The organism is Thiohalocapsa halophila, assembly GCF_016583825.1.
Lineage (GTDB): Bacteria > Pseudomonadota > Gammaproteobacteria > Chromatiales > Chromatiaceae > Thiohalocapsa > Thiohalocapsa halophila.
Window position 1 is genome coordinate 1 of sequence record NZ_NRRV01000046.1, and the last position, 42,771, is coordinate 42,771.

Consider the following 42,771-nt stretch of genomic DNA (forward strand, 5'->3'; position numbering starts at 1 on the left):
AATCACTGTGGTTTGAATGCGAGCCCCTTCACTGCCAAAACCAACCCTGTAGTGCCATAACCGCCATCTGTGTACCACTAAGATACTGTTTATAGGGCCCATTTTTCCGCAGCATGTCAAACATGGGTTAGGGTTTGTCAGTAGATAATTCCTGAGTAAATTGGTCAGAAACCGCGGAGTGTTTGTTGGATTCATTGTCAAGCGCCGGGCGAGGCGCAATGCTTCCCGTCAGCCGGGTCAGAGACCAGGTTTTGTCGACGTCAGAAACGCGCCGGCAATCGTACTGCCCAACACTTGTCTGACTGCAACCTGAGGTAAGCTGACATGACCGAATCCACCAACACCCCCAGCAAGAAGTTCAACTACGGCCCGCTCGCCGTGTTCGGCCTCGCCATGGCGCTCGGCCCGCTGACGGCTCTGTCCGTCGGCTCCCGCTATGCCCCCGAGGAGACCTTCGAGCGCGCCAACGCCGCATTGGAGAACGCCAAGCCCACGGACATGTTCTCCATCTACGACGTCCAGGGCGTGCCGGCCTACGCCAGCGGCAAGACCCTGGGCGACATCCTCGCCAGCTCCGGCGTCTTCGGCAGCTTCAAGGAGGCCGTCGACACGGCCGGCTTGAGCGACACCCTGCGCGCCAAGGGCGAGTACACCCTGTTCGTGCCGAGCGACGAGGCCCTGGCCAAGATGCCGGCGGCCGAGCGCGAGGCGCTGCTCAGCGACAAGGATAAGCTGACGGCGCTGATCAAAAAGCACATGATCCCCGGCCGGCACACCGCCACGGACTTGATCCAAAGCGAAACCGTCCAGGCAATGGACGGCAGCACCCTGGACATCGGCCCGTCCGCGCGCTTCAACGGCCATGTGGGCGTTGCCAACGCCGAAGTGGTCAAGACCGGCCTCTATGCCTCCAACGGCGTCGTGCATGTCATCGATCGTGTAATCCAGTAAGAGGCGGCGACGCACCGGGGTTCCTCGTGCAATCCGGCAGTTAGGCGACCCGGCCCGAGCCAATCGCTGTCGTTGCCATTGCAACCGACTGCGAAGACAGCCGACAGCGGGTACCGGCGTCAAAACAGCCCAATCACTGCTCGCGACACGCACGAGTCGCCCCACCCCACTGCCATCGCCCCCGGCGGCCAGCGCCCGCCGGGGGCTTTTGTGTGACACGCCGCCGTGGTTGCAATCCGCCCTGCCTCTGCTAAGGTCAGGATTCACAAGGTGCGCCGGCAACCGCCCAGGCGCCACCACTGCAACCGCGAGCCGCGCCCATGGGAGACTGTCGTCTCATCTACCGCAGTACCTGCTCCGCGTCCTTCCTGCCGAACGAGGACCTGCGGGCGCTCGTGCACACGGCCGCCGAGCACAACGCCAAGCACGACATCACCGGCCTGCTGCTGCTCTCCGGTGATCAATTCCTGCAAGTGCTGGAGGGCCCGTCCAAGGCCGTCAACCACCTCTTCAACCGTATCATTCGCGATGACCGGCACCACGAGGTGGAGCTGATCGCCTTCGAGCAGATCGGTCCCAGATACTTCGACGACTGGTGCATGCACCTGGTGGACCTGTTCGACCTCTCCCGCCAGCCGCGGGATCTACTGGCGGAGAAATACGGTGCCGCCAACGGCGTCATCCGCATCCCGGAGCGCCTGCACGAGATCTTCGGCCTGCTGCTGGATGCCCGCGCCATCTGCCGCAACCAGCCCTGGGAAGAAGACCGCGGCGATGCGCCGGCGGAGACGCTCACGGCCAAGCCGTCGCATGCGATGGGCACGGTACCAGCCGTCGACTGACTCCATCACGCACCGTCGCCGCACGACACCGCCGCGAGCCGCCGCCCACCGGGGCAGCCGCGACACCCGTGCGGCGGGCGCCGAGTCCGAAGCCAGTCCCCGGCCCTTGCGGCGCACGCATGGCTGGTGCCAGACGTATGTCGGCGTACAATGAAGGGTTTCGAGTCGGGCAGCGCTGCGCGCCCGCCCGCACAAACCCATGCCCGAGCACCACAGAATCGCAATGGAACAGTTTCACGGCACGACCATCCTGGGTGTGCGCCGCAACGGCGCCGTGGTCATCGGCGGCGACGGCCAGGTCTCCCTGGGTCAGACGGTCATGAAAGGCAACGCCCGCAAGGTACGCCGGCTCTACAAGGGACAGGTCATCGCGGGGTTTGCCGGCGCCACGGCGGATGCCTTCACGCTCTTCGAGCGCTTCGAGGGCAAGCTGGAGAAGCACCAGGGCAACCTGACCCGCTCCGCCGTGGAGCTGGCAAAGGACTGGCGCACCGACCGCATGCTGCGGCGCCTGGAGGCCATGCTCTGTGTCGCCGACCGCGAGGCCTCGCTCATCATTAGCGGCACCGGCGACGTGCTGGAGCCCGAGCACGATCTCATGTCCATCGGCTCCGGCAGCGGCTACGCCCAGGCGGCGGCGCGGGCGCTGCTGGAAGAGACCCAGCTGTCCGCCCGCGACATCGTCGCGCGCGCCTTGGGCATCGCCGCCGAGATCTGCATCTATACCAACAACAACCTCGTGCTGGAGGAGCTCGGCGCCGACTAGTGCACCACGGCAGCAATTTCGCTACCCGTTTCGGGCCGTAGCGGCGGCGGTGCTCGTTGTCGAGGCTCGGCACCGTGGCGACCACGACAGCAAACGGCCCGGAGCTCACTGCCGCACTCTACGAGGTGCCGCCTCCCCCACCCACACGCCCGGCGGCGACAGCCCGCCAAACGGGCCCGACCCTTCGCAGGCAGCCATGTCCGACATCACCCCGAAGCGCATCGTCGCCGAGCTCGACAAGCACATCATCGGCCAGGACGCCGCCAAGCGCGCGGTGGCCATCGCACTGCGCAACCGCTGGCGGCGGGCACAGATCCAGGAGCCCATGCGCTCGGAGATCACGCCCAAGAACATCCTCATGATCGGCCCGACGGGTGTGGGCAAGACCGAGATCGCGCGCCGGCTCGCGCGGCTGGCGGAGGCGCCGTTCATCAAGATCGAGGCCACCAAGTTCACCGAAGTGGGCTATGTCGGCCGGGATGTCGAGTCCATCGTGCGGGATCTCGCGGACATCGCCATCAAAATGGAGCGCGAGAAGGAAATGGAGGCCAACGCCGGCAAGGCCGAGGAGGCCGCCGAGGAGCGCATCCTCGACGCCCTGCTGCCCAAGCCGTCGGGGTTCGAAGAAGACAGCCAGGGGGCCGGTGCCGGCGCCGGCACCCGCGAGAAATTCCGCACCCGGCTGCGCGCCGGGGAGCTGGACGACAAGGAGATCGACATCGAGCTGAGCATGAACCTCGGCGTCGAGATCATGGCCCCGCCCGGCATGGAGGAGATGACCAATCAGCTCCAGGGGCTGTTTCAGAACCTCGGCAGCAACCGCACCAAGCGCCGGCGCATACGTATCGCCGATGCCCGCAAGGTGCTCAAGGACGAGGAGGCCGCCAAGCTGGTCAACGAAGAGGAGATGAAGCAGCGCGCGCTGAAGAACGTGGAGAACAACGGCATCGTCTTCCTGGACGAGCTGGACAAGGTCACCCGCCGGGCGGAGAACGTCGGCGGCGGCGATATCTCCCGCGAGGGGGTGCAGCGCGACCTGCTGCCGCTGGTGGAAGGGAGCACCATCTCCACCAAGCACGGCGCCATCAAGACCGATCACGTCCTGTTCATCGCCTCCGGCGCCTTCCAGCTCGCCAAGCCCTCGGACCTGATCCCGGAGCTGCAGGGGCGCCTGCCCATCCGCGTGGAGCTGGATGCACTCACCACCGACGACTTCGTGCGCATCCTCACCGAGCCGGACGAATCCCTGACGGACCAATACGCGGCCCTGCTCGGCACCGAAGGCGTCAACATCGAGTTCACCGACGACGGCATCCGCCGCCTGGCGGAGATCGCCTACCAAGTCAACGAGCACGCCGAGAACATCGGCGCCCGCCGCCTGCACACGGTCATGGAGCGCCTGCTGGAAGACATCTCCTACAACGCCGCCGAGCTGGACCGCGTCACCGTTACCATCAACGCCGCCTACGTGGACCAGAACCTCGGCGAGCTGGCGGCGGACGAGGATCTGTCTCAGTACATACTTTAAGAAGGGCTGAGGGCTGAGGGCTGAGGGCTGAGGGGCGAGGTCGCTCGCCGGCTTCAGCCGGCTCGCCGAAGGCCGGCTCAATACCGGCTATGCGGCGTCAGCGCCTCAGCCGACAGATCGGCCGGTGCTCAGCCTCTTGAAGCTGTCAGCAGATCGCAGGGCGCTACCGCGGGCGTTGAAGCAGGGCCCCCGCCGGCCCATCTGATCGGCTGTTTCCGCAAGCAAAATCCCAAGGAGTCAGCCCATGCCCACCCCCACCGAATTCAACCTGCACCGCAGCTCCCGGGTGCTCGAGATCACCTTCGACGACGGTGCCCACTTCACGCTGCCCGTGGAGCTGCTGCGGGTCTACTCGCCCTCCGCCGAGGTGCAGGGCCACGGACCCGGCCAGCGGGTGCTGCAGACGGGCAAGGAAGAGGTCAATATCGACCACATCGAGCCCGTGGGCAACTACGCCGTCTGTCTGCACTTCGACGACGAGCACAACACGGGCATCTACTCCTGGGAGTACCTCTACAGCCTCGGCAAGAACCAGGAGGGGCTGTGGAAGGACTATCTCACGGAGCTGGAGAAGGCCGGTTACAAGCGCAAGGAACGGCCATCGTGAAACGAGTTTCGAGTTTCGAGTAGCGAGTAGCGAGTAGCGAGGAAGGCGAACCTCGAAACTCGACACTCGACACTCGACACTCGAAACCCAAGACTCGAACCTCGCCGGACCGCCACCAGGGTTAGAATAGGCGCTTTGAGGCCCAAGACGTCCCCTCTATGTCCGACGACAAGACCCATTTCGGCTACGAAGAAGTCCCGGTCGGGGAGAAACAGGACCGGGTGCGGGCGGTGTTCGACTCGGTCGCCAGCCGCTACGACCTGATGAACGACCTGATGTCGCTCGGCATCCACCGGCTCTGGAAGCGCCGGACGCTGGAGCTGGCCGGCGTGCGCCGCGGTCAGCGGGTGCTGGACCTCGCCGCCGGCACCGGCGACCTCGCCGAGCGCTTCGCGTGCATCGTCGGCGCCGACGGCGAAGTGGTCATGTCCGACATCAACCAGGCCATGTTGGAGCAAGGCCGCTCGCGGCTGGTCAACGCCGGGCTCGTGGGCAATCTGGACTATGTGCAGGCCAATGCGGAGGCGCTGCCCTTCGAGTCAGACAGCTTCGACTGCATCACCATCGGCTTCGGGCTGCGCAACGTCACCCACAAGCAGCTGGCGCTGAACGAGATGTTTCGGGTGCTGCGGGCAGGGGGCCGCGCCCTGATTCTGGAGTTCTCGCATCCCACCACCAAGCCGCTGGAGAAGGTGTATGACGCCTACTCCTTTGCGGTGCTGCCGACCCTCGGGCGCTTCGTCGCCGGGGATTCGGCCAGCTACCGCTACCTGGCCGAGTCCATCCGCATGCACCCGGACCAGGAGACCCTGCTCGGCATGATGGAGCTGGCTGGCTTCGAGCGCGCCGGCTACGAGAACCACACCGGCGGCATCGTCGCCATCCACCGCGGCTACAAGCTATGACGGACGACGCCGACACCGAGACCACGGGCCCCGAGCGCCACGGCGTGCAGCTGCCGGACGCCCTGCTCGCCGCCGCCGAGGCCGCCATCAACCAGGTGCTGGCGCTGGATGCAGAAGGCGCCGCCCGCCTCGCCAAGGTCCAGGGCCAGGTGCTGGAGGTGGTGCTGACGGGCTTCGGCACGCGGGTGTACGTGCTGCCCGGGGAGTCCCGGCTGTTTCTGTACGGCGCCTATGACGCCGAGCCGGACTGCGTTGTGTACGGCAGCCCCGTGGCCCTGCTCGGCATGGTCACGTCAGAGCACCGCGAAGACGCCGTGTTCGCGGGCTCCATCCGCATCGACGGCGACAACCGGCTCGCACAGACCCTGGGCGAGGTCTTCCAGGGGCTCGACATCGACTGGGAAGAGCAGCTCTCGAAGCTCCTCGGCGACACCCTGGCGCATCGGCTCATGGACCGGGTCCGCGCCGGCGAGCGCTGGGCCGGGCGCAGCGGCGACATCACCCGCGAGAATCTGCGGGAGTATCTACAAGAAGAGGCAGCCGTGGTGCCGAGCCGCCAGGAGCTGAACGCCTTCTTCGCCGCCGTAGACACCCTGCGCGACGACGTGGAGCGCCTCGCTGCCCGGGTGGAGCGACTGGGGCAGCAGCGCCGCTGACACGCAGACACAGGCCGCGGCCGCCCACAGCTCGCAACCTCGCCAGCGCCCCCGCCGCGGTATTCTCCCCGGCGCCACAGCCGCAGCTCGCCGCCGTTCGACCCCGCGCACAGGACCCACGCCGAGACCATGCTTCGCATCCCGCAGGCGCTGCGCCTGCTGCATATCAACTTGGTGCTGCTCAAGCACGGGCTCGACGAGGCGGTGGTCGCCATTCCGCCACTGCGGCCGCTGCGCATTCTGGTGCGCCTGGCGCCCTGGAACTGGGTCAAGCGCGACCTACCGCCCTACCCCGTGCGCGCCAGGCTCGCCCTGGAGGAGCTGGGGCCCATCTTCATCAAGTTCGGTCAGCTGCTGTCCACCCGCATCGATCTGCTGCCGGTGGACATGGCCGAAGAGCTGGCCCGGCTCCAGGACCGGGTGCCGCCTTTTCCGGGGGCCGATGCGCGGGCGCTCATCGAGCAGGCCTGGGGGGTGCCGGTGGAGGCGGTGCTGGATGCGTTCGAAGAGACACCGCTGGCCTCGGCGTCCATCGCCCAGGTCCACACCGGGCAGTTCAAGGACGGGCAGGAAGTCATCGTCAAGGTGCTGCGCCCCGGCATCGAGAAGATCATTCGGCGCGACGTGGACCTCCTCTACACCTTCGCCGGCCTCGCCCAGCGCTATTGGCCCGACGGGCGCCGGCTGCGGCCAGTGGAGGTGGTGCGCGAGTACGAGAAGACCATCCTTGACGAGCTGAACCTGCAGCGCGAGGCGGCCAACGCCTCGCAGCTGCGGCGCAACTTCAAGCACAGCGAAGACCTCTACATCCCGGAAGTGTACTGGGACTGGACGCGCCCGAACGTCATGGTCATGGAGCGCATCTACGGCACGCCCGTCTCGCGCGTGGACGAGCTCAAGGCCCAGGGCATCAGCATGCGCCGGCTCGGCACCCGCGGCGTGGAGATCTTCTTCACCCAGGTGTTCCGGGACAACTTCTTCCACGCCGACATGCACCCGGGCAATATCTTCGTCGAGCCGTCCGGGCGCTACATCTCCGTGGACTTCGGCATCGTCGGCACCCTGACCAAAGAGGATCAGCGTTATCTGGCCGAAAACCTGCTGGCCTTCTTCCGCCGCGACTACCGCCGCGTGGCCGAGCTGCACCTGGAATCCGGCTGGGTGCCCCGGGGCACGCGGGTGGAGGAGTTCGAGTCCGCCATCCGCACCGTCTGTGAGCCCATTTTCGAAAAGCCCATCGCCGAGATCGGCTTCGGCAGCTTCCTGGTGAACCTGTTCCAGACCGCCCGGCGCTTCGACATGGAGATCCAGCCCCAGCTGGTGCTGCTGGAGAAGACGCTCATTCACATCGAGGGCCTGGGCCGCCAGCTCTACCCGCAGCTGGACCTCTGGACCACCGCCAAGCCCTTCATGGAGCGCTGGATGCGCGAGCAGATCGGCGCCCGCCGGCTGCTGGAGCGCACCGCCTACAACTGGCCGGCGCTGGCGGAGCGGCTGCCGGAGGTACCGCTGGCCCTGACCCGCATCATCGACCAGCTGGAGGCCCAGGCGGCCATCTACCCCGAGGGCGCCACCGGTGACCTCAAGGCCATCCGCCAGAACCTGGGCGACAACAACCGCCGGCTGCTGGCCACCTTCGGGGCGCTCGGGCTCGCCGGCTTCGCCAGCGCCATCCTGCTGTTCGGCGAGCCCTGGGCGGAGCTGCCCTGGCTGCTGCCGGCCGCCGCCGGGGCCATGCTGGCGGCGAGCTTCGCGCTGTTCTGGCGGGCCCTATCCATCGGCGCGCGCTAGTGGGAGCGCCGTCCCTGGCGCGAGTGCGCGGCACCGGCGGAGCGCGGCGGGACGGCGCTCCCACCGCTGCGGCAGCCGTCGGGCCTCCTTGCGTCGGCACCGACCTACGGCGCGACGCACCGGCCGCCGCCGACACGCCGTAGGTCGGCGCTGAGCGCCAGCGAAGCCCGACACCGCACGCGTCGAGCTCGCCGGAGACCGCGACCCAGGCGAGCGCGCTATCCCGCCATCGAGCACCGAAACGCCCGCACCGCATCGTATTGGTCCGGCATGCGCACGTGCGCCGCGAGCCGTCGGGCCTCCTTGCGTCGGCACCGACCTACGGCGCGACGCACCGGCCGCCGCCGACACGCCGTAGGTCGGCGCTGAGCGCCAGCGAAGCCCGACACCGCACGCGGCGAGCTCGCCGGAGACCGCAACCCCGGCGAGCGCGCTATCCCGCCATCGAGCACCGAAACGCCCGCACCGCATCGTATTGGTCGGGCATGCGCACGTGCGCCGCGAGCCATCGGGCCTCCTTGCGTCGGCACCGACCTACGGCGCGACGCGCCGGCCGCCGCCGACACGCCGTAGGTCGGCGCTGAGCGCCAGCGAAGCCCGACACCGCACGCGGCGAGCTTGCCGGAAACCGCGATCCCGGCGAGCGCGCTATCCCGCCATCGAGCACCGAAACGCCCGCACCGCATCGTATTGATCCGGCATGCGCACGTGCGCCGCGAGCCGTCGGGCCTCCTTGCGTCGGCACCGACCTACGGCACGACGCACCGGCCGCCGCCGAGACGCCGTAGGTCGGCGCTGAGCGCCAGCGAAGCCCGACACGCCGCACGCGGCGAGCTTGCCGGAGACCGCGACCGCGGCGAGCTCGCTATCCCGCCATCGAGCGCCGAAACGCCCGCACCGCATCGTATTGGTCCGGCATGCGCACGTGTGCCGCGAGCAGCTCGACATCCAGCTCCGGCAGCAGGCCGCTTCTGTCGCTGAGCCGATAGCCTCTGTCTGACAGCGCACCCGGCTTCTGAAGGACATAGATCTCCAACTGTTCCCGGCGCCAGAGCCAGACCTCCGGGATGCCGAGCGCGCCGTGCAACGGCAGCTTGCTCAAGGCATTGCTGGTGTCGACTACCTCGACGACCAGATCGGGCTCCGGCTTGTCGGTGCCGATACAGTAGGACGCATCCGGCTCACCGCCGGCGCGGCCGGTGTCTTTGAGGGTGAAGCCGCCACGGCCATAGAAACGGATGCCCTTAACGTCCAGGAAAGCTTCCAACAGGTAGCAGATGGTGATCTTCCAGCTTTCGTGTGTTGGACCGACCGGCGACATGATCTCCAGGCTCCCGTCGATATAGGTGATACGCGGCGCGCGGCTGTCCGGGAAACAGGCCGACAGTTGCTCGTAGCGCGCCCACGGAACGCCTTCCAACAGGATGCGTTGGACGGGGCCGTCTTCCGGCCTCGACTGCGCAAGAGTGGGCTCGATAACGGTGCTCATGATGCGACTCCTGGTGCTTGGCGGTTCAGGGCACGCCCAATCGTCAGTGTCTCCATAAGTCCCTGATCATCAATCCCAAGCCTAACATTGTCCGGCACCGCCGCGGTCTGTAGCATCCGGTCGTTGACACACCTGACCGGATGCGATAAGCGAGATGACCCAGCCCAGCAAGCACATCGCCGTCACCGACACCGTCACACTCGGCAACGACCTGCCCTTCGCGCTCCAGTCCGGTCCCTGCCAGATCGAGTCCCGCGAGCACGCGCTGATGCTGGCGGGCGAGATTTCAGCCATCTGCGCGGAGGTCGGGATTCCGTACATCTTCAAGGCGTCCTTCGACAAGGCGAACCGCTCCAGCCTCGCCGGCCGACGCGGCGTCGGGCTTGCGCAGGGCCTCGCCATCCTCGCCGAGATCCGCGAGACCATCGGCTGCCCCGTACTCACGGATGTGCACACCGAGGCCCAGTGCCGGCCGGTGGCGGAGGTCGCGGACATGCTCCAGATCCCGGCCTTCCTGTGCCGGCAGACGGACTTCGTGCTGGCCGTCGGTGAGGCGGCGGCGGAATCCGGGCGCACCGTCAATGTCAAAAAGGGCCAGTTCCTGGCGCCCTGGGACATGGCCAATGTGGTCGCCAAGCTGGAGTCCACCGGCTGCACCAAGATGGCCCTGGTGGAGCGGGGTGTCACCTTCGGCTACGGCAACCTGGTGGTGGATCCGCGCAGCCTCTACGAGATGGCCAAGACCGGCTACCCGGTGGTCATGGATGCCACGCACGCGGTGCAGATGCCGGGCGCCCTCGGCAACGCCTCCGGCGGCAAGCGCGAGTACGTGCCCGTCATCGCTCGGGCTGCGGTGGGCGTCGGCGTCGCCGGGCTGTTCATGGAAGTGCACGACGACCCGGACAACGCCGCGAGCGACGGTCCGAACTCCGTCCGCCTGGATACGCTCAAAGATTTACTCATGGAGCTGCTGGCACTGGATCGGGCGCGCAAGGCACCCATGATCGGTCACTGACCCGATGCGCCCGCCGGCGCGCCCGGCTTTCGTTTCTTGGCGAGAAAGCATCTCTCTGTGCTCATTGGCGAGCAGCCCGATTGTCGAGCACATTGCGTATCCTGCGGCGCGCCAAGACCGCCAGATGACTGTTACGCTGTGAGCTGCAGACAGAGACTCTGCTGATCGCACAGAGGAGTTCACCATGACGGAATCCACAACCTTGGCGCCGCGGGTCGCGACCCTCGAAGACGCCATGCAGGAGCTTGCTTTCCAGTCGGCCCGCACGCAGGAGGAGCTTGCACGGCTCAGCCGCGAGATGCGGGAGTTCAAGGACGAAATGCGCGACTTCAAAGACGAAACCCGCCGCGAGCACCGTGAGCTGAACCGCAAATGGGGCGAGATGGCCAACCGCCTCGGCACCATCGTCGAGGATCTGGTGGTACCGAGCCTGCCGCAGATCATCCGCGAGACCTTCGCCGAGGACATCGTCGACCTCTCCGTACGGCGCAGGCGCAAGCTGCCGGAAGGGCGCTCCAAGGAATTCGACGCCATCGCCGTCACGCCGACCCTCGTCTGCGTCAACAGCACCAAGGCGACGCTGCGCAGCGCCGACGTCGACCGCATGGTGGCGGAGATCGAGGAGCTGCGGGAGTTCTTCCCCAGCTATCGCGACATCCCCGTCGTCGGCATCCTAGCCACCCTGGCCGCCGAAGACGGCGTGGTGCGCTATGCGACCAAGCTCGGCTTTCTGGTGCTCGCCGTGGGCGACGAGCTGATGGAAGTGCAGAACCCGGCCGGCTTCGAGCCCCGGCGCTGGTAGCAGCCTCGGGCGGACTTCGCCACCGCTCGTCCACCCTACGCCGCCCGCCGCCATCGGCCCAAAGACCGTTTCTCATCATCGCGGCCGCAAGCCGGAACAGCAAACCGCACGCCGCAACCGTAGGGTGGACAAGCGCAGCGCAGTCCACCAACGCGCACCGCCGCGAGCTGATGCGCCAAGGCTTCGAGCAAGTGGATAAGCGTTTCGACGAGATGCTCAAACGCCGCGGCAGGCAATTCCTCTGGGTGATCGGCTTCATTGCCACAAGTCGATGGCGCCGCGCATGGCTCATGCGTCCGCTTGGCCACGGCCGCGATACTGACCCGCCAGCCGCGCGATCTCGGCCCTCAGGCCATGCGCCGCGCAAAAGCCGAGCTCTGCACTGATGCGCTCGCTGCTGTACCAGGCGTCCCCCGTGAGCTTCTGCAAGCCTGTGCTGTCGAGCGGCAGCGCCCGTCCGGCCAAACCCTGTAGCCCGTCTGCAAGCCTCGCAGCTGCCCGCAACGCCCAGAGCGGCACGGTCCAGTCGGGCACAGGCCGGCCCAAGGCCCGGCAAGACTCCTCGTACAGCCACCGCGTCGAGTAGGCCCCGCCATCGGTCACCAAATAGAGCTTGCCGGCCGCGGCGGGCTGTGTACCGGCAAGCCGAAGCGCCTTGATCACATCCGCCACATGCACAGCGGAGCGCCGATTGTGCTGCCGCGGCCAGGGCGGAAAGCGGCGCCGGGCGACCGCATCCACCAAACGCGCGATGTTGCCGGCCCCATCCAGGCCGTACACCATAGGCACCCGCAGCACACAGGTATGCACCTGCCCCGGATGGGCTGCACCGAGCGACAGCACGGCACACTCCGCCTCGCGCTTGGCGCGGCCGTAGAGGGTGTCGGGCGCGCAGGGCATAGCCTCGCCGGCAGCCTGTCCACTCGCGCCCGCCGCCGTGCCCATGGCCATGACGCTGCTCAGGTAGACAAGCCGCGACACCCCTGCCTTGGCGGCGGCGGCGACCAAATGCCAAGTCCCTTCGGCGCTCACCGTCCAGTGCGCCGGCTGGGCATACAGATCCTTGGCGTCCGGCGGCGGCGCATGGCTGGCCAGGTGGAGCACGACCTCGACACCCGCCAACGCCGGCGCCAAGCTATCCGGCGCGGTCAGGTCACCGCGGCTCAGCGTGACATCGGCACCAGGCCAGTGGCTGCGGGCCCGGAAAGGGTCGCGGGTCAGCACCGACACCCGGGCCTCGTCCGCCAGCAGCGCAGCCACCAGCCGGCGGCCCACGGCGCCGGTGGCCCCGGTGACCAGCACCCGGGTGCCCGCCAGCGGCATGTCCGCCGTGCCGGCGAAGCCCGTCACCGGCGAGCGCTCCACAGCCGGCGCAAGCCCCATAGCCCGCCCAGCAGCGCGAAGTGCGCCCAGACGCCGCAGACCACCAGCGCATTGAACACCGCGTGATGATCCGCCGCCTGAAACTTCTGGTAGAAGCGCAGCATGCCCCGGTGCTTATGCCACTCCACCCGCAGCGGCGCCGAGCGGCTGCAGGTGCCCTGGTGGTGCACGGCCTCCGCACCGGGCAAGAGATAGACGCCCCAGCCATGCCGGCGAAAGCGCACAAACCAGTCCAGGTCCTCACAGTGCAGGAAATAGCCTTCGTCCAGCGGCCCCACGTCGTCCAGCGCTGCCCGACGCACCAACATCAGCGAGCCGGAGATGGCCTCCACTTCAACCGGGCCGTCCGGCATGGGCTGATCGGTCAGGTCCAGGCGCCGCTCCGCCGCCAGGCGCGGCCAGATGCGGCCCAGATGCAGCAGACGCACCAGCGCCATCCACGGGTCCGGAATGCGCCGCCGGCTTGCACGCTGCTCCGAGCCGTCCGGGTCGCGAATCACGCACCCCGCCATGCCCGCCCCGGGCGCGGCATCCATGAAGTCGAGCATGTGCGCAAGCGTCCCGCGGCCGACAACGCAGTCCGGATTCAGAAACAGCACATAGGGCGCGTCGATGAGCGCCAGCGCCCGGTTGCTGCCGCGCGCGAAGCCCAGGTTCGCGCCGTTCTCCAGCACCCGCAGGCGATGATCGCCGCCCAAGCGCTCGCGCAAGTGCGCCAGGCTGCCATCGCTGCTGCCGTTGTCGCTGACGACCACCTCTACGCCGATGCCGCTGGCGAGCACCGCCGTCACGGCCTCCGTAAGCAGCTCACCGCCGTTGTAGTTGACCACGACGACGCCGAGCCGAGCCCGCACCGCGGCAGTCGCAGGCCCGCCGCCCGTCGTGGACATGGCAGGCAGGGGTGGATTTCGCTTGCGCTCATCCACCCTACAATGCCCCCGGCACCGACCGCCCCTGCTCAACCAGCACAGCCTACTCCAGCCACCGCAACACAGGCGTGTGTGCGCCCGCCATGAAACCGCTCCCGCCGTTTGCGCACCATCCGTTATGGTAGCGGAATCGGCCCTGGCCGGACGGCACAGCCCGTCGTCCGCTCGGCATCCGGGCTCGGCGCCCCGTGCACTTGACGCCGCCCGCCACCGCACCCTAGCCTCACCGCCAGCATCGGCCCCGACGGGCCGGCCGGCAACAGATTGAGCCCTACTTAAGCCCTACAGGTCCACGCATGCCCAACTGGCAACCCATTACCCAGGAGCGCCACGGCGGCAAGCACTGGCGGCGCTTCGGCAGCTATCGCTTTGCCGCCGATCGAGTCCTTGTGCCGCTTGCCGCGGCCGAGCTCTCGCGCGCCGTGATGCACCTGCCCATTGCCTTTGCCCAAACCGAGCAAGGCCCCATGCTCTGCGCCCTGCTGGGCGTGCAGCCGGACCGTAACCTCTTCGTGGGCGCCAACGGCCGCTGGCAGGGCGGCTATGTGCCGGCAGCCCTGCGCGGCCATCCCTTCGCCCTGGCACGGACCGGCGAGGACCAACTGACCCTCTGCATCGACGAAGACAGCGGCCTGCTCACCAGCCCGCCCGACGGCGAGCCCTTCTTCGGCGCCGAGGGCAAGCCCACCCAGGCCATCCAGGACGTGCTGAAATTCCTCGAGCAGACCGAGCGCAGCCGCGCGAGCGCCGCGGCGCTATGCAAGCAACTGCAAGAGGCCGGGCTGATCGCCGAGTGGCCGGTCAAGCTCAAGACCTCCGGCGGTGAGCAACCGGTCGGCGGCCTGCAGCGCGTGGACGAGTCCGCGCTCGGCGCCTGCCCTGCCGACACCCTCAAAGCGCTGCAGCAAAGCGGCGCGCTGACTTTGGCCTATTGCCAGCTGCTCTCCATTCAGCACCTCCAGCGCCTTGGCGAGCTGGCCCAGGGCCAGGCGCAGTCGGCCCAGCAACGGCGCGATGATCTGGGCTTCTTGGGCAGCGACGGCAGCCTGGACTTCTCGTCCCAGCACTGAGCCCAGCAATCCCCGCGCTGCCTTAGGCAGTGCACAGGCCGTGCCTGACCCTCAGCTGGCTCAAACCGCGCCGATGCTCGCTATGGCACGGCGCGCGGCAGCGAAACTGAAATGATCCTCCATCACCTTCAGTCCGCCGCGCGACAAGCGCTCCCAAGTGCCTCGATCCCGATGCAGGCGCAGTACAGCGCCAGCGAACGCCTGTGTAGTGTCCGCGAGCAAGACTGACTCTCCATCGGTCAGGAACATCCCTTCCGCGGCCTGCGGCGTAGCAACCACCGGCAGCCCGCAGGCCAGGCTCTGGTTGATCTTGCCCTTAACGCCAGCGCCGTAGCGAAGCGGTGCAACGGACAGCCGCGCCGCTTCGAACAACGGCTTCACGTCTGGAACATGACCCAGCACCCGCACGCGCTCAGACCCTAGGGCGCGAACCTCAGCCGGCGGGTCGGCACCGATCACCCAAAAGCAGATATCTGGCTCGACGGCGAGCACCCGAGGGAGGATCTTACGACAGAACCAGAGCACGCCGTCCGTATTGGGCGGGTGCGAGAAGGACCCGATAAAAAGCAGGCCGTGACGCTCGGCAAAGCCGGCCTCGCTGTACTGGATGCGATGGATATTCGACACCACGCGGACATCGGCGCGCGGCAATCGCCGCGCCAGCAGTTCGCGCTCCACGCGGCTCACGACCAGCGTGACGTCCGCCTGCGCGATAAGCCGCATCTCCTCTTGCTCGCGTCGCTGCGCGAGCCTGCGCAGGCGGGCGTCGCCGGTGAGGTCGGCGAGGCGCTGCTCGCGCAGAAAATGCAGGTCCACGGTATCGAACACCACACGCGCCTGGCGACACCGCCTGCGTGCGCTCTGCAATAAGCGCGCGGCAGTATTGGAACGGCTCAGGATCACCAGCACATAGCGCGCGCCGCGCACACGCAAATGGTCGGGCAGCGAGCGCACATAGGGCCGGAACAAGACCTCCACCCCCCGTTGCTGCAGGTCAGAGGCATAGGGCTCCGGCGCTTCCAGGTTGGCAGCGGCGAAGGTGACGTCGAAACCGAGCCCTTGCAGGATCTCGATGAAATGCAGCATGCGCAATGACCCGGATTCCTTGTCCGGAGTCAGCATGTAGCTGTCGACGATCAGCGCTCGCCGCCGACTGCCCGAGGGTGGCGCATGGAGGTCCGAGTCGCCCATCAATAGCGCTCGCCAACGTTGAGTAAAGCGCTGATGACCCACGGTGCGCGCGCGGTCACCATAGCCGGCGTCACGGGACGGACCCAGCAGAACCACCCGTGCGCGCGGCTGATAGCGCACCCTGAAGCCGGCGCGCCTAGCGCGCAGCGAAAAATCGGCATCCTGGTAGAGACCTGGGGGGAGCTCCGGATCGAGCCCACCGAGAGCGGCGAACACTTCAGCACGGACCGCCATTGCGGCGCTGGAGACGACCTCGCAGTCCCGCACATAGCGGTATTCTGGCCGCGCCGGGTCGCCACCTTGCGCCCGCGCGCGCACCGAGCCGTCGGCTTCCAGGGCATAGCCCGCCGCGAGGAGACGACCCCGCGCAGTCAATAGACAGCTGCCCAGGACGCCAGCGTCAGGGGCGTGAGCCATGTGCGCCGTCAGCGCCGCGAGCCAGCCAGGCTGCACCTGGGTGTCAGCGTCCAAAAAGATCAGCACGCTGCCACGCGCAAGCCGGGCGCAGTGATTGCGGCCCGCGCTCGCAGCGGCACCGTCCGTCCAACGCACCAGCCGCACCCCGGTGACCTCGCCCGAGCACTCAGCCGCCGGCGAGCGGCTGCCAACCGTCGCCCAGCGCGTAAGCACGATGACCTCATACGGGACATCGCCGCCGTAGCGCCAAAGTGCCGCCAAGCAACGCCTACAGCGCCGGGCATTACCCCCGCCCGAGACGATGATCGACGCCACCGGCGCCGCGGCAGGAGCAAAGCTAAGTGGAGCCGATGCCTTCGATCGAGCCAGCACGCGCGGCCGGGGCGGTCGCTGCGGCCGCGCCGGCCGCAGTTGGCGCCGGATCTTGGCCAGCAACACACCCAGAGGCTCGGTGCGGGCCACATGGATGGCGCGGCGCAGGTTGCGCAACATTCCCTTGCTCAGACGCGGCGATTCGAGTGGAGGGCGCGTACGTCCCTCAGTCCTCCCGAAACGCCTTGACCACGCGGTCGGTGATGGGACGGATCAGGTATTCGAAAAACGTCCGTTCGCCGGTCTTGATCATCACGTCAGCCGGCATGCCGGGCAACAGCGTCAACCCCCGCAGCGTCTCCATGCCGCGCTCGGTCACCCGGATGCGTGCGAGATAATAGGGATCGCCGGTATTGTCGTCGATCAAGCGGTCTGCAGACACCGTCAGCACTCGGCCGGCCACCTTCGGCGTGGTGGCAGCGTTGAAGGCGCTGAAGCGTATATCCGCCTCCAGCCCCGGCGTGACGCGGTCGATGTCGCCCGGCTGGACCCGTGCCTCGACGATCAGGGGCTCACCCTGTGGAATGATGTCCAGGATCTTGTCCCCCGGCTGCACGACGCCGTCGACGGTGTGGACCTGCATGTCCACCACGGCACCGCTCACCGGCGCGCGAATCTCGGTGCGCTCCACGGTGCGGCTCAGTGCGCGAATGCGCTCGCGGTAGTCGGCGACCTCCGTCTCCACCTCGCTGAGGCGCTCCACCACCTCGCTCGCGAACCGCAGCCGCACCTGGCTCATCTCCAGCTCCGTCTCGCCGATCTGCACCCGCGCCGAGGCGATGGCCGAGCGATGCTCCGCCTGCTCGCCGAGCAGCTCCGCTTCCAGCCGCTCCAGCTCGCGCAGGCGGCCTTTGTCGCCCAGCTTTTGGTCAAACAGCTTGAGCAGGCCGTCGATCTCCTCCCGGTACAGCGCAATGCGCTTATCCTTGGTGTCGATCAGCGCCTGCAGCCCCTTGATCTGCTCATCCAGCTGGCCGATGCGCTTGCGCAGCACACCGATCTCGCCGGTCAGGGTCTCGCGGCGGGCCTCGAACACCCGCCGCTGGCCGCGAAGGGCCTCCCGCACCCGCGGATCATCGGCATGCTCGGTGAGATCCGGCGGGAAAACGGGCTCGGGCAGCCCGTCACGCTCGGCGAGCAGCCGCGCCTCCTCCGCCAGCAGGGCGACATACTTGCTGCGCGCGATCTCCAGCTGCGCGCTCGGCTCGGTGTCGTCCAGGCGCACCAGCACCTCGCCGGCGTCTACCACGTCGCCCTCGTGCACCAGAATCTCTTCCACCACCCCGCCATCGCGGTGCTGGATAGTCTTGCGCGAGGTCTCCACCGTGACCACGCCGGCCGCCACCGCCGCGCTATCGATGGGCGCCACCGCCGCCCAGCCAAAGAAGCCGCCAAAGCCGATCGCCAGCACCAGCAGGCCAAGCAGCCGCTCGGAACGATCGCTGCTTGGTACCACACCGGTGTCGGGCGTGGGCACCTGCTCCAGCACGACCGGGGCATCAACTGTGCTCATATCGATCCCGCAATTGCATTACGCCGACCCTCGCCCGGCAAGAGACGCCACAGCCGAGCCTTCGGGCACGCGCGGGCGCGTGACTTGCTTCAGTATCTCATCCCGCTGACCGAGCGCACTGACAGTCCCGTCCTTCAGCACGAGCACCTTGTCCACCGTCTTCAGCACCGACGGTCGGTGCGTGATCAAAAGCACCGTGGCTCCGTCTGCGCGCAGCCGCTCAATGGCGCGCGTCAGGGCCGCTTCGCCCTGTTCATCAAGATTCGAGTTCGGCTCGTCCAGCACCACCAGCACGGGCCGCCCGTAGATCGCACGCGCCAGCCCCAGGCGCTGACGCTGGCCGCCGGAGAGCACGGTCCCGCCAACGCCCACATAGGTATCGTAGGCCTCCGGCAGCTGGTGGATCATGTCGTGGGCGCCCGCACGCTGTGCCGCATCCACAACCTGCTCGGCGTTCACGTCGCCGAAGCGAGCGATGTTTTCTTTCACTGTGCCGTCGAACAGCTCCACGTCCTGCGGGAGATAGCCCACGTAGGGCCCCAGCTCCTCCCGGTTCCAGACTGCGATATCCGCCCCATCAAGCCGTACCGTACCACTGGCCACCGGCCAAACCCCGAGCACGACGCGGGCCAGCGTGGACTTGCCGGCGGCACTCGGGCCAATCACACCGAGGCTCTCGCCGGGCGCCAATTGCAGGCTTACGCGCTTGAGCACGGGTACCTGCGCACCCGGGGGCGTCGCCACCACGTGCTCAAGGGAGAGCCGACCCAGAGGCGCCGGCAGGCTCATGCGGCGCTCCCGTGCCGGGACCAACTGCAACAGGTTCTCCAAACGCACGTACGCAGAGCGCGCCGATTGGAAGGTCTTCCACGAGTTGATCAGCATGTCGATAGGCGCGAGGGCACGGCCCATCAGAATCGAGCCGGCGATCATGACCCCGGGCGTCACGATATGCTGTACTGCCAAATATGCCCCGACGCCCAGCACCAGCGACTGCAGCATGACGCGCAGTGTCTTGCTTGCGTTGGTCAGCGTGCCCGCACGATCACTGGCGAGGCTCTGGAGACGCAGCACCTCCAGGTGGCGCACCAGCCAGCGGCGGTGCAGGTTTTGCGCCATGCCCATGGCTTCGAGCGCTTCGGCGTTACGCAGATTGCCTTCGATGGATTGGTTGCTCGCGACGGCCAGCTGGTTCGCCCGACCGAGAGGTTTGCGGGTCACCAGTTCGTTCGCGACGGCCAACACCGCCAGCAGGGCCGCCCCAACCAAGGCGACCATGCCGATCAGGGGATGGAGGATGAACAGCACGGCCATGTACACAGGTATCCAAGGCGCGTCGAAAAATCCCAACAAGCCTGGTCCCGTAAGGAAGCCGCGCAGTGCGCCCAAGTCCTGCATTGGCTGCGAGCCAGTGCTGCGCCCGCCGCGAAGGCCCGCGTCGAAGCTCGCCATAAAGAGGCGCGCATTCATGGTTAGATCCAAGCGACTGCTGATGCGCACGAGGATGCGCGAGCGCAGCACCTCCAGCGCTCCCATGAGCAGGTACAAGCCCAGCACGAGCAGCGTCAGGAGCAGGAGCGTCGACTGGCTGCCGCTGGTCAGCACCCGGTCATAGACCTGTAGCATGTACAAGGCAGGAGCCAGAAGCACCAAATTGATGAACAGGCTGAACACAGCGGCGAACGCGAAGGACACGCGGCTCGCCTTGAGCGCGGCCCGCAACTCGTCGACTGGGTGCGCTGGGCTGGGCACAAGAATCCTCCCCGCATCGCAGAAAGCGACATTCTACGCCAAGTCGTAGCCGCAGAAACACGTTGGTCGCTGGGCCTAACTCGACGCGGGCCCCGGCACCCCCAGTCAGCCAGGGTTGTAAAATAGAAACATGCCGAAAGAGCGTCGACGCCGCCCTCGCTTGCGGTTGCAAACCACGCAGGATCAGCTACACTACTGTCAGCCGCATACCACGTGTCGTTTCTGAACAACGTGAAGCTGCCGCGACTGGCATCGGCCCGACCGCGGTTTTGGGCTTCCCGCCACTTGCGTCGGTTGCGCCCTCAAGGCATTGGTCAGGCGCACTGGTGGCGGCGTCGGGCGGTCCTGATGGCGTGCAGCCAGCCGTTGGGATCTGCGCAACTCGGCCTGCCTGAAGCGAGGCGTCGTACGAAGCTGTAGATTGCTTGAGCGCAAACCTCGTTACCGGTAAGCTAAGGGTTGGTGTGTGAAGCCTACAGCTCAGTCCCCCCACCCCACCCTACTCAACGCGTAAGGAAGACTCATCATGGCACTTTCCACCTTCGACCAGAACTTCTACTTGGCAAACAACCCAGACGTGCTCAGCGCCGTCGTGTCTGGCGCCTTCGAGAGCGCCGAGCAGCACTACATGATGTTTGGAGAGCGGGAGGGCCGCAAGCCCAACCAGTTCTTCGATCCCACAGGCTACTTGGCCAATAACGCCGATGTGCTGGCGGCGGTACAGGCGGGCTTAATCTCCACCGGCCTTGAGCACTTCGAGCTCTTCGGGGTCAACGAGAATCGCACCCCCGGTAACCTGCCCTTCGATGAGGACTTCTACCTGGCCAACAACCAGGATGTCGCCGATGCGGTCGCAGCCGGGACCTTCACCAGCGGCTTCGAGCACTATGTGAAATTCGGCGCAGCGGAAGGCCGTCAGCCTGCTGAAGACGTGCCCGCAGGCATCACGGGTGAGGCATTCAACCTGACCCCCGAGCCCTTCGAGTCCGTCACCGGCACGCCCCAGGATGATCTTATCAATGGCGTGATGAGCGAAAACGTGCTTGGGGACTTCACTGGCACCTTCAACACGGGTGACAGCGTCAATGGCGCTGGCGGTACGGACACTTTCAACCTATTCTTGGAAGCTGGAATTGCACCCATATGGACCCCGCCCGCAGGCTCTGCGGTCAGCGCGACTGAGGTGATCAACCTCATCTCAAACGGTGCGAATACCTTCACCACGGATGGCGCCAATGTCGAGGCCACGTTCTTCGACGGCGCGACCCAAGTCTGGCAAGTCAACGGCTCGAACCCTGTGACCAACCTCGGCGCCGGCGTCACCGCGGGCTTCCGCGATGGTGGCACCAGTAACGTCACGGCTGCCAATGGCGCCGATAGCGCCGCCATCGCTCTCGACAACGTCACCCCCGCCCAAACGGTCGCTGTCAACGAAGCCGCCGCCGACGATGTTCAGACTGTCTCCCTGAGCGGCACCATCGAAGAGACGCCCGGGCCCGGAGTTAGCCCATTCACGCTGAATCTCGGCGGCCTCAGTGACGTCCAGACAGTCAACGTCGCCCTGAGCTCCGAAGCCGATCTCGGCGCCTCCAACTACAGCACTGCTACAACACTCGACGCATCTGCCTCCACCGGCGCCGTCACCCTCAACACCGGCGGGACCGTGGAGACCGTGCTCGGCGGCTCTGCAGGCGACGACATCACCACCGGCGCGGCAACTCAGTCGGTCACGGGCAATGCTGGGGCCGATGATGTCCTCCTCACAGGTGGCACCGCCGAAGAGATCGCCATTGCTGAGGGCGATACCGGCATCACCGCGACAACCGTTGATGACTACAACGGTTTCGTGTCCGGCGAAGACAGCTTCAACTTCGGCCTCGACGCCGGCGACGATGCCGTTAATTTTGAAGACGGCGGCCTCTCCAGCAGCTTCACGGACGGCCTGACCAACGCCAACACGGCATTCGCCAGCACCGACGGCCTCCTGTACTTCCTCACCAACGACGGTGGGGACGGCTTCCTGTTCGTGGATCGCGATGCCGACGGTTCAGCTGACGAAGGTCTCATCTTGACGGGCGTAACAACCATCAACGACACAGACATCGTCGCCTAACCGATAGACCAAGCACCCATCAAGGGTGCTCTCAAATCGACCGTTAACGGCCCCGTGAGGGGCCGTTTTTTTGCGTACCCACCGCCCCAGCTGCACGCCCTGGGCCCAAGCCCGCCGCGCGCGGGGCTTGAGTTCGTCATATCGGACGTGCGCCGTCTTGGTGTGTACCCGCCGGCGCCCACCTCCGCGGAGCGCGTGACCGCTCCTGCCGCTGCCAGCTACCGTGCCGCAAGGTATCTTGGCATCGTCTCCCGCCCTGCTTGCTGGGGGCTCACCACCAAGCAGCTTGCCTGCTCCGTGCTGCGCATGCAGCGAGGCTGCCTCCGAAGGACGCCCCCCTGCCTAAGCTCCCGCGGCACGCCGTTGCGCCGGAGGTTCGATGCGCAAATACCTTAGCAGCTAGCCAGACTTACCCCAGTGTACTAAGCTTCTCTTGGGTGGGTATGGTGTGGAAAACACCTGGGATCCGAGCGTGCAAAAACTCTGAGCGCTGCTCGCTTGGACGAACAGCCAACCAACCTCGGCTCTCGGACGCATTCCATGTCGCTGCCGCCTCTACTATCTTACAAAGGGCAGAATTCTCTCATTTTCCGCGACTTCGTTGAACAGAGGAGTTGAACACGCATGAATATTTGCCTCCGAACAGCACTTTCTGGAGCCTTCGCAGGCGCCCTGCTCGCGCTTGGACCAGCGGTTACCTCGGCGGGAGAATCAGCACTCGCGCTTTCCTACGCTGTTCAGGACAACGGTGAAGGCTTCGTCGACTTTACGCTGGAGGCCCAGAACATCAGTTCTGCGCCGGCCTTTGGCGTCGTTGTGCAAGAAGCGTCCGGCCAGTATCCGGCCCTGTTCTATGGGGACATCCAGCCCGGCGAGGTGGTCGGTCAACAGGTCTACCTGACCTACCAAGGGGAACCACCCCGTTTGGCCTGGTCAGTGTCATACACGGACGACGCGGGCAACTACGTATCTGTGCTCGGCGACTGATCAACACGCCAAAACCGCGCTGCGGTCTTGGTCGGACCGCTAACTCTGCAAACAAAAAGGGAGCACTAGTGAATCACTCATGAGCAAGCACTCCAAAACACCCGGCCGCGCTCTTCGGGCGCTCGCGCTACTGGCCACGCTGGCATTCAGTCCGCTGGCTTGGGCTGTCACCGACTTGGTCTTCGTCGTAGACGGTTCGGGCAGCATCAGCTCGACGGACTGGAACATTCAAAAAGACGGTATCGTTGCTGCCCTCCAGGACCCACTGACCGTCCCGGTCGACGGCAGCATCGGCGTTGCCGTCGTGCAATTCTCCGGCTCCGCACGCGTGGAGTTCCCTTATCGCATTATCGACTCAGCCGCTGACGTGAGCGCCGCCGTGGCCGCAGTCACCGGCATGAGCCAAATCCGCGGCAGCACCGGCCCGGGCGAAGGCATCCAGGCGGCAACAGGCCATATGCTGCCGAACGCGCGGATGACAGCGGATCAGTCTTTCTGCTTGTCGACAGACGGCACCACCAACACCGGTACTTCCGTGGGCACTGCCATCTCTCAGGCGAAAAGCGCGGGTTTTGGCCTCGACAAGTTCAGCGTCATCGCCATCGAGGATCTGCCATTCTTCGACGCCCAGCGCGCGGAGAGCCATTACGGCCCACACGTGTTCGGCGGTGGCACCGTCTTCGTCGTCAAGAATGCCGTCGAGTTTGCCAACACCATAGGTACACTCTGTCTCGGCGAGCCCGTCAAGCTCGTGGGCCTCGAGGTTACCCAGGCCGTGCAGGACCTGGAGAACAGCGTGGCGCTCGTGGAGAACAAGGACACGCTGGTGCGGGCGTACTTGGAGCCGCAGAACGGTACAGATCCGGTCAAAGCGACTGCGCGGCTGCGTGGCTACAACGCACTCGGCACAGAGCTCTCTGGCTCACCCCTCACCGCCGTCAACGCAGGCGCTGCCATTACCGCAAAGCCGGACGCCCTGGACCGCAGGCCCACCAAGGACGACAGCCTGAACTTCCGCTTACCGACCTCCTGGACCACAGGTACAGTAACCCTGGAGCTTGAGGGAGTCGGCAACACACTCACGTGCGAAGAGGCTGCCGGCCCAACAGCGAACGATTGCATGGCACAGGTGGCCTTCAACACCGGCTCCGAGGTCGAGCTGAAATTCTTCAAGGTGCAGTGGGAAGACAACGGCGGCACCACACATGTACCGAGTAGCGCAGACCTGAACAACCTGGAGCAGCGCGCACTCGCCATGCTGCCGACTGCCCAGGTCGACCGCACCACGGGCTCCACCATCGACATGGGTACCGGGTTCCCGGCGTTGGCGGACGTCAACGCAGAGCTCGAGTGGAAGCGCTTCCTCGACCTATGCTGGTCTGTACTCGGATGCGAACGCCGCTACTATGGGGCGCTTAGGAACCCAGGCAGCCTTTCAGGCCTCGCCAACGACATCCCGGGGACGGTCTCGTCCAGCATTATTAAAGACGGCGACGTCGTCGGGCGCAATGTCCACATCCATGAGATCGGCCACACAATGGGCCGCCACCATGCCGTGAGCGCCACCGCAGTCGGTACTGATGGCGCTGGTAGGCCGCTTGGGCCCTGCAGGTCCGTGGCGGGCACCACAGCGCCGGATTTCCCATTCGTGGAGAATGTTAGCGGAAGCCTGCGCTCGGTGCTCGGGCCCCTGACGCTCGGCGATGAAAAGATCATGTTCGGCTGGGATTCGCTGCGCGACATGGTCCTTGATCCTACGGCCCACTACGAGTTGATGAGCTATTGCGGCAACTCCAACAACACCTCCCAGTGGATCTCCAGCTTCACGTGGGAGGGGCTGCGCAACACCATCAACTCCGAGTTCGACAACCTCCCGCCGGCGGGCGCCGGAACCGGCACCAGCTACATGATGATGCGCGGGCGAATGAATTTCTCAACGGGTACTGCGGAGTTCAGGCCCGTACTGGGCTTTGAAGTTGGCAGCGGCATCACTCCCCCCACACCACCAGCCGGCGATTACGACCTGGTGCTCCTGGACGGTAGCGGAGCAGAGATCAGCAGCATAGCCTTCACGCCAGTGCGCATGGATCCCTTCCTGAGCAATCCTTCTGCTCGGGGTGACGAGCTTGGGCTGTTCTTGATCCCGGTCCTTGACGACGGCTCCGTGCGTGGGGCCCGAGTGGAGTCCGCCGGCATGACGCTGACGAGCGTCACCGCTAGCGACAACCCGCCCACCGTGCAGCTCCTCTCACCAAATGGAGGTGAGGTCTGGAGCGGCACCAATGAGACGGTCAGCTGGAGCCAAAACGACGCCGACGGAGACGACCTCATCGCCGCCGTTCAATTCAGTCCGGACAACGGTGCGACCTGGCAGACCATTGGCATGGATGTGCAGGCGACATCTGTCGACGTGAACCCACAGGAGCTCGCCGAGACCAACCAGGCGCTGATCCGAGTGCAGGTCAGCGACGGCTTTGACACCGCCGAGGACGTCTCGGATGCCACCTTCACGACGCCGAACTCAGCGCCGACCTGCGATATCACGCAGCCGGGTTCGGGGGATCTGTTCGTGAGCGTGCAGCCGGTGAATTTCGTGGCATTCACCAACGATGTCGAGGACGGCACTGTCGCCGGAAGCAACATCAGCTGGTCCTCCGATCTCGATGGCAACCTTGGCGCAGGCTCGAGCATCACCCCAACCGCCGACGAGCTAACCGAGGGGACTCACACGATTACCATGATCTGCACAGACTCCGGTGGCGCAACCGACGAAGACTCGGTCCAAATCGACGTGGCACGAGTCGCCGGTCCGACCTTTACACCGGGTGACGCCGACGGTGACGGGGACATTGATCGCGATGACGTCCTCGCGATCATCCGCAACCTACGGCAGAATCCGGCGACCAGTTGTCCTGCTTGCGATATGGATGGCGACGGCGACATCGACGGTTTGGACTTCCGGGAGGCACTATTGAGCTGCACACGTCCACGCTGCGCCCCTTAGTAAGCAGGCAATCTTCAGAGGAGTGAATAGGGCGCATGGATGCGCCTGGAACGACTAAAGCACCAGGGGCCCGTAGTTATTGACACTACGGCCCTGGGTATCCCTCACTAGAGCGCCAAGTTGGCGCTCTATTTTTCTGCGCACCGCAGACTCATCGACACCAGTTATCCCTTTAGGTGCTCCCTACAAACGGGACAGCCTGGCGACAAAGAGGATCTTAGCCCATGCGACAGCCCCTCCGGTTATGGCTCATGCTAGGCGTGAGTCTCAGCACAAGCGCCTGCACTGGTGCAATGGCTTCCACCTCGGCAGAGGTCGAACCTAAGGGCGGCGTCACTGGCTTCGTCTACCATCAAAGCGACGTGCAAACCATGCCAGACACGCCATACACCAGAGGCCTGGTAATCGGCATCGATGTCGCCGCTTGGAATACTCTCCGAGAGCGCCTGGGACTGACCGGTGAGTTCTCCAGGAACCACTTCAACCTCTCAAGCGAGCTCTACGAAACCGCCATAGCGGCGCGGGCAGACATCGGAGAGAACGGCCGATACCATTTACAGCTTCCGCCTGGGGACCACATCCTTTGCCTGGGCAACCTACCAGTACCCCCGGTAGATGAATCGCGCTACCCGGTCGCTGTCAATGGCTGTGCTCGCGCAGCTGTCCCAAAAGCAGGTTTGCGGCTTGACTTCTATGTTGGAATTGGTGGTGTACGCGCTGTCACTCCCTGAATGCAGCGTGCGGAGTAGATATGCTACCTCTGGTTATTGGCTAACGTCGTGTATGCGCGCTCAGGAGCACCCCTGTGTCGGGTGCGCTGCCCCATACACCTTGTACGATTACAGGCGTTAAAGGGAACTAAACGAGAGGCTCGACGAGACGAGACATCCGACGAACCCAAAGAGAGGCGGTATTGGCGCATCCCAGGCGCGCGTCAGCTGGCGTCGCGTCGTGACCGCACGCTTCTTAGGCATTCCTGACCCAGGATATCTTCTCCAGATCGCGCCCAACCTGGCAGCCGCCTCAACCCGTGCCGGCCGCGAACGTGACAGGTGGCGGGCGTCGGTATTGCCCACACACCCTCCGATGCCTGTTATCCACCAGTGTCGCATGGCAACCGCGGAGGGCGCCTCGCTGCACAAGCTTTGTCAAGAATCCGCCGCAGCCAAGCGCACGGGTGCCAAACCCGGTACCGTGCATACCGTGAATCTGACACTGCCAATCCGACTGCCGCTACGTGATCGAAGCCTGATCCTCGTCGAATCCGGCACCGCACTTCGGGCGTCCCCTGCACTACCAGCGCCAACCGACACGATATAGACTAGCGGCCCCCTGTTAGGATCGCGGGCACGACTTAGGGCGTATAAGGGTTCGGCCGGCCCTGAAAGGCCGGGAAGGCGTCACTGTTGACCGTGCTCGGCGGCAGGTTGGTACCGAAGACCGAGAAGTTGTACTGGGACGTGACGGCCCCGTCCGGCACTTCGATGACGCCCGAGAATTGGGTGCACAGACAGCCAATCGTGCACTGCGGGCTAGTGCCGCCGCCGGAGCCATCCGGGCAAAGCCCATACTCAACGGTCTCGGCCACCGTCGGAGTCCCGGGGTTTGGGACAAAAACCCTACATTGCGTTGCGTTGCCCCCACACGAGCAGGGCACCGCGGGGTCGCTGCTCAATGCACAGCCCGTGCCTGTACACTCGCAGGTCGCTTGGCATTGTTCTGTGGCGGAACCGAAATCAAAAGGACACACTGGCCAAGTCGCCTCCTCAACCACACGCCGGGAAGGATTGGCGACGGTCAAATCACACCTGTAGCCACTCTCGCAGCCACAGGCTTGCGGCGTCGCCTCGGAGCCGGGCGGGCCGCTCGGCCGGCCATCATTATTCCAGTCCGTCTGATACGCAGCGCAGGGCGCCGTAAGCAGCCGTTTGTGCGTCACGCGCAGGTAGTACGGCCCTGGACTACCCAGCCCCACGACATACCTGTCGTTATTGCCAATATCGCTGTTGACGGCGAGTAGCGGTGTCGCATAGTTGCCCGCGGCTTCCTGTGCGGCGCCGGCCGCGTCGTACAGCGAAAAGAGCCAATTGCCGTTGGTGCATTCGGCATGGCCGCAGATTTCCAAGGCCAAGACCTCGTTGCCGGGCGAGTCGTAGACATACCAATCGTCGTCCAGGCCCTGCGAGTACTGGAAGCCGTCCCCGTCCGGGTCGGGGACTTCGGTGCCGGGCTCGAAATTGAGGTTGATGACACCGAACATCGCGACACCCGTGGCAAGAGGGCTCGCTGACTGTGGTCCGTCGTTGGGCTCCAGCTCGGCGTCGTAGAAGCCGGCGATGAAGTTCTGCGTCTCCAGCGGCGAGCTCTGAATCACGACGGCCAGATTGTAGGGCTCGTAGTTCAGCGCGGTGGGCTGCAGAGAGATGTAGTAGGTGCCCACCAGACCGAGGGTCACCCGATAGGAGATATCGCCCTGTGGCGACGTGGACCCTGGCACGGCGCCGGCATCGAACTGCGCAAAGATGTTGCCCGCAGCGTCTCTGACCGCGATTTGCCAGCCCGAGACAGAACCTGTGGGCACCGAGAAATTGATGGTCATGTTCTGGTTGGGCTCGGATGTGACCACGTAGAACCAATCTTGGTCCTCCATGCCGTAGGCCTGGCCCCAGAACTTGGTATCGCCCAGCAAGGCGTCTGCAGTGACGATATTGTCGTTCGGCTCCGTCTCGCCGTATTGCGGTGCCGCCAAGCACGCGCCCAGATAGATGCCGCAGCCGTTGGGGTTGGCCTGACAGGCCGCGAGCATGTTGGCCTGGCCGGAGGCCTCGCCGTTTAGGTGGCCCGCGTTGAAGCCTTCGTTATAACCGACCCCGCGACCATCGTTGAAGGCTGCGCTGCAATCCGGCCCCTGACTGCTGTTCTCCCACCATACTTGCCCCACTGCATCGGCGCTGATCAGCACACCGATACAGAGCAGGGCGGCGCTTCTCGTCATCATCATCAATCTACCCCAGATATTGGCGACTCAGCATGGTACTCGCGACTTGGCACAACAACGACAGCCAATCAACTTGGTGGGTCCGAACGGAGTGCACCAAGCGGACCCTGTGACCTGACCGGGGCACTGCTGCAACCCGAAACCACCAGGCTGGCTGGCCTCTGATCAGGCATCGCCCCATGCGCGAACGCCCTGAAAGCCCGATTGTGCTGCGCCGCAAGGGAGATTGGTTTGACCAGCATCAAGCCCTTGACCGCGTACCCTGCTCACTCGTCCCAGTCGCTCAGGCCGCAAAACCTTGGCAAAGCTTCGGCGACGGCAGGAGGCGGAGCGCACGCTGCAGGTGCCGACGTCGCGACGTGCCGATAGCTGGCCCACTTATCCCAGATTCTCGCCATCGCCACCTGTTAGCATCGGATACTCGCCGGTGGGAGGCCGAGAACCCGGTCGCACTCCGGGAGTTGTGTAGCAAGAAGCGCACGCCAGCGCGGTCTTGGCTAGAGGCAATGCCGAGCTTGGAAACCGCGGGCGGTTACCAGGGGCGGTGCGATTTTCCCGCCAGCACGGCCGTGAAAATTCCCTTTTCTTGGTCCAGCCGTTACGCCATTATGTCCGCTAGGATTGCGAAGCGTTGCCCATGCACAAGATGCGCCGACCGCCCTCTGCTACCAGCCCTCTGCTACTAAAGCCGATCCGCACGCGAATCGTGCCTGTTTTGCTATATCTACCATGAACATCGCATCCAAGCCCATCGCCGCCGCGGCCTTCATCGCTGCACTGCTCGCGCTCGCTAGTAGCGTACTGGTGTTTCTCGAGCTCGGTCGGCTCGAGCGCTCGATCGCCGCGGCGCTCCCCGACGAAGCGACAGAAACGCAACAAGCCCTGCCCACGGACACAGCGGATCTGACTCCGCCCGAGGCCGACCTTCAGCGCGCAATACAGCAGTTGCAGGCGGAGATCGCCGCGATCCGCGCAGGCCAACAAGTCTCCGCCGTGAGCCCCGTCCCGCCCCGGCCGGCCGCACCACCGGCAGACAACGACTCGGCCGACGTCGGACCTGAGATTCCCGCCTATACGGAGCCGCCCGTGATCCAACGATTCGCCGAAGAGTGGGGCCAAAGCGACTGGGGGGCAGCAGCCACGGACGCGGTCGAAACGGCCGCTGTGGACCACCCTTTCTTTGGCGACATCGGCGGCGCCGTCGTCTCGGATTGCCGCCAGACGGCATGCCAAGTGGAATGGCTCGCTCCTGCCTTCGAAGAGGTCGGCGAAGACGAGCGGGACCGTCTGCTGGGCCAGGCCCGCTACGAAATGCTCGCCCTTGCCGCTCGGAGCGTTGACGACCTAGGGCCCATGGCCGTCAACTGGCGCGGTGGTGACAACGGCCCCGTCTTGACAGTGACCTTTGAGCAGAACGCCGGGCAAACGCGCTGATCTCAAGCACACCAGCAACCGGCGCCATGCACGTGATCCCGTCGCCTTAGGCGTCATAAACCAGGAGGCAACACCACAAGGCACGCTCCTCGACCATCGCCAGCTATCTGGGCGCTACCGGATAGTCCATCCCTCACGAGGTTTCACAATGAAAGACTTGCAGCTACTCCGTCGTTCCACCTGCACCCGTTTCACGTCAATCGCAGCAGGTATGCTCCTGCTCTTAGCGGGCGCCGTGACCACCACCGCCTCGGCCAACGACATCGTCATGCATCCCGCCGGCTGCCAAGCGCCATTCCTCAGCCAGGCCGGTCCCATGCGCTGGCACGAGCATTACCTGATGAACCCCGCCTCGAATATTTCGACGTTCGTGATTTGCCCACTTACATTTGACGACGACGTCGTCACATTTACCGCCGGGTCAACGAGCTTCATCGACATCGATGGCGCCATTCAGAACGGCGCTGCGTCGCAGTCGCCGGTCTGCTTCTTTGCTGCGGCCGCCAGCAACAATCTGAACCTCGATCCGTACATCACCACGGCGGGCGGCGACCGGACCTTTATTCAACCGCTCGGCACCAGCCTCACCTTCCCACTCTGGGAATCCGGCGGTACCGTGTCCCATGACGCCATCATCGCGGCGACGGGAGCCCCCAACCCGGCCGATTGGAATGTCGCGCTCTTCTGTCAGCTACCGCCGGGCTACGCACTCTCGACGCTGCATCTGCAGCAGTAGTTGCTGCGGCTGCCACTGACGGCTTCCATTGGGCGGCGCCTGCGGTACGGGATAGGCTGAGCACCGCCCGCCAATCACGGCCAGGGTGGAGTGCGCTTCGCGCATTCCCCCTGATAACTCCTAGAGCCATCGCGCCCGGGCATTATCGGAGCGAGGTAAAGAAAGAGCCGGGCCCGGACTGCTCAGCAGAGGACGGACCGGCAGCGGCGCTGAAGGGCGTTCCGCTCAGACCCGCGTCGAGCGAAGTCGCGTTTTCAACCAGCGCATTGGCGCGGTCACCCGCCAGGATGTCGAGCGACGCAGCTCGGTCAGCTGCCCCTCTGCGCGACGCTGCGCATCACGCGCCTCTTCCAGCGTTTCTCGCGCGAGTGCCAACTGCTCCCGAAGATTACTTGGGTCCGTCTCAGGCCCTTCGCTGTCAGAGCGTTGCCCACTCTCCGTAGCTACCGCCGACGTCCTCGCCAGCCTCGCGCCCATCTCGCCGCTCCGATCTAAGCTGTCGTGCGTTCTGCGGACACAAAATGCAGGTCCCCAGCCGCGATAGCACTCGGGCTCGCTCTCCGCGGCGTGCTTGCGGGCCATGGTGGCGATGATCATCGTCGGCTTCAGCACCCCCAGATCGATCAGCAGCTCGTTGGCGGCGTGGAGGCGATCGACAAATTCACGGTCAGCGGCGGCGTCTGCGTCGTAGTTGTGGCCAAACGCTCGGTCGATGAACACATCGGTGAGGTTGCCGAAGGCCATCAGCTTCAAGAAGTCAAAGCGTTCCACCAACAGCGGCATGATGTCCTGCGCACGAATCCCTTCGAAGCCCTCCCCGGAACAGTCCCAGTTGACGAACTCGTCTTCGAGGCGCCGAAGCTGCTGATTATACTTTTTGCGCTCGGGCAGGGTCTTCCAGATGGCTTCGACTAGGCGCTGCGCCTCCGGCCAACGCATATGCCCGTTGCGACCGATGATATCGGAGATCACGAAGCGTGCGTCCTTTGCCATGGCCTCATGGACTTGCTCGAAGACGTGCTCCAACCTGACGATGTGGTGTAGGGAGTGATGGGCCATCACCGCCGCATAGGTTTCCGAAGGCTGCCAGTGGTTGATGTCGACTTCGGTGAACACGAGAAGATGCGCAACACCAGCGGCCTTTGCGGCTTCGCGCCCGCGCTCCAGCAACACCGGTGACAGCTCGGTGCACTCCAAGAGGAAGTCCAGGCCCTCCTTTTTCAGGCGTGTGGCGATGTCCACTTCGATGGAGCAATCTCCGGAGCCGATACTCAGGAAGCGGGATTCACCGCCAGACGCACACTCCGCAAAGGTGTTGGCGAATATCTGCACTGGATCGGCAGTGCCGAATAAGCGATTAAGCGGCGGCGCGAGGTAACGGCCTGCCCAGTAGTGGAATATGGGCGGCAGGTCATGGATATTCTCGACTTCGCGATACTGGTCGATCTGCTGGCGAAGCTTTGCGTTGTAGTCGTTACTGTCGGTCATCCGCTACAGGCCATAGGAGTCGGGCGTTTGAGAAAATGGCGAAGTCTTTCAGCCGCGGGCTGTAGATGCTGCCGAGCCAGCAGGCGCACCTAGCGGGGCGTCAACGGGCCGATCAGCCACCGGCAGGTCGAGCTCCATCAGCAAATCTGCGAGGCGCTTGCGATTTGAGGCCACGGAGAACTCGCGGTCGACCAGCGCCAGTCCGCCATCGGACAAACGCATCCAGAGATCTGCATCGTGGTACAGGCGAATGACGGCCTCCGCAAAGGCGCTCGGCCCGTCGGCGATGAGGGCCCCGGACGCATCTTCCAGGCCCAATCCTTCCGCAGCAATCGTGGTGAGCACGCAGGGGACGCCGTAGGCAAGGCTCGTCACTACCTTGCCCTTCTGCCCGGCACCATAACGCAGCGGCGCCACCGACAGCCGCGCCTTTGCAAAGACGGGCGCGATATCCTCGACGAACCCAAGGACGCGAACACCATTCCCGGCAAGCGCTTCCACCTCCGGAACCATGTGGCTGCCGATGATCGACAGCTCCGCGCCGGGCAGCTCTCTACGGATCAGGGGCCAGATCTCGCTGCAGAGCCATTGCACCGCGTCGACGTTGGGCGGGTGGCGGAAGCCGCCAACGAACACTAGGCCGCTGCGCTCCTCGAAGCCTTTGCTGCGACCGGGAATCTCGCGCAGTAGCGGTATTACCCGCACGCGGACGCTCGGTGCCTCCCGCACCAGCAGGTCCCGTTCTGCGCTGCTGATGACGATGGTCGTATCGGCACGGTCCATGACGTAGCGCTCAATGCGCTCCATGTCCTCAGCCTCGCGGCTCGTCGGCGTGCCGGTTTCAAGCTCGGCACGCCGGCGCTCGCGCAGGAAGTGGAGATCGACGGTATTGAAGATGATCCGGGCGCGTGGGCAGGCCGCCCGGACCTTGTCGATGCAGTCGAAGGCGGTCCTGGCACGCACCAGCATCACGACATCGAGCTCGCTGCCGCGCTCGCGAATGACCTCATCCACGGACTCGATATACGGGTGGAACAGGCACTCGACGCCGAGGGCCTGCAGCGCCGTGGTGTAGGCGCCGTAGTGGAGCAGATTCGTCTTTGGGATGAAGGTTATCCGGTAGCCGAAGTCGATCAGCATGCGAAGATAATTGAGCATATCGACCGACCCGGAATCCTGATCCGGGGTCGGCGTGCAGTCGTCGATCAGCAGCATGCGGGCGATGGGACGGCGGTCCGCGGAGAGCCGCGGCGGCCTGAGCTCGGGGTCACCGTGGTCGGCGAGCACATGCCGCCATTTGTCGACGAAGATGTCACGGTTTCGAACTTGGTAGGACTTCATCCCGCTGCCCAGATCCGTACCGGCCGAAACCCCTTCGTAGTGCACAACCTGCGACAGGGGCTGATACAGGGTCCGCAGGCCCCGCGCGCGCACCATGAAGGCGAGGTCGGTATCCTCGTAATAGGCAGGGGCATAGCGCGCATCGAAGCCGCCGAGCTCCTGGAATAGGGCGCGAGGGATCATCAGTGCGGCACCCGAGCAGTAATCGACATCGCGCACGAAATTGAACTCGGGCGCCGCCGGATCGGAAAGCCGACCCCAATTCCAACCGCTGCCGTCGGCCCAGATGACCCCTCCGGCCTCTTGGAGTCGACCATCGGCATAAATCAGCTTGCTGCCCACGAGGCCGACGCCGCGGTGGGCATCGAAGGTTGCCACGAGATGATCCAGCCAGCCGGGCAGCACTAGGGTATCGTTGTTCAGAAAGAACAGATACCTGCCTCGGGCTTCCTGTCCGCCTCGGTTGCAGGAGCCGACGAACCCAAGGTTCTCGGCATTGCGTCGATAGCGGATATCCTCGCGATCGGCCAGGTGCGCCTCGGTCTCGTCGCTGGAGCAGTCGTCGACGACAAGGACTTCGGTGGCCACACCAGGCAGCGCCTTTGCGATCGAATCCAGGCAGGCGAGCGTGTAATTCAGCTTGTTGTGAACAGGAATGACGACCGTGACCAGGGGATCATCGGCGGGCCCTCCGGCGATGCGCAGGTCCTCGACCACAGGCTCGGGCGGTGCCGACGTGGGACCGGCGGCCGCCCGCTTTCCCTGCTCGATCCAGCGCGTCTGCTCGAGCCAAGCCTGATACGGGGTGCTGCCGCTCAGCAAGGGGCGCAGCCCCCGAAAGATGAGACTCTTGGCTCGGTAGCGCAGCCGCCCCGACAGCGGGACTCGATGCCAGGCATCCTGGACGGTGCTGAGTAGGTTCCTGCGGGAGGCGCGTGCCGCGCGCCCTGCGCCGCGCACCGGGCGGGTAAGCCTCCACGACAAAGAATGGTAGACCGTGTCGATCTCGTCGTCACGCGCATGCAGCGCCGCGGCGACTTCGGCCAACCGCCGGTTGGTGTCGGCCAGTTGCTGTTGGAGGTCTTGGCGAAGCGCACCCGCCTGCTGTCGCTCTTGGTCCAGGCGGTCTTGAAGCTGGGCGGTCGCCATGCGGTGGCCGACCAGTTCCTTCCACGACTCGCCAGCATCGCCGAGCTGCTTTGAAATCAGCTTGTCGCGATCAGCGATGCCACCGTGCAGCCTGTAGTTCTCCTCTCGGAGCCGCACGAGCTGGTCCGCCAGCGGCTGACCGGAGCTTTGCGTCAATGCGAAGGGACGCTGCGGCGGCGACGGATCAGCGAGCAATTCTGGGTCGAGCCCCCCCTCAGCGACCAGCGGCGGCCGTTCCTGCGGTACGAGATAGGCCCGCCGGTAGTCGAATGGCGGGATTAGACCCGGCTCAGCGGAGGGTAGCGGGGGCGGCTCCAGTGTGCTCAGGTGTCGCTCGGCGAAGTGTATCAGCGCGTCATTCACGTCAGGTGCATCGAGGCCCGGCGGCAGTAACAGACTCCAACGCCAAGACGCGAGCCGCTCCGGGAAGGCGCCCAGCATCGGGGCGGCCACCGGCAGGCCGGCCTGCATGCAGGTGGTCAGCGTATAGCTCCAGGTTTCCGGCCATCGCGCCGGAAACCAGGCTAAATGCGGTGCCAGGTTGCGCAGCCGTCCCGGCAGCTCTGCCTCGTTGTAAGCGCCATGGACAACAAGCGGGGCCTCCTCCAATGTCGGCAGCGGACCCAGCGGATGCCCGATCAGATGGAGCTCAAGCCGAAGACCTCGTGCCGCGGCGTCACGCGCCGCCGCGGCGAGCACACCCCGGCCCTTCGCATCGGACAGCTGCCCAAGCACGACGACCCGCAAGGGTGCATCGGGATGCCAGCGGCGCGGCGCCGGGGCCGGATAGCTCACCCGTTCCGGCAGCTGGTCGTGATGGGCGACCAGGACGTCCAGCTCCGGCCAGACCCGCGTCAGCCGTTGTGCGGTATCCCGGCTCGGCGCCAGCACGCGCTCGGCGCCTGCCAGCCAGCCGTGCTGCCCCGCGCGCCAGCCACGTATATCCCGTGAAGCCGCATCCATGTCCCGCGCGAGGCATGCGGTGCAGACGCCTTCGGCCGGCTGATCACAAAACCGACCATCGCTGTCGATCAGATTGATACGAGGACACACCGGCCGGAAGTCGTGAACCGTGACGTCATAGGGCGCCGCCAGATCCCGCAACAGACGGCCGGTCATGTCCTCGATCCCGGCCCCATGGTGCATGTGCGCCCGCTCGATTCGCAGTGCCTTCAGCAGATCGCGCAGGCGCCGGTAATCGGTGTCCCGATGAAAGGCCAGCTCCGCAGCCTCCGAGCCGCGCTGCCAGGACAAGCTCACCGCACCATCGCCGTCAGGCCGCAGGACCAATACTTCCGCCTTAGGCTCGAGCCACTGTGCGAGCTCACGCAGATGGCGCTCGACACCACCGCCCAGCGCATGACTGATGAAGAGCAAGCGACGCCGCGGGGAGCGCGCGAGCCGCTGCCAGTCAACCCGCGCGCGCAACGCCCGAGCGGGATCACGCTCGATATGCTCGGCGACCATTAGCTCATAGGCGGGATGTCGCTCACGCAGCGGTCGCTGGGCGGTCGCCACAAGGGCGTCCTTCTCCGCGCCGAAGCTCACGCCGCCGCAATGACCAATAAAGACATCGGCCGCCAGACGATGCCGCCAGCCCTGATAATGGGCGCGCATACTGAAGTCGGCTTCCTCGCCGTAGCCGCGGCCGAATGCTGCCTCATCGAATATGCCGACGGCATCCAGGCAATCGCGCCGAATATAGGTGCAGAAGCCGACGGCCGTGGGCAGGTCCACACCGGCGCCGCTGTTAACCTCCCGCATCAGCGCATCCAGCGCAGCGACGGTCCAGCCTTCCGGCAAGAGATTGTCACGACAAAACAACGGATAGGCGCAAATCGTGGCACCCGCATTCGCAAAGGGCGTCACGGTGCCGATATCAGCGGCGCCGTAGGCGGCAGCACGCAACCGATCCAACCAATCGTTCGCCACCTCGGTATCGCTGTTCAGCAGTACGATATCGCGCTCTGGATGCAGCCTCATCCCGCGATTCACCGAGGCGACGAAGCCGAGATTACGATCGTTCTCCAGAAGCGTGATCCGGCCTTCTCCGGCCAATTCCCGTAGCCATTCGCGCAGGCTCGCATCGGGTCCACAATCATCGACCACGACCAGCTCGAATGCCGCCGCCGCAGAGGAAGCCAGGACGCTCTTCAAGCAGAGCTGCGTTTCCGCCAAACCGGCATACACCGGTACGATCACCTCTACCGGTTGCTCGTTCGGCAGGACGGTGCCACAAGATGTTGCCCCCGCCGATGAGCGCTCTTCGGGCGCGCACGAAACGATGAACTGATAAGTCAGCGCGTCGTCGGCTTCCAGGAGCGCCCCGCGCAGCTCCGGTGCCAGCGCATCGACGCGATCTGAGGCGAACTCGCTCTGCTCGACCGTTAGCTTCACGGTGTCGAAGGAGTACGACCGCAGCCCGCAGTCTGCCAGCATCCCCCGCAGGGACGATCGGGTAAAAAAGCGAATATGCGTTCGATCCAGAAGTCCTTCGTCGCGATAGCGCAGCTCGCCTTGGATGAGCTCGGCAATCAGGCCCGCGTGGGCGACGTTCGGTACCGACAGCAGCAGCACGCCGTCGGCCTTCAGGAGCGGCTTGAGCCTCAGCAGCAGCTGTTCGGGGGCTCTCAGATGCTCCAGTATGTCGGCGCAAACGATCGCGTCGTAGCGCGCCTGGCCGACCAAGGCCGCCGGATCATCGTGCTCGAGGTCCGCGACCCAGAGTGAGCGAAACACGGACACGCCGTGGGCCGCGGACGCGGCATCCATCTCGATACCGTCGACCAGGCAGGCGCGCTCGTCATGGAGGTAAGCCGCCAGGACCCCGGGGCCGGCGCCCACATCTAGCACCTCCGAGCCTGGCCGGACCAAACGCGCGAGCTTGGCCAGTGAATCGTTACCCTTCGGGTCGAAGGCGCGATGGTATTGATGGGACATGCACTATGCTCAAGTCAAGAGGCTGGGCGTTCTCAGGCGATCCGCCGCAGCTGAATATCCGCCATCGGGATACCGACCAATCCGGTTGTCACGCTGCTCGTATGGGCGCGGAAGAGCAATGCATCGTGTGCCCAATGGTGCTGAATGTGCTCACTCTGACTACCCTCGGCGACCCCGATATCGATGCTGTACTCACCGGGCGGAAGGATCGGCATCGAGAAGTCGAAGGACGCCTCAACGCAATTGCCCGCCACCACAGCCACCGGTTGGTCTGCATACGTCAGAAAGGTATTGTCACCGAACAACAACTGCCCCAGCCGATCCTTGACAAAAAAGCCAACGATAGGCCGCTCGATATCCAACAGCGCCTGGACCCGTACCATAAGGCGGACGGCACTGCCGCCCACCACCCAAGCCAGTGGTAGCCCATCTGGTGTGCGCAGCTCGACATTGACGACCTTGGCGCCTCCAGCGCCGAACGAGGTGGCATCAAAATCGAACTCAAAAACCTCGATATCATTTCGGAACGGACTGCAGTTCAAGTACTGGAGACGCTGGTCCACGGCCGGTTCCGCCGACCGCTGGATCTCTGGCTCGGCAGCCGTCCTAGCTACCTCGGCCACGCCGAGCTCCCGGCGCTGCTGCGCATGCAGCGCCGCCAGATACGCCTCACAGGTCTCTTTGGCGGGTCCCTGCTGCTCAATCCGTCCGCGATCGAGCCATATCGCCCGCTCGCAAAGATTCATGACGGCGCTGGTGTCGTGGCTCACGAACAGCACGGTACCCCGCTCGCGAAAGCGACGCAGAAAACGCATGCACTTCTGCGTGAAGAAACCATCGCCGACGGCGAGCGCCTCGTCAATGATGAGCACATCGGCGTCTACATGCGCAATCACCGCAAACCCGAGCCGCACGAACATGCCGCTAGAGTACGTCTTGACCGGCTGGTCGATAAACTCGCCGATATCCGCGAACGCCAGGATGCAATCCAGGCGCTCGTCGATCTGTTCCGCAGTCAAGCCAAGCAACGCCGCGTTCAGCTTTGCATTCTCTCGGCCCGTAAACTCGGGGTTGAAACCGGCGCCTAGCTCCAGCAGCGCGGCGACACGCCCGCGTACCGCCATTTCCCCTGCCGTTGGCGTGAGGGTCCCACAGAGTATCTGCAGCAGGGTCGATTTGCCGGAGCCGTTGCGCCCTATAATGCCGACGGTTTCGCCCACCTGCACCTCGAACGAGACATCCTGCAGTGCCCAGAACTCATGAAAGAACTTCCGTCGCCCCCGCCACAGGGCCTGCTTGAGTCGGTCCTGTGGCTTGTCGTAGATCTGATAGCACTTACTGAGGTGCGCGGCATGTATTGCCGGTTCAGAGAACATCAGCGAAGCCCCGGCGAGATTTCTCGAACCACGCGAACCCGAGCGCCGCGACCAGAGCGCCCACCGCGAGCGCCACCATCTGTGCAGGCCAGTCTGGAGCCTGTCCGGCGATCAGCACCGCGCGGGTTTGTTCGATGACGAATGTAAGCGGGTTCAGATACAGAACCGTTCTGTACGGCTCCGGCAGCGCCGTCGCCGGATAAAAGATCGGACTCAAGAATAACAACATTGTTGTCACGGTGCCGGTCATCTGCCCGATATCACGCAGAAAAACACCCAGCGAGGCGAGTATCCAACTGACCCCGAGAGTACCCAGCAGTAACGGCAGCCAAACCAACGGCAGCCAGAGGATCGTCGCTGACAGATACCCCTGGGAAAGCACGAGGAAAATGCTAAGAACAACCAGGCTGATAACGGCGTGAAATAACGCAGTGCCAAGCGACACCCAGCAAAGCAGCTCGAGAGGAAAGCGGACCCGTTTAACGTAATTGACATTAGACAATACCAGTGAGGGAGCACGGTTGATGCATTCCGCCACCAGGCCATGCACGATCATACCCGCGAAGAGGTTGATCGCGAACGTCACGCGATCCTCCGCACCGCCGCCCCAGCGCGCCCGGAACACGACGCTGAAAACAAAGGTGTAGATTGCCAGCATTAACATGGGCGTGATCAGCGACCACAATAGACCCATGGCTGAGCCGCGATACCGACCGGCGACATCGCGACGGATCAGATCCCACAATAACCTGCGCTGGCGCCACGCCGGGGTTAGAAAATTGAAACGATTTAGCAAACAGGGCCCACCTGTTGTAGCACTTCTGGAATCAAGCGAGATGGCATTGAGCTTTCGCGCTCCGAGCGTCAGCACCGCCTGCGGAGCACTTCGCGATCCCGACTCGTGGTCTTGGTGTCAACGCCGGACCGATCGCGCCGCGGTGGATTAATTGGCGCAGGCTTTGCCATCTAATGTATATGCGTTAACCATGCTGTCGGCTACATTTTCTCCAGTCTGATGTCTATAGGACAATGGTCGGCTAGATCGGGACATGTGATCAATGTGATTTCCCCCTGTCGTCATCACGACACCCTCGCGGTATGAAAGCTACTTTTCCGCAGGCGGTGATTCGATAAACGGACAGACCCCCTACCGCGTGGATTCGTGACCGCGCATCGAGGCAGGTCGGAGCCCGCAGCAATGCGAGCGGATTCCGCTGAAGGCGGTCACGCAGTAAACCGAATAGGCAGCGTCAGGGCGAGAGATAAAGGCGGGGACAGGTGGCGAGGGCACCGGCACCCTGCTCCCAAAGAGCGCTAATCCCTGGAACTTATGCGTAACCTAGCCGATGCCTCGATGAATGATCCAATGGCGGAACGGGGACTGAGCATCATCGTGCAGAGCGCTCGGCTATGCAGGGTTCACGCGCGCCGGTCGACGCACCGGCCGTGCAGCCTTGTCAGAGCGGCATGATGCCGTCCACTGGGCGCTCTGGCAAGAACTCCAGTCAAGTCGTTGTGGCTCGGAGGCTAGGCACCGAAATCCTCCCACCTCCGCATCTCCCCGCCCATAGGCAACATGCCGCTAAGCCACGCCCGAAAGTCACCTCGACGACGCAGGGCAGACGCCGAGCAACCGCACCGACCCCCTGCATCGCAGTGCGCTTCGGGAGACCACCTTCGCAGTCTTCGACCGCCCCCGCGGAGGAAGGGACTGCACCCGGTCCCGACTTCCTGCCCGAGCGTCAAGCCTGGACGCGGGCGCGCTCGTGGAGCGATTATCTTGATTCGCCAACCTTGAGGGCACCTTGAAAAATTGCCCCCCCGGTAGGCTACCTGAGTAAAATCGAGGGAGTCGGACATTGACGAGGCCAGAGCCATGCCGCAACCCGGTTTCATCGACCGCCGCCTGGAGAGCATCAGCCGCATGGGTGATCCGCTGGAACGGCTGACCGCGGAGATTCCGTGGGAGCTGTTCCGCCCGCTGCTGGAGCAACTGCACGAGAAGGAGCGCAAGTCCGCGGCCGGACGCAAGCCGCTGGACGTGTTGCTGATATTCGAGGTGCTGATCCTGCAGACGCTCTACAACCTCGCCGACGAGGCGGTGGAATATCAGATTCGCGACCGGCTCTCGCTCATGCGCTTCCTCGGCTTGGAGATCTACGACAGCCGTGCTCGACGGCGCCACGGTGTGGCGGTTCCGCGCGCGGCTGAAGGAGTTGGTGCTGAGCAAGCCGCTGTTGGGTCGCTTCGGCGACTACCTGGCGCAGGCTGGGCTGGAAGCGCGCAACGGGCAGATCGTCGACGCCTCGATCGTGCCCGTACCGATCTAGCGCAACAGCCGCGAGGAGAAACACCGCATCAAGGCCGGCGAGGAGAACGAGGAGTGGGACGAGCCCAAGCGCCGGCAGAGGGACACCGATGCCCGCTGGACCAAGAAGCACGGCAAGAGTTACTTTCGGCCACAAGACCCACATCAACGTCAATGCCGAGCACAAGCTCATCCGCGACTACGAGGCCACCGCGGCCAGGTTCCACGACAGCCAGGTGTTCGACGGCATCCTAGACTCCGGCAACGACGCCGACCCGCAGGTCTGGGCCGACAGCGCCTACCGCAGCGAAGAGACCGAAGGCGCACTGAGCGGGGCGGGCTACGAGAGCCACATCTGCGAGCAAGGTCAGAGTAACCAACCCCTGAGCGGCGAGCAGCAGGCGGCATTGCGCTCCCCGTTAGAAGCCGGGCAGACCACCCCTATCGCGGACCACACGCACCCGCACACTCTCTCAACTATGCTCAACACCATGAACCCGCTCATCGCCGCCTTACTCTGGGGTTCTTTCGGACGCCCGCGCGACGGCGCGCCCAGCTTGCAGCCGCTCTGGGACGGACTTGCCCAAATGTCTTACTTCATCGACGCTACAGACCTTACCCACTGCATGCCAGCGACCTCGCAACGTAGTGCTCAACAAAAGTCCCTGAATCTGGACTGAAAAAGTATAGGGCACGCGCACCGGATGAGTCGAAATCCTTGTCGCCCTGGGGTGCGAGCAAAACTGATGTGGCCGCTTACATTGTCATGCGACTTGCTTGAGATCGCTGCGCCAGTACGCTGACCACTGGCCGTTTGCGCGCACGAGGCGCAGCGCCAGCATGGCCTCGGCGTTGTCGGGCGTCCACCACGCGCCGGGGCGCTTGAGACGCTGCTGAACGACGTAGCGGTGTGCGCTT

At 64.9% G+C, this 42,771-nt stretch carries 29 protein-coding genes and 2 pseudogenes; 19 read left to right on the forward strand and 12 right to left on the reverse strand.

Annotation, left to right across the window (positions count from 1 at the left end):
- The first annotated feature begins 324 nt into the window (after positions 1-324).
- From CKO31_RS17080 to ubiB, 8 genes are all read left to right on the forward strand, one after another.
- Entirely contained in the window at positions 325-951 is a 627-nt protein-coding gene (locus CKO31_RS17080) for a fasciclin domain-containing protein (protein WP_200239881.1), read from the forward strand.
- Between the two features lie 320 nt (positions 952-1,271).
- Positions 1,272-1,793, forward strand: coding sequence for a BLUF domain-containing protein (locus CKO31_RS17085; protein ID WP_200239883.1), 522 nt, complete (start codon positions 1,272-1,274; stop codon positions 1,791-1,793).
- 223 nt (positions 1,794-2,016) lie between these two features.
- Positions 2,017-2,559, forward strand: a complete 543-nt coding sequence (hslV, locus tag CKO31_RS17090) for an ATP-dependent protease subunit HslV (protein WP_200239885.1) — start codon at positions 2,017-2,019, stop codon at positions 2,557-2,559.
- A gap of 196 nt (positions 2,560-2,755) precedes the next feature.
- Positions 2,756-4,087: an ATP-dependent protease ATPase subunit HslU gene (hslU, locus tag CKO31_RS17095; protein ID WP_200239887.1), complete on the forward strand. Its 1,332-nt coding sequence runs from the start codon at positions 2,756-2,758 to the stop codon at positions 4,085-4,087.
- A 244-nt stretch (positions 4,088-4,331) separates the two neighbouring features.
- Positions 4,332-4,694, forward strand: a complete 363-nt coding sequence (locus CKO31_RS17100; RefSeq protein WP_200239889.1) for a gamma-butyrobetaine hydroxylase family protein — start codon at positions 4,332-4,334, stop codon at positions 4,692-4,694.
- A gap of 158 nt (positions 4,695-4,852) precedes the next feature.
- Positions 4,853-5,599 carry a bifunctional demethylmenaquinone methyltransferase/2-methoxy-6-polyprenyl-1,4-benzoquinol methylase UbiE gene (gene ubiE / locus CKO31_RS17105; protein ID WP_200239891.1) on the forward strand — a complete coding sequence of 249 codons (747 nt, stop codon included), beginning with the start codon at positions 4,853-4,855 and terminating at the stop codon, positions 5,597-5,599.
- Positions 5,596-6,255 (forward strand): ubiquinone biosynthesis accessory factor UbiJ, encoded by a 660-nt coding sequence (locus tag CKO31_RS17110; RefSeq protein ID WP_200239893.1) that lies wholly within the window; start codon positions 5,596-5,598, stop codon positions 6,253-6,255. Before ubiE ends, CKO31_RS17110 begins: the two co-directional genes overlap by 4 nt.
- Positions 6,256-6,384: 129 nt before the next feature.
- Entirely contained in the window at positions 6,385-8,046 is a 1,662-nt protein-coding gene (ubiB, locus tag CKO31_RS17115; protein ID WP_200239895.1) for a ubiquinone biosynthesis regulatory protein kinase UbiB, read from the forward strand.
- A gap of 865 nt (positions 8,047-8,911) precedes the next feature.
- On the opposite strand, the gene CKO31_RS17120 is transcribed toward ubiB, so the two are convergent.
- The gene (locus CKO31_RS17120; RefSeq protein ID WP_200239897.1) at positions 8,912-9,535 is read right to left on the reverse strand and encodes a Uma2 family endonuclease; all 624 of its coding nucleotides are present in this window, start codon (positions 9,533-9,535) and stop codon (positions 8,912-8,914) included.
- Positions 9,536-9,689: 154 nt separating this feature from the next.
- On the opposite strand from CKO31_RS17120, the gene kdsA reads away from it, so the two are divergent.
- Together kdsA and CKO31_RS17130 are read left to right on the forward strand one after the other, a co-directional pair.
- Complete coding sequence (gene kdsA, locus CKO31_RS17125) at positions 9,690-10,550, forward strand: 3-deoxy-8-phosphooctulonate synthase (protein WP_200239898.1); 861 nt, start codon at positions 9,690-9,692, stop codon at positions 10,548-10,550.
- A gap of 184 nt (positions 10,551-10,734) precedes the next feature.
- Entirely contained in the window at positions 10,735-11,352 is a 618-nt protein-coding gene (locus tag CKO31_RS17130) for a hypothetical protein (RefSeq protein WP_200239900.1), read from the forward strand.
- Positions 11,353-11,640: 288 nt separating this feature from the next.
- Here the strand turns inward: CKO31_RS17130 and CKO31_RS17135 are convergent, their stop codons facing one another.
- Both CKO31_RS17135 and CKO31_RS17140 read right to left on the reverse strand, forming a co-directional pair.
- Positions 11,641-12,702: an NAD-dependent epimerase/dehydratase family protein gene (locus tag CKO31_RS17135; protein ID WP_322789167.1), complete on the reverse strand. Its 1,062-nt coding sequence runs from the start codon at positions 12,700-12,702 to the stop codon at positions 11,641-11,643.
- Positions 12,699-13,625: a glycosyltransferase family 2 protein gene (locus CKO31_RS17140; protein ID WP_200239902.1), complete on the reverse strand. Its 927-nt coding sequence runs from the start codon at positions 13,623-13,625 to the stop codon at positions 12,699-12,701. The genes CKO31_RS17135 and CKO31_RS17140 overlap by 4 nt, the downstream gene beginning before the upstream one ends.
- Positions 13,626-13,960: 335 nt before the next feature.
- Here CKO31_RS17140 and CKO31_RS17145 point away from each other — a divergent pair, with 335 nt between their 5' ends.
- Positions 13,961-14,734, forward strand: coding sequence for a SapC family protein (locus CKO31_RS17145; RefSeq protein WP_200239904.1), 774 nt, complete (start codon positions 13,961-13,963; stop codon positions 14,732-14,734).
- 60 nt (positions 14,735-14,794) lie between these two features.
- Here the strand turns inward: CKO31_RS17145 and CKO31_RS17150 are convergent, their stop codons facing one another.
- Genes CKO31_RS17150 through CKO31_RS17160 form a run of 3 tightly spaced genes read right to left on the reverse strand, consistent with a single transcriptional unit; the run spans position 14,795 to position 19,922 of the window.
- Positions 14,795-16,831 (reverse strand): glycosyltransferase, encoded by a 2,037-nt coding sequence (locus tag CKO31_RS17150; RefSeq protein WP_438874019.1) that lies wholly within the window; start codon positions 16,829-16,831, stop codon positions 14,795-14,797.
- 49 nt (positions 16,832-16,880) lie between these two features.
- On the reverse strand, positions 16,881-18,227 hold the full coding sequence (locus CKO31_RS17155; RefSeq protein WP_200239907.1) for an HlyD family type I secretion periplasmic adaptor subunit: 1,347 nt from the start codon (positions 18,225-18,227) through the stop codon (positions 16,881-16,883).
- Positions 18,228-18,245: 18 nt separating this feature from the next.
- Positions 18,246-19,922 (reverse strand): type I secretion system permease/ATPase, encoded by a 1,677-nt coding sequence (locus CKO31_RS17160; RefSeq protein WP_322789168.1) that lies wholly within the window; start codon positions 19,920-19,922, stop codon positions 18,246-18,248.
- Positions 19,923-20,505: 583 nt separating this feature from the next.
- Between CKO31_RS17160 and CKO31_RS17165 the strand changes: the two genes are divergently transcribed.
- From CKO31_RS17165 to CKO31_RS17175, 3 genes are all read left to right on the forward strand, one after another.
- The gene (locus tag CKO31_RS17165) at positions 20,506-22,092 is read left to right on the forward strand and encodes a hypothetical protein (RefSeq protein WP_200239910.1); all 1,587 of its coding nucleotides are present in this window, start codon (positions 20,506-20,508) and stop codon (positions 22,090-22,092) included.
- A gap of 624 nt (positions 22,093-22,716) precedes the next feature.
- Positions 22,717-23,079 (forward strand): hypothetical protein, encoded by a 363-nt coding sequence (locus tag CKO31_RS17170; RefSeq protein WP_200239912.1) that lies wholly within the window; start codon positions 22,717-22,719, stop codon positions 23,077-23,079.
- 79 nt (positions 23,080-23,158) lie between these two features.
- A complete protein-coding gene (locus tag CKO31_RS17175) occupies positions 23,159-26,083 on the forward strand; it encodes a VWA domain-containing protein (protein WP_200239913.1) in 2,925 nt (974 codons plus the stop codon).
- 1,354 nt (positions 26,084-27,437) lie between these two features.
- Here CKO31_RS17175 and CKO31_RS17180 read toward each other — a convergent pair.
- Entirely contained in the window at positions 27,438-29,045 is a 1,608-nt protein-coding gene (locus CKO31_RS17180) for a hypothetical protein (protein ID WP_200239915.1), read from the reverse strand.
- A 657-nt stretch (positions 29,046-29,702) separates the two neighbouring features.
- Between CKO31_RS17180 and CKO31_RS17185 the strand changes: the two genes are divergently transcribed.
- Positions 29,703-30,515: a hypothetical protein gene (locus CKO31_RS17185; RefSeq protein WP_200239916.1), complete on the forward strand. Its 813-nt coding sequence runs from the start codon at positions 29,703-29,705 to the stop codon at positions 30,513-30,515.
- Positions 30,516-30,663: 148 nt separating this feature from the next.
- The gene (locus CKO31_RS17190; RefSeq protein WP_200239918.1) at positions 30,664-31,251 is read left to right on the forward strand and encodes a hypothetical protein; all 588 of its coding nucleotides are present in this window, start codon (positions 30,664-30,666) and stop codon (positions 31,249-31,251) included.
- 225 nt (positions 31,252-31,476) lie between these two features.
- Here the strand turns inward: CKO31_RS17190 and CKO31_RS17195 are convergent, their stop codons facing one another.
- From CKO31_RS17195 to CKO31_RS17210, 4 genes are read right to left on the reverse strand one after another with little or no spacing between them, the layout of a single operon-like run.
- Entirely contained in the window at positions 31,477-32,739 is a 1,263-nt protein-coding gene (locus CKO31_RS17195; protein WP_200239919.1) for a class I SAM-dependent methyltransferase, read from the reverse strand.
- A 48-nt stretch (positions 32,740-32,787) separates the two neighbouring features.
- Positions 32,788-38,169 carry a glycosyltransferase gene (locus CKO31_RS17200; RefSeq protein WP_200239921.1) on the reverse strand — a complete coding sequence of 1,794 codons (5,382 nt, stop codon included), beginning with the start codon at positions 38,167-38,169 and terminating at the stop codon, positions 32,788-32,790.
- 32 nt (positions 38,170-38,201) lie between these two features.
- Entirely contained in the window at positions 38,202-39,545 is a 1,344-nt protein-coding gene (locus CKO31_RS17205) for an ABC transporter ATP-binding protein (RefSeq protein ID WP_200239922.1), read from the reverse strand.
- Positions 39,535-40,290, reverse strand: coding sequence for an ABC transporter permease (locus CKO31_RS17210; RefSeq protein ID WP_242475454.1), 756 nt, complete (start codon positions 40,288-40,290; stop codon positions 39,535-39,537). The genes CKO31_RS17205 and CKO31_RS17210 overlap by 11 nt, the downstream gene beginning before the upstream one ends.
- 1,179 nt (positions 40,291-41,469) lie before the next feature.
- On the opposite strand from CKO31_RS17210, the pseudogene CKO31_RS27720 reads away from it, so the two are divergent.
- From CKO31_RS27720 to CKO31_RS17220, 3 genes and pseudogenes are all read left to right on the forward strand, one after another.
- Positions 41,470-41,649: pseudogene (locus tag CKO31_RS27720) on the forward strand (transposase); the annotation flags it as partial.
- 64 nt (positions 41,650-41,713) lie between these two features.
- Entirely contained in the window at positions 41,714-41,875 is a 162-nt protein-coding gene (locus CKO31_RS17215) for a hypothetical protein (RefSeq protein WP_200239930.1), read from the forward strand.
- 88 nt (positions 41,876-41,963) lie between these two features.
- Positions 41,964-42,533: a transposase gene (locus tag CKO31_RS17220; RefSeq protein ID WP_200239926.1), complete on the forward strand. Its 570-nt coding sequence runs from the start codon at positions 41,964-41,966 to the stop codon at positions 42,531-42,533.
- Positions 42,534-42,617: 84 nt separating this feature from the next.
- Here the strand turns inward: CKO31_RS17220 and CKO31_RS17225 are convergent.
- Positions 42,618-42,771, reverse strand: a pseudogene (locus CKO31_RS17225) (ISKra4-like element ISTvi1 family transposase); the annotation flags it as partial.

What these genes read in the sequence shown, in the direction of transcription:
- CKO31_RS17205 (WP_200239922.1), bottom strand. Translation starts at nt 39,545, where the DNA reads ATGTTCTCTGAACCGGCAATACATGCCGCGCACCTCAGTAAGTGCTAT.
- CKO31_RS17190 (WP_200239918.1), top strand. Translation starts at nt 30,664, where the DNA reads ATGAAAGACTTGCAGCTACTCCGTCGTTCCACCTGCACCCGTTTCACG.
- CKO31_RS17220 (WP_200239926.1), top strand. Translation starts at nt 41,964, where the DNA reads ATGCCCGCTGGACCAAGAAGCACGGCAAGAGTTACTTTCGGCCACAAG.
- ubiB (WP_200239895.1), top strand. Translation starts at nt 6,385, where the DNA reads ATGCTTCGCATCCCGCAGGCGCTGCGCCTGCTGCATATCAACTTGGTG.
- CKO31_RS17080 (WP_200239881.1), top strand. Translation starts at nt 325, where the DNA reads ATGACCGAATCCACCAACACCCCCAGCAAGAAGTTCAACTACGGCCCG.
- ubiE (WP_200239891.1), top strand. Translation starts at nt 4,853, where the DNA reads ATGTCCGACGACAAGACCCATTTCGGCTACGAAGAAGTCCCGGTCGGG.
- CKO31_RS17165 (WP_200239910.1), top strand. Translation starts at nt 20,506, where the DNA reads ATGGCACTTTCCACCTTCGACCAGAACTTCTACTTGGCAAACAACCCA.
- hslU (WP_200239887.1), top strand. Translation starts at nt 2,756, where the DNA reads ATGTCCGACATCACCCCGAAGCGCATCGTCGCCGAGCTCGACAAGCAC.
- CKO31_RS17155 (WP_200239907.1), bottom strand. Translation starts at nt 18,227, where the DNA reads ATGAGCACAGTTGATGCCCCGGTCGTGCTGGAGCAGGTGCCCACGCCC.
- hslV (WP_200239885.1), top strand. Translation starts at nt 2,017, where the DNA reads ATGGAACAGTTTCACGGCACGACCATCCTGGGTGTGCGCCGCAACGGC.
- kdsA (WP_200239898.1), top strand. Translation starts at nt 9,690, where the DNA reads ATGACCCAGCCCAGCAAGCACATCGCCGTCACCGACACCGTCACACTC.
- CKO31_RS17120 (WP_200239897.1), bottom strand. Translation starts at nt 9,535, where the DNA reads ATGAGCACCGTTATCGAGCCCACTCTTGCGCAGTCGAGGCCGGAAGAC.
- CKO31_RS17110 (WP_200239893.1), top strand. Translation starts at nt 5,596, where the DNA reads ATGACGGACGACGCCGACACCGAGACCACGGGCCCCGAGCGCCACGGC.
- CKO31_RS17085 (WP_200239883.1), top strand. Translation starts at nt 1,272, where the DNA reads ATGGGAGACTGTCGTCTCATCTACCGCAGTACCTGCTCCGCGTCCTTC.
- CKO31_RS17170 (WP_200239912.1), top strand. Translation starts at nt 22,717, where the DNA reads ATGAATATTTGCCTCCGAACAGCACTTTCTGGAGCCTTCGCAGGCGCC.
- CKO31_RS17145 (WP_200239904.1), top strand. Translation starts at nt 13,961, where the DNA reads ATGCCCAACTGGCAACCCATTACCCAGGAGCGCCACGGCGGCAAGCAC.
- CKO31_RS17140 (WP_200239902.1), bottom strand. Translation starts at nt 13,625, where the DNA reads ATGTCCACGACGGGCGGCGGGCCTGCGACTGCCGCGGTGCGGGCTCGG.
- CKO31_RS17100 (WP_200239889.1), top strand. Translation starts at nt 4,332, where the DNA reads ATGCCCACCCCCACCGAATTCAACCTGCACCGCAGCTCCCGGGTGCTC.
- CKO31_RS17130 (WP_200239900.1), top strand. Translation starts at nt 10,735, where the DNA reads ATGACGGAATCCACAACCTTGGCGCCGCGGGTCGCGACCCTCGAAGAC.
- CKO31_RS17195 (WP_200239919.1), bottom strand. Translation starts at nt 32,739, where the DNA reads ATGACCGACAGTAACGACTACAACGCAAAGCTTCGCCAGCAGATCGAC.
- CKO31_RS17175 (WP_200239913.1), top strand. Translation starts at nt 23,159, where the DNA reads ATGAGCAAGCACTCCAAAACACCCGGCCGCGCTCTTCGGGCGCTCGCG.
- CKO31_RS17200 (WP_200239921.1), bottom strand. Translation starts at nt 38,169, where the DNA reads ATGTCCCATCAATACCATCGCGCCTTCGACCCGAAGGGTAACGATTCA.